Source organism: Pseudomonadales bacterium (genome assembly GCA_024234615.1).
In the GTDB taxonomy this organism is placed as follows: domain Bacteria; phylum Pseudomonadota; class Gammaproteobacteria; order Pseudomonadales; family IMCC2047; genus JAJFKB01.
The window spans coordinates 367,844-425,514 of the sequence record JACKNY010000001.1 but is presented as its reverse complement, the minus strand read 5'-3'; the positions used below and the strand labels follow the sequence as shown (position 1 = coordinate 425,514).

Here is a 57,671-nt window from a genome sequence, read left to right as displayed (position 1 = left end):
TACGGTTGAAGTTGATCAGCGCGGCTTCCCGACGCACGCCAAATTGACCTAGCCCAATCCAGCGCTGCACCAAAGCGGTGTACTTTAGCGTTCGATAACGCTTGTAATTACGCCGATTTTCTTTTCTCGAAACGCTCATGATGAGTGATCCATTTGCTGCAAAGGATGGCTTCGCTGAAGCGATCTTTAGTATAGCCTAAAAGGTACAGTAGACCATTACACTGCCACGGGCGCTTTAATCGCCGGATATGGGTCATAACCCATTACCTCGAAATCTTCAAAGCGGTAATCAAATAATGATGCGGGTTTTCGTTTAATCGTTAACTGCGGAAGTGGCCGCGGTTCTCGTCTTAACTGTTCAAAGACAATAGCATCGGTCAGGTGGTTGTTATACAGATGGCAATCACCAAAGGTATGTACGAATTCGCCCAATTCCAGATCAGCCTGTTGCGCCAACATATGGGTCAACAGGGCATAGGAGGCAATGTTGAAGGGTACGCCCAAAAATAAATCCGCCGAACGCTGGTAGAGCTGACAGGATAACTTCCCCTTCGCCACATAGAATTGAAACAGTGAATGACAGGGCGGTAGCGCCATTTCATCGGCAACTCCCGGATTATAGGCCACGACCATAATGCGGCGACTATCCGGATTGGTTTTTAGCAAATGCAGCACGTTGCTAATTTGATCAACGGTGCTGCCATCAGGTCTTTTCCAGGAACGCCACTGCTCACCATAAACTGGCCCTAAGTCGCCGTTCTCATCAGCCCATTCGTCCCAAATCGACACACCATTGTCTTGCAGATATTTGATGTTGGTATCGCCCTGCAGGAACCATAGCAACTCATAAATAATGGAGCGCAGGTGGCATTTTTTAGTGGTCACGAGAGGAAAGCCCTGCGCCAAATCGAACCGAATCTGACGACCAAATACTGATCTTGTTCCCGTGCCGGTGCGGTCTTCTTTATCAGTTCCGTTGTCCAGCACATCCTGCATTAAATCTAGATACTGTTTCATGGTGATTTTCTAAATAAGATGGTTAACGTCAACAATGTTCATTTATTTTCCTTTCAGCGGATAGTGCTTGCGACCAAACTGTATAAAAAATAATCCAACCAAAATCATTGGCAGCGTTAACAGCTGGCCCATGGTCAGCCAGCCAAAAGCGAGGAAGCCGATATGCGAATCGGGCTGACGGAAAAACTCCACGGCAAAGCGGGCAACGCCATAGCCTATCAAAAATAAACCGGACACTTGCATGCGTGGCCGAGGCTTTGCGGAAAACCACCACAAAACCACAAATAAAACCACACCTTCCAGTGCAAACTGATAGAGCTGCGATGGATGGCGCGGCAGATTACCTGCGTTGGGGAAAACCATAGCCCAAGGTACATCCGAGACCCGCCCCCAGAGTTCACCACCGATAAAGTTGCCGATACGCCCAGCGCCTAGTCCAATGGGTACCATCGGCGCAATAAAGTCAGTTAGGACAAAACTGTTTATCCCCAACTTCCGGCCATAAATAAAGAGTGCTGCAACCACACCAAGTAAACCGCCATGAAACGACATGCCGCCTTCCCAGATATAAAACAGCCACAACGGTTTTTGCAAAAAATAATCAAAATGATAGAACAGCACATAACCGAAACGACCACCGATTACCACGCCCAGTGCACCATAAAAAATGAGGTCCGAAATTTGCTCTTGATTGAGCGGTGACCCATCTTGTTTTGAGCGTAGGCGCGCTAACCACCAGGCCGCCGCGAAGCCGATTAAATACATGAGCCCGTACCAATGCACCTTTAACGGCCCGACCGAAAGTGCGACAGGATCTATGCTTGGGTAAGTTAACACAGCTTTCAACTCTCCGTTATAGAATAAATTTAATGCCAACAGCTACCAGCACCAGCGCAAAAGCCTGCTTTAACTGACGCGCCGGCAAACGATGTGCGAGTTTTGCGCCAATTCGGGCAAAGGGAACGCTGGTAATGGCAATCGCTGCCACCGCTGGCAGATAAATATATCCAGCGCTATAGGGTGGTAATACCGAGATACCCCAACCTTCGTACATATTCGCTAAGGTCCCCATCAGCGCGATTGGCAGGCCACAGGCCGCCGCCAATGCCACCGCACTTTGCATCCGCAAATTACACCAAGTAAAAAAGGGCACGCTCAGCGTGCCTCCGCCAATACCCAATAGCGCAGAAAACCAACCAATGCCGATACCGGCAATTGATAAGCCTGGCTTACCCGGCATGGAACGGCCCCTATCTGGCGCGATATTAAAACCAATAATCAGTGCCACAACCAGTAAAAAAACACCAAAAATCATCTGTAATACTGCACCATCCAGGCTAATCGCAGTTTGCACGCCCAACCAGGATCCCAATAGTATACCCAGGGCAATCCAGGTAAATAGTTCCCAGCGAATGGCCTGCTTTTGGTGATGCGCGTAAATCGAGGACAGCGAGGTTAACACAATGGTCGCGAGCGAAGAGGCGATCGCCATGTGCATGATCAGCTCAGCGCTGATACCCTGCGACTGAAAGGCAATTACCAAGGCGGGGACTATAATAATCCCTCCACCGAGTCCGAATAGCCCGGCGATGGTGCCAGCAGCGGCGCCTAAAGCGAGATAAGTTAGCAAGATTGTCATTGCGCCGCGTCGTCAGACCTACATTAATGAATTCGGGTATCGATGGTCTCTATTCCGATTTCAGATAATGCCTTATCCAAACAAGTTTGAATCACGTCGGCACTATCTATTTGCAACACTTCATCCAACAACTCTTGCGCATGTTTCATGGTTACCGAACGAATCGCGGCCTTCACCCGCAAAATATTGGAAGCACTCATTGAGAGCTCATCGTAGCCCATTGCTAACAGCAAGATCGCGCCGGCAGGATCTCCGGCCAGCTCTCCGCATATGCTCACGGTCTTATTCTCGAGGTGGGCGTGATTCACTACTGAACGTAGCGCCTTTAGCACTGCAGGGTGGAAAGAATGATAAAGGTCGGCGACATTACTATTATTGCGGTCAACTGCTAATAAATACTGGGTCAAATCGTTACTACCGACGGAAAGAAAATCAACCCGTTGGGCAAGCTCGCGGGCCTGATAAACCGCCGCAGGCACCTCAACCATAACACCAATCGATGGCATGATCACATCAAAACCTTCTTCACGAACTTCGTAATAGGCCTGGTGTATATGATGCAGTGCTTCCTCTACTTCCGTCACATTAGAAATCATCGGTAACATAATACGTAGATTATCCAGTCCGGCACTTGCTTCCAACATAGCACGGACTTGTACTAAAAAAATCTCAGGATGATCCAAGGTAATACGAATACCGCGCCAGCCGAGGAAAGGATTTTCCTCTTTGATAGGGAAATAGGGTAGCTGCTTATCTCCGCCCACATCGAGGGTTCGCATGGTCACCGGATACGGGGCAAAGGCTTCCAGTTGGCCACGATAAAATTCACGCTGCTGTTTCTCACTCGGGAATCGGTCCGTCATCATAAAGGGGACTTCAGTGCGATATAGCCCTACCCCCTCCGCGCCGCGTTCTAATGAGCGCGCCACGTCAGAGAGCAAACCCGTATTCACACGCAAGGGTATGCGGTGTTTGTCTAAAGTTTCCGCCGGTAGATCCGCCAGCACTTCCAGGCCGCGCTCCATTGCTTTTTCTTCACGAATTACCGCATCAAAATGCTGCCGTAATTGTGGCGGTGGATTGGGGAATACCTTGCCCTGGTAGCCATCGACAATCAGTTCGATACCGTCCATTTGTTTATAGGGGATATCAATCCCCACGACTGTTGGCACTTCCATAGCACGCGCTAGAATGGCAATATGTGAATTTCTGGACCCACGCAACGTCACCAAACCAGCCAGTTTTCCCTTTGGTACAGCTCCTAAGTCAGCCGGCGTTAGTTCTTCGCCAATCAAAATAGTATGCTCTGGAAATTCACGTTTCTCGCGCTGCTTTTCCTGCAGGTAAGAAAGTATTCGGCGGCCAAGATCACGAATATCCGAGGCGCGTTCACGCAAATAAGGGTCTTCCATTAAATTAAAAGCCCGTACATGCGTATCGATCACATCTCGTAAAGCGCCTTGTGCCCACTGACCCTGCTTGATCAGAACCACCACCTCTCCCGCCAGCGCGTTATCATCCAGAATTTTCATATAAACATCAAAAAGTGCACGCTCTTCAACACCCAAATTAGAGGATAGCTTAATGCTCACTGCACGGATATCGCGCTTCACGTTACGTACAGCCTTGCTTAACAAGGCCAGCTCTTCTTCGATATTTTCGACACTCTTGTCGGGAACAGCATCCAAATCCGCCAATGGATAGATCACGACCACCTCCCCAACAGCCACGCCAGGAGCGCCAGCACCGCCTTCGAAGGTGACATAGCGTTTTTTACCTGTTTGCTGAGTAAGGCGCATCGCACCAGTCGCATTGGCATGGGCTAATACCACAGCCAACTGGGATGCCAACGTGACTAAGAAAGATTCCGTTTGTTCGTCAAACTGATGCGCCTTCTTATCCTGCACAATAAGCACGCCCAGGACATTTCTATGGTGGATAACAGGCACGCCCAAAAACGAATGGAATTTTTCCTCACCCGTTTCTGGGAAGTACTGGTAATTAGGATGTAGAGATGCTTCATCTAAATTCAAGGGCTCTGCCCGAGTACCCACAAGTCCTACTAGGCCTTCAGACATTTTAAGCCGTACTTTACCCACAGACTCTTGATTCAGACCACGCGCAGCGCGCAACACAAAATGGGTGTGGCTGGAGGAAAGCTGATAAATGGCGCAGGCGCTAGAACCAAGAGCTTGTTGCACTCTATCGACAACAATCTCCATTGCGGATCGCAGATCCGTCGCTGAATTAACTTCCTGTACGATGCTGCGCAGGGTATCTAGCATTGACGCTCCTCAGCCTAGTTTACTTGCTTATGCCCGGCCATCAGGACACTGGGGGCTAACTCCATCAGCGCACGCCGGTAGACATCACGTTTAAAAATCACTACTTGACTCACAGGATACCAATAGCTGACCCAACGCCAATGATCAAATTCTGGGCTATTGGTGAGGTCGAAGCTCACTTTGTCATCCTGACAAAGCATCTGGAGTAAAAACCATTTTTGTTTTTGACCGACACAGAGAGTGCCGCTGTTAGGTCGCATAAGACGCTTAGGTAGTCTATACCTTAACCAACCCTGAGTCCGGGCAAGCACTTTCACATCCGCTTCAACTAGCCCGACTTCCTCTTGCAACTCGCGGTATAGTGCTTCCTCTGGGGCTTCATCTGGTTTGATGCCACCCTGTGGAAACTGCCATGCATTCTGTCCAATACGGCGCGCCCAAAGCACTTGTCCCCTAGTGTTGACCAATACAATGCCAACGTTGGGACGAAATCCGTCCGAATCAATCACGGTAAAATCCTGTTTATAGCAATGCTAAAATACCGAATGTACCCTCTTAGTTTGTGCGCTGTCGCATTTGACATGGCCAGTTTAGACCGGGCATGCAAGTATTAATATGCTGAGATTTCTCTATCGGCTCTACGCTAACAGCCTATATCGAACGCCACCTCAATCGAGGTTCCTGCGAGATAAATATTCGGTTCCAACCGCTAACACTAACATAAACCCGCTATAATGTGAGCACAATCTTTACCTGAACATGAGGAATATCAATGGCGTTGGCTATCTTTGACCTGGACAACACACTCATCGCTGGCGACAGCGATCACGCCTGGGGAGAGTTTCTGGTTGAAAAAGGCGTCGTCGATCCAGCTGAATATCAGCAAAAAAATGACTACTTCTATCAACAGTATCAACAAGGGCAAATGGATATTTATGAATATATCAATTTTGCCTTCTCGCCGTTAGCGGCAAATGATATCGACCAGCTGAACCAATGGCATCAAGAATTCATGCGCGAAAAAATACAGCCGCTGTTTCTGCCGCTTAGTACCGCCTTGCTCGAACGCCACAGAAACCAAGGTGATTATTTGCTGATTATCACCTCTACCAATAGTTTTATTACCGCCCCAATTTGCAAACTGTTGGGCGTGGATGACTTTATCGCTACCGAACCCGAAATGGAAAACGGTCAATACACTGGAAAATTACAGGGTATTCCCTCCTACCGCGAGGGTAAAATTACTCGGCTCAATGCTTGGCTGAAAGACAACAATATGTCTCTTGAAAATAGCTATGGTTACAGCGATTCAATTAACGATATGCCGTTACTTGAACATGTAGATAACCCTATAGTCGTTGATGGCGACCCAGAGCTGATTGCCGAAGCGCAACGGCGCGGCTGGCCCTGTATCAGTTTGCGCGAGTAAGAGTATGCGACCGCACACTCGCCAACCTTTTAATGGCGCCCTTTGCTTAATACTGCTTTTAAGCATGATTACAGTGCCAAACATCTTTGCTGATGAGCAAGAACTATGGGTAGGTCGGTTTTCCTCAGGGAGCAAAGCGGAAATATTTAGCGATTGGCAGCCTTATCTATTTGAAACTATCTCTGAGCATACAAATTATCACTTGGTTTTAGACCAAGACATCAATGTTATTAAGGCCACCAGCAGGGCTGCCGCATCAGGCCTTATTCGACCACTGGATATCGATCTCTCGAAATATCCTCTACTTTCCTGGCGCTGGAAAGTCACGCAACGGCCCTCGGGTGGTGACGATAACAAACGAGAAAACGATGATCACGCCGCCAGAATCTATCTGATATTCAATGCCCCCGAACCAAATGAAAGCAAACTCAAGTGGCTGTGGCGGCAGCTATCTTCCAATCAAGCCCTGAACACTCACGCCTTGAATTATATCTGGGCCCACTCCGCCAAATTAAATCAACCCATACCAAACCCCTATACCGCGAGTGTGATGATGATTCCTGTCAACCGGGCGGATGTCGGTATTGGCTCATGGATTGAGATAAAACGAAATGTAGTGGCTGACTATCTCGCCAGTTTTGGCAAGCAGCCACCCAGGCTATCCGGTATTGCCATCATGACGGATACCGACAATAGTAAATCTCAAGCAATCGCTTATTATGGCGATATTAAATTTATTGCTCCCGATAACCACACTGAAAAGACTCAATGATCACAACACGATTAATACAAGGAATGATCACTAGTTGTATAGCCATGCTGCTAAGCCAGTTACTCTACGCTTCAACCTTACAGGACGTGCGTCAGAAAGGCTTTATTCATTGCGGCGTTCACAGTAGCCTGCCTGGATTTGCCATCCAGTCAGATCAAGGCTGGCAAGGGTTAGAGGTCGACCTTTGCCGCGCAATTGCGGCGGCGGTCTTAAATGATGCGCAGAAAGTGCGTCTTACTCCCATTGCCAGCGAGCAAGGTTACAATTTATTACAGTCAGGCGAAATTGACCTGCTGGTTCGACATAATGAATGGACAATGCTGCCGGATACGGCGCTTGGTCTCACCTTCGTCACTCCCTGGTACTATCAGGAACAAGCATTTATCGCACGCCTGGAGGCGGGCATTAATCAGTTAAGCGATCTCAACAAGAAAAAAATCTGCCTCTATCCTGATGCTGAAAAAAGTATTAAAGGCCTAGCAGATAACGTAGAAAGAATTGGCTTTCCTTCCTTCGGAATCGCAGTGAAAGCATTTGAAAACAGCCAGTGCGATGCGCTGCCTGGAGAGGTGTCGCGATTGGCAATTGCACGCTTGAACTTCCCTAACACTATTAAAACACAGATCATCGTCACTGATATATCCCCCACTCCCGTAGCACCGCTGATTCGACAAGGTGATCATGAATGGTTCAAAATTGTACGCTGGATTACTTATTGGCTGTTGAATGCAGAAAAAACAGGTATTACCCAAACCTCCATAACACAACTTAAAAGCACTCAACCCGCTTCCCAGCTCATAAAAGCAGCAGGCTTGAGTGGTTCCACCATAGGTTTAGATGCAAACTGGCCGATTCAAGTCATTCAACAAATCGGCAACTACGGAGAAATTTTTGATCGTCATTTTGGCGACTACCAACTACCACGAGGCGCTAATAATCTTCATCATAAGGGCGGCCTGCACTTCGCACCGCCCATAGAATAAAGGGATTAGAATGAACCTAACCGCACGTATACTCATTGGTATGGCTTTGGGCCTGCTGCTGGGCATTACACTAAATGGTCTCAATCATGCCACCTGGATGCCTGAGGGGGTGAATCATTGGCTACATTGGGCCTTAGTTGATGGCGTGCTTGATGTGGTCGGTACGATTTTTCTCAACTCCTTAAAGCTGTTGGTAGTGCCGCTGGTATTCGTCTCGCTGGTGTGCGGCTGCAGCGAACTGGGTGACAATACCCGCATGGGCGCCATGGCGGTCAAAACGCTAGCGCTCTATATGCTGACTACTGCCATTGCCATAAGTACCGCCCTACTGGTAGCAAATCTGATTCAGCCCGGCGTCGGTATGAACATGGCCGAGCAGGCTACCTTTGTGCCCAACGAAGCACCTTCGCTCAAAGAAGTCTTCATCAATATTTTCCCGACCAACCCCATTAAGGCAATGGCGGAAGGCAATATGCTACAAATCATCGTCTTTTCAATCCTGATGGGTATCGCCGTATCCAGAAGCGGTGAACCGGGGCGAAAAGTGCAGCAGGTCTTCAACGATCTCAACGAAGTAGTTATGAAGATGGTGGTAATTTTAATGCATATTGCTCCCTATGGTGTGTTCTGCATGATTGCCAAACTCTTTGCTGGTTTAGGCTATGGTGCGATCGCCGATCTGATCTGGTACTTTTTTACCGTAGTGCTGGTATTGCTGCTACATGGCTTAGGTGTCTACTCACTTATTCTATGGCTATTAGCTCGCCTCAACCCCATCACCTTTTTTACCAACATTCGTCCGGCCATGCTGTTTGCCTTTAGCACGTCATCCAGCAGCGCCACGTTACCCGTCACACTGAATGTCGCCGAACACCGGCTCGGTGTCGATAATTCTATCGCCTCTTTTACCTTGCCGCTCGGCGCCACTATCAACATGGATGGCACGGCCATTATGCAGGGGGTCGCCACAGTATTTATCGCCCAGGCCTTTAATGTAGATATCGGGCTGAGCGGCTATTTGATGGTTATCGCTACTGCTACCCTTGCCTCGATTGGTACCGCTGGCGTCCCAGGCGTTGGCTTGATTACGCTGGCGATGGTATTACAACAGGTCGGTTTGCCCGTTGAGGGTATTGCCATCATTATTGGCGTTGATCGCTTGCTGGATATGATGCGCACTGTCGTTAACATTAGTGGCGATTCGATGGTTTCTTTAATTATCGCCAATAGCGAAAAGATGCTTAATCGCGACTTGTTTAATGACCTTTCCGATCTTGATGAATATCGCGAAGAAGAGCCGCTTAACTCATGACTATACTCTGCCATATTGATGATATTCCCGAACGCGAAGCCAGAGGATTCGAAGTAAAAGGAGAGAAACTGCTGGTCGCAAAGAAGAAGGGCCAGGTGCATGTTTATCGCAACAGCTGCCCACACACCGGCATCAACCTCGATTGGCAACCCGATGACTTTATGACTTTCGATAATTTCTATCTCCTGTGCTCGACCCACGGAGCACAGTTTCAAATCGAGGATGGGTTTTGTATCTCGGGGCCGTGCAAGGGCCAGGAGTTAAAGGCAATTCCATTTGAGCTAGTGGATGGGCAGGTGGTTCTGCTGGATCAAGAGCCTGAGTCAACATGACTCAGGCTCGTTAGGTTCCTAGAACACAGTAAACTTCACGCCAACAGTTTAAAGAAAACAAACCAGACTAACGCTAAGTTTTATTCGCTGTCGGCCTCAACGGTTCACTTTCCCTGGCAGACTCAAGTCACCCGAAGCAACATCCATCACGTTCACCACGCATAATAGTGGCGCATGTACGCTCTGGTTTACCCTGAGTCCGGCGGTGACTCCATCGAAACTCATATTGGTTACAACACCAATATCATCGAATGGCACACGAACCTCGACGGTTTCAGCATTAAATGTTGGATTCCAGCCAGGACTATCAAGCAGTATCGGCAATCCGGGCCAAGTCTTCGGCAGTCTGGGTTTGGCTCCCTCTGGGATATCGACCACTCCTAATGCGCCTTCACCACATTCCGCATTAGGTTGTAACACAACCCAATGACTGTGCCATAGATTGCCATCGTTTGCGGTGTTGTTATCGCCATTTTCATCATAGAGCGGAGTGTCATCAAAATCAGGGTGCGCAGTCACCGCCAAAGCCAAGATACCGGCTGCTTTTTCGAAACCGACGGCAAAACTATCCATTGATGTCGGCCATACGTATGAAAAAACATTACTTCCAGCTAACTGTCCAGTGGCCGTGGGCTTGCTTTCACCAGCGCGACCTGAAACTGCCATATGAAAGATAGCGACATTTCCTTGCGTGGTAATTTTGGTATGGACGATATCAAAAGGCGCCAAGGCTGTTTGGTTTTTTGGCGTTTGGATACCTCCCGCACTTTGATCATGAGCGCACGCAGGCAACACAATGCTGGCCACTAAAAGGAGTCCGGCTGCGGAAAGTTTAAACATCAGACACCCCCTTTAAATCCTCAAGTGACGCGCCAAAATTAATATGAAAGACGTTTCCCTCAAGCACCAAGGCAGGAACGGATTTTACGCCCGCCTGTTCGGCTACCGCAATTTGATTCTGGTCCTGGCCCAAATGAACCACCTTAATATCGCAGTGCTTACTGTCCAACGCCGCGAGTACCTGTTGCTCTGCACTGACACAGATAGGACAACCAGCATGGTAAAAAATAGCTTTTTTCATTACAGTCTCCTCGTCATAAATTTTAGTATCGATTCGATACCAAATGAAAAATATCTCAATACCTAAAGGTTGTCAAGTTAGTTTTTAGTCGATACTATATTGGCATGAAAACAAATCAAATCTACGACTATGTTGAACGTTTAAGCGAACTGCTCAGAGTTGACGCACGTCAAAAAGGTGCCGAACATGGGCTATTGCCCGTGCAACTGGAGGTGCTGCATTATTTGTCAATCTGTAACCAATATTCAGATACGCCAATGGCGGTGACGGAATATTTGGGACAAACCAAAGGTACGGTTTCTCAAACCCTGAAGGTGCTGGAAAATAAAGCGTTGTTGGTTAAGGTTTCCGACGAAAAAGATAAGCGAACTACCCACTTAAGCCTGTCCCCCAAAGGTCGACGTTTAGTCAACGAAATAATCCCCACACCAAAATTTGTGAGGGCTTGCGAGGCCTTACCTGAGGCAACTCAAGAGACAATTATAATCTCTCTGAATCAGCTGCTGAGCAGTATTTTGTCTGCCAATGGCATGAAAACCTTTGGTGTTTGCCATTCATGTCGGCACAACCGGAAAACTAAAGATAAGGATTTTTATTGTGACCTAGTCAAGCAACCACTGTCCGTAGATGAGGTACAACTTATTTGTCGAGAACATGAAGAAGTAATGACTGCTTAGCGATAAGAACTATCAAAAATCAATCTTTCTGCAAGCTCAACACCCAAAGGAGAAATATTTGTACCATAAACCAACACCTCAACTCCTGACGTTACGGCTTCTCTTAATGTTTCACTATAGAGCGAATCGATTTCATCTGCAGGTGCAACCCCAGTGATGCCCGTATGCTGTACACAGAAAAACAGTACTGCTCTCGCCCCATCTTTTTTAGTCTGCATTAATTCACGTAAGTGCTTAGTTCCCCGCGCACTAACCGCATCGGGAAATAACCCCAACCCTTCACCCACAGCCAAGGTAACGCTTTTAATTTCTACGAAACATTGTTGCTCCGACTTTTCTAATAACAAATCGATACGGCTTTTTTCCTGACCATATCTAACCTCTGTTTTTATTTCATCATAGTCGGCCAACTCAGGAACCCTATGTTCAACGAGGGCTTCTTTTACCAGTTTATTCGCCAACGCAGAATGGATGCAGGCAATATGCCCCGGCGCAGTTTCCACTAACTGCCAGCTATAACGGTATTTTCGTTTGGGGTCGTTCGAATCAGACAACCACACTCGGCTGCCAGGCTCGGCGCAATTTTTCATACTACCGGTATTGGGGCAATGCACTGTTAGCTGGCTGCCGTCAGACAATTCCACGTCCGCGAGAAAGCGCTTATAGCGGTTGATTAACTTCGCTTCGATCAAAGGTGACGCAAATTGCAATTTACCACTCCCTATTCTCAGTCGTTCAGCTGACAGCCCTGTGGGCATACTTTACAATACTATTCTTATAAGTAACGATACCCGCTGGGACAGTGTTATGACAGGCAATCAAGATGCTCTGGGTTTGATTATCGAACCCGAAACCCTTCAGACTCACCTCGATGACGACAATTTATTGATCGTTGATCTTGGCAAAGAAGCGGATTACCTGCAAGCCCATGTGCCCGGTGCCGTATTTTTACCTTACCAAGCGTTGCTCGCCGGTACGCCACCGGTACCCGGCAAACTACCTGAAATCGGACAGCTCAGCAAAACCTTCGGCTATCTTGGCTTAGCGCCAGAAACCCATGTTGTGGCGTATGACGATGAGGGCGGCGGCTGGGCCGGGCGTTTGATTTGGACATTGGACGTGATCGGCCACCAAAATTATTCCTACTTAAACGGTGGTATTCATGCCTGGAAAGATTCTGGGCTGGCAACGGAAGCGGGTAACAATCAACCGCGCTCCCGCGCTCTTAATATCAGCCTAAAACAATCGCCCATAGCGGACATGAATTATATTCGGTCTAGGTTGGACGCTGCAGATTTTATCATTTGGGATGCTCGCGGCCCACTGGAATACAGCGGCGAGAAATCGGGGTCCGCGCGCGCTGGACATATCCCCGGAGCCGCCAATTATGAGTGGACCGATGCCATGGATAAAAACCGTGCCTTGCGACTCCGCGATCTGGAAAGCATTCGCACCGAGCTGAGCAATCTCGGCATTACCTCCGACAAGGAAATCGTCACCCACTGTCAAACTCACCACCGTTCTGGTTTTACCTATCTTTTAGGTAAGGCCCTAGGATTCCCGAAAATCAAAGCCTACCCCGGCTCTTGGTCAGAGTGGGGAAATGATCCGAATGCGCCCATTGAAAAGTAGTTTGCTTTTCTCGTTAATGAACCACTTACTTAGGTAATCACCTTGTCAGTTATCAAAGAATTTTTCTTTATTCTTGCTCAATTTTTACTGCCGCATCATTGGCTATCACGCCTAATCGGTTATCTCGCCGATTGCCGCTGGCCCTGGTTTAAGAACCGGCTCATTAAGCAATTTATCAGCACCTACCAAGTCAACATGACTGAAGCGGCAGAACCCAACCCTGAGGCCTATACCTGCTTTAATGATTTTTTTACTCGTGCTCTAAAACCAGATGCGCGTGACTTCCCAAAACATGAAAACGAGATAGCCTGTCCGGCCGACGGCGCTATTAGCCAGTTGGGCGATATTGAAAATGGCAGAATTTTTCAAGCTAAAGGCCACCACTTCTCTACCCGCGAATTGCTGGGTGGATCAGAGGAACTGGCCCAGCTATTTGAGAAAGGTAAATTTGCCACCATATATCTCTCCCCAAAGGATTATCATCGTGTGCATATGCCGCTGAGCGGCGAGCTGAAACAGATGATATATATTCCGGGGCGACTGTTTTCCGTCAGCCCCCTCACAACCAGTCAAATTCCCCGTTTGTTTGCCCGCAATGAACGCATGGTGGCTTTATTTGAAACAGCACATGGCCCCATGGCGGTGATCATGGTCGGCGCAATGATCGTCGCCAGCATTGAAACTGTTTGGGCAGGCTTAGTAACACCGCCAAAAAGACAGCTGCATGAAACTTATTACGGGGAAAGAATCGAGCTGAACAAGGGTGACGAGATGGGCCAATTCAAGCTGGGCTCTACCGCCATTCTATTGTTCGGGAAAGATATGATTTCCTGGGATGAGAAATTGCAGGCGGATCAGACTGTCGCACTGGGTGAAACACTAGGCAAGCTTGATGACTAGGACATTTGTGAATAAATGATTAATTGCAAAAAAAGACCCTAAAAAGGGCCTTTCTGCAAATTTCAGGCAAGCGATTAAATTCTTTCGAATAAGGCAGCGATTCCCTGGCCGCCGCCAATACACATAGTCACCACGGCATAACGACCAGCGACTCTTTGCAATTCATAGAGCGCTTTTACCGTAATCAGCGCCCCGGTTGCCCCTATGGGATGACCTATACCAATCCCGCTGCCATTTGGATTGAGCTTTTCTGCTGTAATTTCTAAATCACGAGCCACCGCGATAGCTTGCGCCGCGAAGGCTTCGTTGACTTCCCAGACATCAATATCATTCACACCCAAACCGGCATCGGCCAATAGGCTACGCACTGCAGGAACTGGCCCAATACCCATATAGAGCGGCTCGACACCCGCATAGCTATAGCCCGCCAAACGCGCCATAGGCTGCAATCCTTTTCGCTCAGCTTCTGCTCGATTCATCAACACCAAGGCGGCAGCGGCATCATTAATTCCGGAAGCGTTGCCAGCTGTTACCGTGCCATTCTCTTTGAATGCTGGCCTCAGTCCAGCCATATCCTCTAACCGGATATCGAAGCGCACATGCTCGTCCTGCTCGAACAGAGTGACGCCTTTGCGAGACTTCAGTTCGATCGGTAAAATCTGCTCTTTAAAACGTCCTTCCTCAATCGCCCTTTGCGCTCGATGATGACTTTGTACTGCCAGCTCATCCTGTTGTTCGCGGGAAATTCCCCATTTTTCAGCAATGGCTTCAGCCGTCATGCCCATGTGGACTTTTTCAAACGGACAATGCAAGGCGGACAACATCATATCGATCAGCTTGCCGTCACCCATGCGGTTACCGAAACGCGCGCCGGTGGCAACATAGGGTGCGCGACTCATCGACTCAGCACCACCCGCCACGGCAGCTTCACATTTACCTAATTCTATTTGTTGCGCAGCGGTGACTATGGCCTGTAGGCCACTGCCACACAGGCGGTTCACTGTGACTGCTGGTACAGTATGGGGTAATCCGCCATTGATTGCCGCTACCCGAGCCAGGTAAATATCCTGCGGTTCGGTACCGATGACGCTGCCGAATACAGAATGGCCTATGTCATCACATGAGACCTTTGCCCGGACTATCGCTTCACGGGTTACCGCTGCCGCCATATCGCCTGGAGAATGATTTTTTAAACTGCCACCAAAATCTCCTACAGCTGTTCTTACCGCACTCAACACAACTACTTCATTCATTTTGTTACTCCAGCATTAATTTCCGAGCGAAGGACTACATCAAATCCGCATCCAACCCCATAATCTCTTGCTCTCCAGCCAATACGCCAGCCAGATAAGTTTTCGAACGCGGCATAATGTGAGCGGCATAAAATCCTGCAATTGCGAGCTTACTCCGATAGAAGTCCTGATCGCCCTCACCGCTTGCCAATGCTTTGCTTGCTACGATCGCCGCCCGCGCCATCTGCCAGCCACCAACAACAGTACCCATCAGCATTAAATAGTCGAAGGAAATAGCGCCAGGCGTATGTGGGTTGTCCATTGCATGCTCACGCAGCCATTGCGAAGCACTCACTAACGCTGCCTTACCTTCGCTAAAACTATTTCTAATGGCGCTTAACTGATCCCCAGCCTGCTCAATCTCGGCATCAAACGCTTCCATTTCAGATAATAACGCCATCAGCGCCTGACCTCCGTCGCGTAAAATTTTTCTGCCAACCAGATCCAGTGCCTGAATGCCTGTGGTGCCTTCATAAATAGTAGTAATTCGAGCATCGCGCATATATTGCGCACAGCCAGTTTCCTCAATAAATCCCATACCGCCGTGTATCTGAACGCCCAGTGAAGTCACCTCCTGCGCCACTTCGGTACACCAGCCTTTGGCGATCGGAGTAAGTAGGTCAATTCTTGCCTGATAGCCTTGGCGCTGTTCTTCAGTTTCAGCGCGATGTGCAAAATCCATAGTCGCCGAACTTACATAGTTCACCGCCCGCGCCGCTTCGGTCAGGGCTCGCATAGTCATTAGCATACGCCTGACATCGGCATGATGAATAATTGCCGCTCTGCCTTTAATGCCCGGAGCCTCTCCCTGGAGACGATCACGGGCATATGCAACCGCCTGCTGATAGGCGCGATCGGCAATAGCGACACCCTGAGTCCCAACACCCAAGCGCGCGTGATTCATCATCGTGAACATGCCCGTCAGTCCTTTGTTCTCTTCACCCACTAAATACCCAATTGCACCTCCCTCGTCGCCATAGCTCATGACGCAGGTAGGACTGCCATGAATCCCCATCTTGTGTTCCAACGAGACTGCACGCAGATCGTTACGCGCACCTAAACTACCATCGGCATTAATTAAAAATTTGGGCACCAAGAATAACGAAATACCCCTAACCCCTTCAGGCGCATCAGGTAAACGTGCTAACACCAAATGTGCAATATTCTCGGTCAGCTCATGATCGCCCCAGGTAATAAATATTTTTTGACCGCTGACTAGGTAATGGTCGCCATTTGGAACCGCTTTGGAACGCACTGCGGCAAGATCTGTTCCGGCCTGCGGTTCAGTCAAATTCATAGTAGCAGCCCATTCACCGCTGATTAGCTTCGGCAAATATTGGCTCTTGAGCGTCTCATTGGCATGAGCCTCAATGGCTTCGATGGCACCAGTGGTTAACAGCGGACACAGGGAAAAAGCTAAGTTTGAGGCATTCCACATTTCTGAGGTAGCGGTTAGCAACAGGTGTGGCAGCCCCTGCCCGCCATAGCCTGGAGACTGACTAATTGACATCCAGCCACCCTCGATAAACTGTTGATAAGCGGCATCAAAGCCCTCAGTCGCCACGACCTTGCCATCAAGCAATTTCGCTCCTGCCTGATCGCCTTTCTGATTAAGCGGAGCTAACACCTCCTCCGCCAATTTACCCGCTTCATCTAAAACCACCGTTAGCAAATCAACGGTTGCTTCTTCGAAGCCAGGCAGCTGAGCCATATCTTTATAACCGGCTAATTCGCTCATCACAAATTGCATGTCTTTAGTGGGTGCAGAATAGGTTGTCATGGGTTTTATCTCCTAGGGGTCACTCTTCGAGCTTAACAATAGTTCGTTGTAACCTGGTAATTTGTCTATCCACAGAAAAGGAGAAAATAGCAAAGAGTTGGATTTATGTCAATCTATTGACATATTATCCCGCAAGCGCGTCAAGTAATGCACACAGGAAATCTGATCATCCCGGGATAATCCCTTCATCACTTTTTCAAAAAATACCTGCATCAATCGGTTAATTTCATTGAGCGCTTCGCGGCCGCTCACTGTTAACATTATCCGCTTCGAACGTTGATCCTGTTTATCCTGCGCCCGCATTACATAGCCAGCCGCTTCCAACCGATTTAGCATAATTGATAAATTTTGTCTGCTCACCATCAGATAACGACACATATCATTCACCGTCATACCTTCCTCAACCTTTGGTCGAGACAGCGCACCGAGAACGGACCATTGCTGACTGGTCACGCCAACACTATTCAGCGCCAGTGTACCACTACGGTGCATGACATTTGAGGTTTGAAACAGCCGAAATATTAAACGGCTATGGATTTCATCTAGTTCAATATTTCCTGAGCTCACAACCTGCCTCGCGATGGGTTTAACATTAACTTTACACTTAATCTTATTTATGTCAATATATTGACTTTATTGTTGAAAATGATGCTATTCAATACGGCACATAAGCAGAACTCTAGTTAAGCTTCTGCGTTATAGTATTAAGGCTCGTGGTAAATGATTAGCCTATGAAAAAAATACGATACCCATTTTCCCAAGCGCCACCACCCGGTGTTTGCCTAGAAATTACCCCCGGAATAAAGTGGCTACGTATGCCGCTACCGGGCTCGTTAGACCACATCAATTTATATCTTCTAGAAGACCAGGATGGCTGGTTTATCGTCGATACTGGCCTTGGCACCGCAGAAACTCAGCAGGCCTGGCAACAGATCTTCCATAATGAACTTAAGGGCAAGCCTGTAAAAGGTATTATCGCCACCCACATGCACCCCGATCACATCGGTCAGGCTGGCTGGCTAACCGACTATTGGCAAGCTCCGCTTTATATGAGCGCGGGAGAACACCAGCTAGCGACAAAAGTATACCAGCCTAATTCGGAAACGGCAGTCGACGAGACATTGCTTTTTTACAGTCGCTTTGGTTTGGACCGAGATACCGCGGCGGCGAGATCGGAATTATGGTTAAACCTCAGCTGGCCGACCACTGCTCTACCAAACAAGTTTTTAACGATTAAAAACGGCGATGAGCTGAGCATTGGCATGTACCACTGGCGAGTGGTGGTCGGTAGCGGCCACTCTCCGGAACACGCCTGCCTTTTTTGTGAAGAACTTAATCTACTGATTTCCGGCGACCAAATACTGCCAAAAATAACGTCTAACGTCAGCATCTATCCAAACGATCCAGAGGCTAACCCACTGGAAAAATGGTTGGTATCACTTCAGGGTTTCTATCAAATTCCTGAACAAACGCTTGTTTTGCCAGCGCATAATCTACCCTTTACCGGATTACACTTCCGAGCCAAAACCATCATCGATCACCACGAGGAAATCTGTCTTTCCCTTGAACGGGCTTGCCGTAAACCCAAGTCAGGCAACGATCTCCTCCCGGTAATGTTCAAGCGTAAGCTTAATAAATTTGAATGGGCACTTGCCATTGGCGAATGTGGCGCACACTTAAATTATTTGAGCCAGAACGAGCGGCTGATTCGGCATGTGAGTGATGAAGGCTACTACCTCTACGCGCATAACGGCTAAGCTCTGCAATCAAAGTACTTCTTTGATGTGCTGACTGCCCAGCATCAACATCAATAACCGATCAACGCCTAATGCGACGCCTGCGCATTCAGGTAATCCCTGCTTCAATGCGGCAATCAATTGCCTATCCATGGGGTGTTCCGGCAACCCCCGACCACGACGTTTGAGGTTATCCCGTGCGAACCGCGCCTCTTGTTCTTGCCAATCCGTTAACTCTTGATAGCCGTTGGCAAGCTCCACTCCTCGTATATAAAGCTCAAATCGTTGCGCCACTAATTGGCCTGTTTTGTCGTAGGTGATTTTGGCCAGCGCGCATTGACTGGCGGGATAGTCATAGATAAAGGTTAATCCACTTTGCCCCAGCTGTGGTTCAATGACATGTGACATCAACAGGTCAAGCAGCACATCCTTATCGTCATCAACGCTCTGATAGTTAGTATGCAAGTGCACCAAAGCGGTTAGTTCAGCGTTTTCTACCAAGTGTGGATTAATGCCCAAATGCTGCTGAAATATCTCTCGATAACTTACTTTTTCAATCAGCTGCCAGTTTGTCACGAATTGCAGTAGCGCGGCGACTTCCTCCATCAGCTGTTGGTAATCGAAACCTGGGCGATACCACTCCAGCATCGCAAATTCCCGATGATGACGTTGACCTTCCTCGCCCGCACGAAACGCTTTAGCTATTTGGTAAATCGCACCGCTACCATTGGCCAACAAGCGTTTCATCGCAAATTCGGGTGAGGTTTGCAGGAACAGTGGCGGCTCAGCTAATTGCAGGCTTTCAATATTTGGATCAGTGGTGGCCGCACTCGACAGGATCGCAGTATCGACTTCCAACACATCGCGTTGCTGAAAAAAATCACGTATTTGATGATATAGCTTTGCGCGAAGACGTATAGCTTCGGGTGATGCGGTTGGACGCCAATCGGAAGAATTCAATTTGGTATATCGAGGTTACTATCAAGTTAGCTAAATGGTGTAAGGCGGGAGCGAACGAATTCATTTAGTTCTCTCTTATTTTCGCTGGCTCCAGCGCCCAAACTATTTCTGATTGAAGATAAAACTATTTGCCTACACGGTTTTGATATTCACCAGTACGCGTATCAACCTTCAAAACATCACCAATATTCACAAACAAGGGTACTCTTACCACGGCACCGGTGCTGAGAGTCGCCGGTTTAGTGCCACCCTGAGCCGTATCACCCTTTAGCCCAGGATCGGTTTCTATAACTTCCAGCTCAACAAAATTAGGCGGACTCACCGATAACACGGCACCGTTATATAGCGTCACCGTATAAACATCCTGCTCTTTCAACCAATCAAGAGAAGCCTCTATCGCTTTAGCATCGCCAGCATGCTGTTCGTAAGAACCATCTGTCATCATAAAATGCCAGAATTCACCATCGGTATAGAGATATTCCATATCTCTATCCATCACATCGGCACCTTCCAAACTATCCCCAGATTTAAAGGTTCGCTCCCAGACACGCCCATTTTTTAGGTTACGTAATTTAACGCGATTAAATGCCTGCCCTTTGCCGGGCTTTACAAACTCGTTCTCTAGTATGTTACAGGGGTCTCCGTCCAACATTACTTTAAGACCCGAACGAAATTCATTGGTAGAATAGCTAGCCATGTTGCCTCACTGTGAAAATAGCCATGAAAAATTCGGACGTAATGATACCGCGATCAGAGCCCTTAGTACACGCGATAAGTTGGCAGGCTCAACTCTCCAACTCAATCACGAGTGTTGCACATCTGCTCAAAATTACGGGGAATAATATAGAGGAAGCTCGCCAGCGGTCTAGTTCGGATTTGGACTTTACGGTGCGGGTACCACACTCCTTTGTTGAAAGAATTGTACCCGGCGATTTAAGCGACCCTCTGCTACAGCAAGTACTGCCACTAAAGGTGGAGACCGCACAAACACCGGGCTACTTAACTGATCCATTGGCAGAATCCAGCGCTAATGTACAACCTGGCATCATTCATAAATACCACGGCCGCGTGTTACTAATTTTGACCGGTGCTTGCGCGATTAACTGCCGCTATTGTTTTCGTCGTCATTTTCCTTATGCAGAGAATCAAAATAGTACTCTGCAATGGCACCAAGCGTTGGATTATATTCGCAATGACCCCTCTATTACTGAAGTTATTTATAGCGGTGGAGACCCTCTCGTTAATAGCGATAAAAAGCTCAGCAATCTTACGCGGCAAATTGCCCAGATTGCCCACGTCAAACGCTTGCGCATCCATACCCGTCTACCGATCGTTATTCCTGAGCGAGTGACGGATGAGTTACTCGACTGGCTTTCCAACTCACGCCTGCATTTGTCGATTGTATTACACACCAATCATGCCAATGAACTCGATACCAGTGTCGCTCATGCTATAGAAAAATTGCGCCAATCCCGAATTACTCTGCTAAACCAAAGTGTACTGCTGAAAGGTATCAACGACACGGTTCCCGCACTGGCCCAGTTGAGCGAAAAACTGTTTGAGATGGGTGTATTGCCCTACTACCTACATTTACTCGACAAGGTGCAAGGCGCAGCGCATTTCGACATTAGCCCTGATACAGCGAAAACATTAGTTGGGAAATTAACTGCGCTATTGCCTGGCTATTTAGTACCAAAGCTGGTGTTTGAGGAGCCGGGCAAAGCGTCAAAAACGCTTTTAACACCAATCAACTAAGTCGTATTGACTGTTAACTTGGTAAGAGCTGCTCATTTCGACCCACTGTTGAGATTAAATACCCACTTGTCTAAAAATACTGGCCGGTATAGTTTCTTTGTTTTCCCGAAAACTGTCGAGCGCTATGAATCATACTTTTTCCTTTGGAAAAGCCAATAACTTGGGAAACTGCGTACTTCAGGAACAAATACTTTGCGCTCTTACACTGGCCAAACCTAGCAGTTACGCCTATATTTAGTGGAGATTGAAATCAAGCCTTTGTGCTGTATCCTGCGTCACTTGATACGGCATAGGCTGGAACGACCTAGCACAAGGTCATAGCAGCTCTTCTAAGGATATCCAGGGGCCAAAGCTTAGTGCTTAACCGATAATCAAATTACTATAATTTTGTGATGTTTTTTTGGAATATATTTGATGTTAGCAGATAGCGAATCTAAAGAACTTTCGATTAATGAGCGCACCTTACGAACGCTTTCGTTCTGTGAACCAACGCCGCGCCACATGGCTGATTGGGTGAAAGATTTGCCGCTGGTTAATCTCGGCGAAGCGTCTCGACAGCTTTATCACGCTATCATTGAGCTTAATCAGCTCATTATTGAGCCAGAGATTCGGATAAAGCTCTTAGAAATACTGAGAACACCCATTCAATTCGTCTGTAATTCGCTGAGCAAACATTATCTCAATCAGCCTATCATTCTTCCCGAAAAAGCCAGAAAGGTTGCACGGCTTGCAATGGCTTTGGATAACCATCTCGCAATTGGCTACAAAATCGTGGTGCACGACAACGCCAAAGCAGATCACTCTTTACTGGCTCGCAAATCTCGCAAGCTATCCACTATCTCCATACACCGGGCAATTTCAATATTAACGAAAGTTATCGTACGATCCTGCGAACTTTATATCCATGCGCCGGAAAAAACCTGGCAAGAATTACACAAGCTCTACCTGATCGCCGAATCAAACAAGATTCAAGACGCGATTGTCGAAGATGAAGATAATGTCTTTCTGGTGAAATCCACCATCGCTGACGCCTATAAACGGTCAATTTTGATAGGTTGCTGTAACCCCAATCAAATTCGCCAGCGTGATATTAAGGGCATCTACGACGCGACCGAAATGTGGACAAAAAAAATTCATATCACGCCAGTCAATAATACCTCCAACTTCGTCGTGAATCTTGGCAGCGACACACCGCCAATACATAGAGACCTGGCTCGCAAAAAACTAACCCTATTTTACCGCGCCATTGATTTATCACCACTGTTGAAAATGCTCAAAGAATACCTGGCTCAACCGGAAGGTGTTCACGACGCTTTTGTTAAAGGCATTACCGTGCCTAAATCCGTGTCAGCAGACCTAGTAACCTATCTTGTTAAAATTTGGAGTTCACTCACAGAACGCGCGTTCTCAAGAGCAGAGAGCGACAAACAAATCACCTTGAGCATCGGCTTTAGCTCGGCACATTTCTTTGTCTCTGGTGGTGTCGATTTTGCGTCACAATTGCAGCGCGGAACAGCAACACCCACACCAGCAAAACCCAAGCATACCTTTATCTCGCAGGACATTAAGTCTTTGTATACACAGAAAGATGCCTGGTCCGCCGGTTTTGATGTTGACAGAGAAGACCTGCCCAATGATCCGTTGCGGAATCTCGACTCGGTCAACTATTCCGCTACGGCGGGAGACCAAGCTGCAACAGCCTCTATTGAAGATGAACTGCGAAATCAGTCGCTAAAGACACCAATTCAATACCCGGCTCAACTGCTCGACACTAGCCCCAACGGCTATCGCATAAAGTGGCAAAATACCGCTCCAAAGGAGATCAAAACTGGCGAAATCATTGCCATTAACGAAGGTATTAGCCACACCTGGAGTATCGGAGTTATTCGCTGGATCAATAATCAGCCGACGCCGCCCGAAGCGCAAATGGGCGTGGAACTTATTGCCCCTGGCGCAATACCTTGTGGCGCTAAAGTCGTCACAAAAACTAAGCGTCGCTCGGATTACATGCGCGCACTGTTATTACCGGCGTCACGTGGCTTGGATCAACCTGCATCCATTTTTACGCCTAACCTCCCGTTTAAATCTGGGGTTAAAATAATTGTTAACCAGTATGGCGAAGTATCGCACGGCCACCTAGGCGAACGTCTTTCCAGTACCGGCAGCTTTTCCCAATTTGTGTACCATCCCGATATCGGGACCGATGTGAGGGATGAGTCGGATGACAATATCGAGGATTTATGGCCAGATATATAAACCTTCAGTCAACCAAATAATAACAACTAGATTTGGCTAGCAATACCGCTCAAGCCATAGAGTTATACTAGAGTAGCAGTCCGTACACATGCATAACGAAAATGAAAGCGTTAGATTACTGATTCTCGATACTTCGCAAAACGATGCGGAGGATCTCGTCAACCTGTTCCGCAACGCTGGAAGAGCAACACAAGCTCAGCTCATCGAAAATGAGCAGCATCTCTCAGAACTTCTCAGCAACAAAACCTGGGATTTGTGTTTTGCCCATCTTCGCTCAACGGAACTCACTCCGTTCCAGGTAACTGCCCAGATTAAAAAAATGGAGCAGGACATTCCTGTTATTTTGATCACCGACGCAGAAACCCCGGAATCGTTTATCCAGGCCTTAGAAGCCGGGATGCGCGATATAGTCCCGGAAGATCAAAAAGATCGGCTGCGGCTCGTTGCCATACGGGAACTTGATAACCTATATAATCGTCGCGCCCGGCGCAGAGCCGAGGTCAGCCTAAGAGACACAGAAAAACGCTGTCATCTACTTCTGGACAGCTCGCGTGATGCCATCGCATACGTGCATGACGGCATGCATATTTACGCCAACAACACCTATATTCGTCTATTCGGATACCCTGATTTCGACGAACTTGAAGGCATGCCTCTCATTAATATGGTGGCCTCTCAAGACCAGGAAAAAATCAAAGCCTTTATGAAAAGTTTCGCCGAGGGCAATAACGTAGGTGAAACATTTGAATGCCGGGGTGTACGTGGCGACGACTCCCAGTTTGAAACTAACATGACTTTTTCCGCCGCTAAATATGATGGCGAACCCTGTACACAAATTATCATACGTACCAGCCTTCAGGAATCCAAGCAAACAGAAACCAATGAACAAGATATCATTACTGGCCTGCAAAACGATCTTTCCTTTAAGAATCACGTTGATCGCGCCATTGAACAGGCATCCGAAAAAGGGCTTAAAAGCACTGTACTGTACATTCAATTAGACGATTTTATACCTATTAAGAATCGTATTGGCGGCGCCAGCACCAATCTATTGCTTGGTGATGTTGCGAAAACACTGCAGGAGTTGGTGGAAGCCCCTAATTTAGTCGCACGAGTTGACGATTTTAGTTTTGCCATTTTACTGCTTGGCCAAGAACCTGACACCGGTATTGAACTGGGTGAAAAGATATGTGAGTCTGTGGAAAAGAACCATTTCAATGTCTCCGGAAAAGCCGTTAATTTGACGGTGAGTATCGGCGTATCCATCCTCAATGAGAACACCGCTAACCCTTCAGACATCATTCAAAAAGCTCGTGAAGCGGCTGCCTTCGTTAAAACCCATACCGGCAAAGGTAATGGTGTACAGTTACACAGTAGTGAGGAACAAGACGCCGCTCATAATGAACAAGTCGCCAATCTACTTGAAAGAGCGCTTGCTAAACAGCTATTTAGATTAGTCTTCCAGCCAGTCGTTAGCCTGCGCGGAGACACCGGTGAGCATTACGAAATCATGCTCAGAATGCCTGATGAGAATGGCAAGGAAATTTCGCCTAACGAATTTTTGCAAACCGCCGCAGACAAAGGTATTACCAAGGAGATTGACAATTGGGTCATCGATCAGTCGATACGCAAACTAGGCGACCATTTGGCCAAAGGCCACAAAACCCATCTCTTTATTAATATCACCAAGGAAACCATGCTGGACGCGTCGGTGTTACCAAAAGTAGGGCAAATGCTTAACCAGGCACGCTTGCCTGGAGATAGCATCATTTTCCAAATAAGTGAAACCGATGCCACCGCCCATTTGAAAGAGGCTAAAGAGTTTATCAAAGGCGCCAATGAATTACGTTGTAAGGCGGCATTAACCCACTTTGGACGCGCGCTGAACCCGTTTAATACGCTCAAACATTTGCCCGTCAGCTACGTCAAAATCGATGGCTCCTTTATCGATGAACTACCCAAGGATGACGACGCCAAAGAAGATTTGAAAACGCTGGTTAGCTCACTGCATACCCAAGGCAAACTGACGATCGCGCCGATGGTCGATGCTGCCAGCCTATTACCCACACTTTGGCAGGCTGGCATTAACTACATCCAAGGCTACTACATACAACAGCCAAGCCAGTCAATGGATTATGACTTCTCCACCGAAGAGGAGGATGAAGACTAGTCTAAAACTGTCACAGGGGCCGATGGGCCCCTTTTTTATTTCTCTCGATACTAATCTGTTGCCGCCTGATATAAATGAACGTCCCTCTGGGGGTAAGGAATACTAACACCTTCACTGTCAAATGCCTTTTTCACAGCCTCTTGCATAGCAAAATATACTCCCCAATAATCGGCCGCATTGACCCAAACACGGACATTAAAGTTGACTGAACTATCCGCAAGTTCAGCTAACAGAACTGCCGCCGCCGGCTCTTTTAAGATACGACTATCGGCTTCAATTACCCGCTTCAATATTTCCTTGGCCTTATCAATATCATCATCATAGCCAATGCCAAAAACCATATCGACACGCCGGGTTGCTTCCGATGAATAATTGATAATGCTGCCGTTAGCAATTGGCCCGTTAGGAATTATGATCGTTTTGTTATCCGCCGTTTTCAGCATAGTGGTAAAAATTTGGATAGAATGAACAGTTCCGGCATGACCTTGCGCTTCAATAAAATCACCTACCTTGTAGGGCTTAAAAAATAACAGTAACACGCCACCGGCAAAATTAGACAAGCTGCCCTGTAACGCCAAACCAATGGCCAGACCAGCGGCACCGAGCACAGCAATAAAAGAAGTTGTTTCAATTCCAATCATTGAAGCGACACTGATGAGCAACAGCGCTTTTAGCATGATGCCCGTGAGGCTGAGCAAGAAGCGTTTTAATGTCAGCTCAACTTCCTTTTTAGTCATAGCAGCATTGATCAGAGCGACAACCCTATTAACCACCCACAAACCGACAATGAGAACGACCAAAGCTAATAAAAGCTTTGGCCCATAGCCTAGTAATAACTCAATAATTTTACCTGAATGTTCTTGAACCATATCCACAATAGACTCTCCTGATAAATACTTTATTTTATTTTCCCTGCGCTAGAATACTGGATCAAACACTTGAGTTAAAGTTGAAACCGAGGTTTACAAAAGTTTACAACTCTAACGATCCGGTCTCTGTATAATTGCTGACACCAACAATTAATTCATGTATAAAACTATTGTCAAATTAACCACTTTACTCAATTAATAAATGGAGCCATTACCCATGAGCATGATAAAAGAATTCAAAGAATTTGCGGTCAGAGGTAACGTTATTGATATGGCTGTTGGTATTATTGTAGGCGCCGCCTTCGGGAAAATAGTCTCATCCTTTGTCGCCGACGTAGTAATGCCTCCCATTGGTCTTTTGATTGGCGGTGTAAATTTTTCAGACCTTGCTTTTGTTATCCAAGAAGCCAGCGCCGATGCTGCAGCGGTAACAGTAAAATACGGTATGTTTATACAAACTATCATTGATTTTACTATTATCGCATTTGCTATTTTTATGGCCGTTAAAGCAATTAATTCCCTAAAGAAGAAAGAAGCTGCCGCGCCTGCTGCACCTCCAGCGCCGTCAAAAGAAGAAGTGTTGCTAACCGAAATCCGCGATCTACTTAAACAACAAAATAGTTAGCCATTGCCACACAAGAAAAGAGCAGAAGGCGCAACTCTTTGAGTTACGCCTTTTTAAATTGACCAACTTGGTGGGAGTGTCTTTAGGTGTTTCAAAGTTTTTTATTGAGCCAGTCCCGGTCACGAAACCCTATTAAATACAAAACGCCATCTAGCCCTATATTAGATATCGCCTGTTTCGCGGTTTGACGTACAATGGGTTTCGCTCGAAAAGCAATCCCCAGCCCAGCCAAACTCAGCATCGGCAAATCATTAGCGCCATCACCAACCGCTATCACCTGTTCCAGAGTAATATTTTCTTGCGCTGCTATTTGACGTAGTAACTCCGCCTTACGAGCGCCATCGACAACCTCCCCAACGACTCGGCCAGTCACTTTGCCGTTTTCAATTTCAAGCTGGTTGGCATGAATATAGTCAATACCTAATTGCTGCTGCAGCCGATTGGCAAAGTAGGTGAACCCACCAGACAGTATCCCGGTTTTATAACCTAAAGCACGCAACGTTGAAATCAGCATCTCAGCACCTTCGGTCATTTTTATTCGTTCTGCGACCCGCTCCAACACCGACTCATCCAAGCCCTTGAGCAAACCAACTCTACGCCTGAAGCTCTCTTTAAAATCAATTTCTCCACGCATCGCCTGCTCAGTAATCGCCGCTACTTGCTCACCCACACCCGCCTCCTTTGCCAGCTCATCAATGACCTCAGCTTCGATGAGGGTAGAATCCATATCAAACACGACCAAACGACGATAGCGGCGATAAATATTATCTTCCTGATAAGCAATATCAATATTTAATTCGCTGGCAACACTCAAGAAAGCGGAACGTAATTCTTGTAAGTCTGAGGTCGTACCACGCAACGAAAACTCGACACAGGCTTTTGCCTGATTGATGTCGGCATCCAGTGCAATCCGTCCAGATAAGCGATTGATTTTATCTATATTCAAACCATGCTTTGCTACTTCCCGACTAATTCTTGCAATATGCTCTGCCGAAATTGCACGCCCTAAAACCGTTACTATATGCCGCGGTTTTTCCTGTTCATCAACCCACTGTTGGTAATCTTTTTGGGCAATCGGCTGCACCGATATCTGGATATTTTCACGTTTGGAAAGATTGTTAATCTTATGTAACATCGTATCGACATCGCAATCCTCATCTGCCGCCACTAAAATTCCCAAAGAAAGACTGTCGTGAATCACCGCTTGTCCAACATCAAGGACCTGCGCCTGACCGCTAGATAAAATTTCGGTGAGAGAGGCCGTCACCCCTGGTCGATCCTGCCCCGTCACGTTGATTAAAAAAAGCTGCTTCAAGCGTCCGGCTCCTGTGTAGACTTATGCTCCACCTCAACCCGATCTACCTTTTGGAATCCACGCGGCAATTTATTACCTCGACGTCCGCGCTCGCCACGATAATGCTCCAGTTCGGCAAACCTAATTTTGATAAAGCGCTTACCCGCATGTACCACTAGGCTATCTTTCTCATACAAAACGGCAACCGCGATCACGAACTCCTCTCTTGCCGCGACTCGCTTGGGTGGAATTTGGATAATTTTGTTGCCTTTACCCCTGTTCAGTATGGGTAACTCTCGTAACGGAAACATCAACAAACGGCCTTCATTACTCACCGCCGCCAACCACTGTTCCTCCAAATTATCGATATTGCTCGGCATCAGCACATGAGCTCCTGCCGGTAAGCTAATCGCAGCTTTTCCCGATCGATTTTTGGAAAATAAATTTTCTAACTTTGTGACGAATCCGTAACCAGCATCAGATGCCATCACAATCAGTTTGCCCGGTTCACCAATACTAACCCCCTCAAACTGAGCGCCGCTCGGAACCGTGAGGCGACCTGTTAGCGGTTCGCCCTGTCCCCTAGCCGAAGGCAACGTATGTGCCGCCAAGGTATAGGCGCGTCCTGTCGAATCAAGAAACACCGCGTTCTGGCTACTGCGCCCTTTTGCTTGCGCAAGATAGGCGTCCCCAGACTTATAAGCCAAACCGCTAGCGTCAATATCGTGTCCTTTTGCCGCTCTTGCCCAACCCTGTTTGGAAAGCACCAGGGTAACAGGTTCAGATGTCAGCAGGTCGGTTTCGCTATAGGCTTGCGCTTCCGTTCGCGCAACAATAGGTGAGCGCCGTTCATCGCCATAAAGCTCAGCATCAGCAATAATTTCTTTTTTAATCAATGTTTTGAGACGAGATTTCGATTCCAGAATTTTTTCTAATTGTGCCCGCTCTGCGTCCAGTTCAGCCTGCTCACCACGAATTTTTACCTCTTCAAGTTTAGCTAAGTGGCGCAATTTCAACTCCAAAATTGCTTCCGCCTGCACCGAAGATAAATTGAAGCGTTCCATTAACACTGGCTTGGGCTTATCCTCCTGGCGAATAATGGCAATCACCTCATCAATATTGAGATAGGCGACTAACAAGCCCTCAAGTACATGCAACCGATCCAGCACCAGATCCAAGCGGTGCTGTAATCGTCGCGTCACAACATTGGTGCGATAGGTTAGCCATTCGCTCAGCACTTCGACCAGACTGCGCACTTTGGGACGACCGTCCAGTCCAATCATGTTCATATTGACGCGATAGGTTCGCTCCAAATCGGTGGTCGCAAACAGATGCGCCATCAGTGATTCCACATCGACTCGATTTGAACGTGGCGTAATAATCAGGCGCGTTGGGTTCTCATGATCCGACTCGTCGCGCAAATCCGCTACCATCGGCAATTTCTTTGCCTGCATTTGCGCGGCAATCTGCTCCAACACCTTAGCGCCAGACACCTGATAAGGCAGCGCATTAACGACGATATCACCGCTTTCCTGATCATAAGTGGCACGCATGCGCAAAGATCCACGTCCGCTCTCGTACATTTTGATAATTTCTTCACGTGACGTGATAATTTCCGCCTGAGTGGGGAAGTCAGGGCCCTGGATCTGTTCACAAATTTGCGCCACAGTTGCATGCGGATTATCCAGCAACTGAATACAGGCGCTCGCGACTTCCTTCAAGTTATGTGGCGGAATATCGGTCGCCATTCCCACTGCAATACCGGTACCACCGTTTAATAAAATATTCGGCAACCGGGCGGGAAGGGTTACGGGTTCACGCAAGGTGCCATCAAAATTCAACGTCCAATCCACTGTACCCTGACCAAGTTCCTGCAGTAGCACTTCAGCATAAGGCGCTAACCGTGATTCGGTATAACGCATCGCCGCAAAGGACTTCGGATCATCAGCTGAACCCCAGTTGCCCTGCCCATCGACTAATGGATAACGGTACGAAAAAGACTGCGCCATCAACACCATTGCTTCATAGCAAGCACTATCTCCATGCGGATGAAATTTACCGAGGACATCGCCTACCGTGCGCGCTGACTTCTTAAACTTGGCAGTGGCTTTTAACCCCAGTTCAGACATCGCGTAAACAATACGCCGTTGCACCGGCTTTAGGCCATCGCCAATATGCGGCAAAGCCCGATCGAGGATGACGTACATCGAGTAATTTAAGTAGGCATCCTCGGAATATTGCTTCAGAGATAGACGCTCGACGCCCTCCCCTGAAAGATCAATCATATCCGTCATATTTTTAACCAGTATCGATTGTTAATTGATGGGCTGTTTGGATGTTAGGCCAGATTAGCAAGATCACCGGCACTTTCCAGCCATGCCTTGCGATCCTGCGCACGTTTTTTCGCCAGCAGTTTATCCATCACCTCAAAGGTTCCGTCCCCCGCTTCAATGGTCAGCTGCACCAGTCGGCGCGTATCCGGTGCCATGGTCGTCTCGCGCAGTTGCAATGGATTCATTTCGCCCAGACCTTTAAAACGCTGCACATTCACTTTGCCCTTCTTTTTTTCAGCCGCAATCATATCCAAATAGCCCTGTTTTTCATGCTCACTCAGGGCATAGTAAACTTCTTTCCCAACATCGATTCGAAACAGCGGCGGCATCGCGACGAAGATATGTCCGCCACTCACCAAGGGTTTAAAATGGCGTACAAAAAGAGCACAGAGTAAGGTCGCGATATGTAACCCATCCGAGTCAGCATCTGCCAAAATACAAATTTTGCCATAACGCAAACCACTAATATCTTCCGAGCCTGGGTCAACACCGAGCGCAACGGAAATATCATGGACTTCCTGCGACGCCAAAATTTCTCCTGAATCCACCTCCCAGGTGTTGAGGATCTTACCGCGCAATGGCAATACCGCCTGAAACTCCCTTTCGCGAGCTTGCTTGGCGGAACCTCCCGCCGAATCACCTTCGACCAAAAACAACTCTGTGCGACTCATGTCCTGACTGCTACAGTCAGAGAGTTTACCCGGCAACGCCGGACCGCTGGTAATTTTTTTGCGGATGACTTTTTTGCTCGCACGCAAGCGACGTTGTGCGCTGTCAATCGCCATATCCGCCAATTGCTCCGCCGCTTCGGTATGACTATTGAGCCACAGACTAAAGGCATCCTTAACAACCCCTGAGACAAAGGGTGCACACTGGCGCGAGGAAAGGCGTTCTTTGGTCTGCCCGGAGAACTGTGGGTCGGTCATTTTTACCGAAAGGATGTAGGCACAACGATCCCAAATATCTTCCGGTGACAACTTAACACCTCGCGGCACCAGATTGCGGAACTCACAAAATTCCCGCATAGCCTCCAACAGGCCGGTGCGAAAACCATTCACATGAGTGCCGCCCTGTGCAGTGGGAATGAGGTTGACATAGCTTTCCGTAATCAACTCGCCACCTTCTGGTAGCCATTGCACAGCCCAGTCTGCCGCTTCACCTTCTGCCGCTAACGCCCCAGTAAAGGGCTCCAAAGGTACGGTTTCATACTCACGGGTGGAGCCTGTCAGATAATCCTTGAGTCCATCTTCGTAATACCAGGTATCCTGTTCACCGCTGATATGATCGACAAAGCTAACTTCCAAGCCCGGGCAAAGTACTGCTTTGGCCCGCAGTGTGTGTTTTAAACGTGGCACTGAAAATTTAGGCGAATCAAAATAGCTAACATTCGGCCAGAAATGCACCTTGGTTCCGGTGTTACGCTGCCCGACCGTATCCACCACCCTTAAATCTTCCTGCTTGTCACCATCAGCAAAAACCGTCCGATATTTCTTACCATCGCGGCGTATTTCCACTTCCAAACGTCGTGACAAGGCATTGACGACAGACACGCCAACACCGTGCAGACCGCCAGAAAACTGATAATTCTTATTGGAAAACTTACCGCCCGCATGTAGTCGGGTCAGAATAAGTTCGACACCACTGACCCCTTCTTCTGGATGGATGTCTACCGGCATGCCTCGCCCGTCATCCTCTACCGAGAGTGAGCTATCTGGATGCAATTCGACATGGATGCGCTTGGCATACCCGGCAATTGCCTCATCAACACTGTTATCCACTACCTCTTGCGCCAAATGATTAGGCCGCGACGTATCGGTGTACATACCGGGACGTCGTTTGACCGGGTCAAGCCCGCTCAATACTTCAATGGATTCCGCCGTGTAGGTTGCAGTTGTCATAATGCTCTTAATTCGATGAGTTTCAGTTAATTACCAAGCCCGCAAAATGCAGTATATCAGGCACTGCCTGATCAAAATGATCAAACCCGTGCGAGCCACCTTGTCTTATTATCAACTTTGAATTCGCGTACTTATGTGCCGCTTCGCGATAATCGAGGGTATCATCACCTGTTTGCAGTAATACCAAATATTTGTTGGGATCGGTCAATTCCAACTGCTCGATTTGACGCAGTTGGTCAACCTCCCTTTGCGTAATATCATACCTTTGCTGAGTATGGTAATTACGCTGCTTTCCAAGTGCTTGCGCCATCATCCTATAGGGCGCTACTGCTGGATTAATCAGTACCGAATTAACCCCATATTTTTCCGTTAGGTAAGTGGCATAGTAGCCGCCAAGCGAGCTACCGATCAAGGTAATATTAAATTTGGATAGGTATTGTTCAATCAATTCGCACAACTGCTCAATCGCCAGTTGAGGACGATAATCCAAAGCCGGGGCAACATAACTTTCAGCACAGCCAATTTGGCTTAAATAGTTTTTTAAATATGCCGCTTTAAAGGATGCCGGTGAGCTGTTAAAACCGTGAATATAAATAATATAAGGCGCTAAGGCTGGCAACATAGAAACAATCAATTATCATCCTAACCTGTACATTACTTCAGAAAACCCTAGCAAAATCAAGCTTATCGACGGCATAGCCCTGCGCCAGACATTGCCGCAACCATTCTCCCAGATACAGGTTACGTTGCATTTTTTCATCCGGCTGATACATCTTTGCGTTGGGATAACGATATACGCCCTTTAGTTGCTGGCTGTTTTCCAGCTCAACCACTTCTGCCATACGGGCATCATGGTAAATGCGGATGAGCAGTGCTGGTTTTCTTAACCAATGACCGGCTTTATCCTGATGAGTAAAGCGAATGGTGGCGGTGTATTTAAACTCCTCTATCACTTCCAAGCAGATTTGTACCGGTTGATCTGATTTCGAGGCAACTCCGAAAATACGCCGTGTCGCTTGCTCCATTGTTGGCATTAATTTTTGTAATCGCGCATAGTTGGCTTCACACTCCGCCATCAGCTCGCAAAGATCTGGGACATACCGCAATTTTTTCATACTCTATTCATACAACCTGCACTCGATATGACTGGCTAGCACCACTCCTGTTGGAGCCGTTTTCGATTTAATTGTAACCACTGCAACGCCATTATTGTAGCGGCATTATTAATTATGCCGGAATCTATCGCCATAAATGCCCAATCTGCGGCAACCACTTCAACGCGAATATCTTCATGTTCATAATCCAACCCATGCACACCACCAACCCCCTGAGTATCGACTCGTCCACAATAGATAGCAACCTGTTCGTTGGTAGCGCCGGGGCTGACCCAATAATCATAGAGTTTTACCACGTCCTTAACCACACAGCCAGCTTCTTCCATCGCCTCTCTACGTACCACTTGCTCGGGAATTTCGCCCGGCTCTACCATGCCGGCTACCAACTCCAATAACCAAGGGCTACGCCTATCCTCCAGCGACCCGATACGAAACTGTTCAATTAAAATCACCTGATCCTGCTGTGGATCATACAACAAGGCCACCACCGCCAACCCCCGCACAAAAAGCTCACGCGTGAAAACCTCACTCCAACCCCCTTCAAACAGTTTATGACGCAGGGTAATTTCCTGCATTTCAAAAAAACCTTTAAACGGGCTTTCCTGCTTAATAATTTCAATATCGGCGCGATCAAACTGTGGTGCTAATTCAGCCGTATTACGCCGTTCGAACATAATGATCAACTCTTCTACCGCCAGACGGATTCTATCTCTTGACTCCCTAAAAGCAGCTAAAATACCTCCCTTTCGCTTGGCTTTTGCCGGATCCGGCAAATCCCAGTGTTGCCGCGCCACATTGCCAGGTAATACCGGACAGTTTTTATCGGCATGCGAGCACAATGTAATAACCCAATCATGTCGTTCAAGTATTCCTGGCTCAAGCGCATCTGATGTTTGCCCACTGATATCGATACCCACTTCAGCCATCACCTCAACTGTCCGTGGATTGACACCATGTGCTTCGATCCCCGATGAAGATATCTGCAACTGATAGGTTTTTGCCAAACTGGATTGCGCGAACAAATGTTTTGCCCAGCCTTCCGCCATCTGTGAGCGGCAAGAATTTCCGGTACATAAAAATAAAATGGACAGTTTATTCATGCTTTAACGATCTTAATCTTAAATGAAGGATAGATTTGATGCGAACTTGAGCACTGTTTTAGTCAGCATTAGCTCGCAGATTTTCTCGTGTCAAAAGGACAGTTTAGGGAGCGAGCTACACCTTGTCTATTTAAGATTGGCCGACGCTCCCATTCTCCCCTATAATTCAACACTGATTCTTCCGGTCGAACCTAAACCTCCATTTAATTCTGATATAAGCCTATGTTTCTAAGACAGTTCCGAAGACAGCTCCCAAGACAACTAAAAACAATTGTACTGTTCATCGTTAGCGTTATGATCAGCAATTATTGCTTGGCCACCGATTTGTTACAAATATTTGCGGAGGCTCAGAACGAAGATCCACAAGTACGTGCCGCTCATGCCCAATTGCAAGCAGAACTAGAAGCAATTCCGCAAAGCCGAGCCCTGCTGCTACCAGACCTGACTCTGAGTGCAAATACGGCAACGATTGACCGTGAATTCGCTGGTGGCAGTTCCAATACGCAAGAACGCTTTAACTCCAATGGTTATTCAGCGCGACTGACGCAACCATTATTTCGTGCTGACCGCTGGTTTCAACTGCTATCCGCCAAGGAAAGCAGTAAACAGGCGCTGGCTGAATACAGCAACGCCGAGCAGGACCTGATTATTCGAGTTGCCGAAGCCTATTTTAATATTCTGCGCGCCGAAGACAATCTCAGCTCAGCCGTAGCAGCAGAGACCGCCTTTCGACGACAACTGGATCAAACTCAGGAGCGTTTTGATGTAGGCCTGATTGCGGTAACCGATGTGCACGAAGCGCGCGCAGTGTATGATCTTTCTCGCGTTGTCCGTATCACCCAGGAAGAGGAACGCGACAATAGTTTCACCGCACTCGAGACTTTAACTAATAGCCGTTATAACAAAATCAATCAGCTTGATAAAAGCATGCCCATCACCAACCCTAATCCCGCCTCACTGCAGGAATGGATTGCCACGGCGCTGGAACACAATCTATCTCTCAACGCCAGTCAGCATCAGGTGGCAGCTGCGAAGCAGGAGGTTAAGCGACAGAAGTCCGGCCACTTGCCTACACTGGACGCCGTCGCAAGCTACTCCCACTCCGAAGACGGTGGTATTTCTTTTTTAGGGAACGAATCGGATATCGAAAACTATGCATTGGAATTAAACATTCCTATTTTCCAAGGCGGCGGCACCCAATCCCGAGTGCGTGAAGCACATCATCGCCTGACGCAAGCAAAAGAAAATTATGAGAATCAATATCGTACTATCAAGCAGGACATTCAACGCCAACACCGCACCGTTAACTCCGATGTGCTCCGTGTAGCGGCACGTAAACTGGCACTAAAATCCAGCCAGAGTGCTTTGGAAGCAACGGAAGGCGGCTATGAGGTTGGTACACGTAATATTGTCGATGTCTTGCAGGTAAGAAATACTCTGTTCGAAGCCCAGCGGAATTACTATAACGCTATCTATGATTACATTATCGATAGCCTGCGACTAAAAAGGATTGCTGGAACGCTCAGCGTTACCGACTTAGAGTCCTTTAATCGGTGGTTAACCCTCACCGAGGAGGGGAAGACTCCAAAAACCCCTTAATCTGCTCGAACATTCGTTGCTGAGCACCGCGGTTAGCCGCGATGACTGCCGCACCGGCGCTACTCATCTGCTGATGCAACGTGGGTTGTGTTAATACAGCCAACACAGCCGTACCCAATTCTGATGCGTTCGAGACTTCACGCATAGCACCTGCGACAAGCAACATCTCACTGACCTGAGCGAAATTAAAGCGATGCGGCCCGCAGATTACCGGTACTCCCAATGCAGCTGGCTCAAGAAAATTGTGCCCCCCAGTTGGCACCAGAGTACCGCCCACAAACGCCACATCTGCGGTAGCATACAATAGCAATAGCTCACCCATGGTATCACTCAGCATAACATGGGTGTCTGCGGTGACCGCCTCCCGCGCACTACGGCGCGAAACATTCAAGCCAGAGGACTGGCACAAAACCGCCGCCTGAGTAAACCGTTCTGGATGGCGCGGCACCAATACCAACAGTAAATCAGGCAGTTTCTGTCTTAGCCACTGGTAGGCTGCCAGCACCTGCTCGTCTTCACCCGCATGGGTACTCGCGGCAATCCAAACTGGCCGGTCATTACCCCAGCTACTGCGTATCCCCTGCGATTGGCTTTTAATTTCTTCTGGGACGCGGATATCAAACTTAAGGCTTCCCGTCACTACCAGCTGCTCTTGTAGCAAGCCAAGACTTAACAATCTCTCAGCATCTCCTGCAGTTTGCGCCGCAACCAGGCTGAGTTTACCTAGCATGCCTTTTGCCAATTTTGCAAAGCGTTGATAACCGCGTGCGGAACGTTCAGACATACGCGCGTTCATCACTATCTGCGGGATGTTATTCTGGTGACAACAGTGGATCAGATTCGGCCAAAGCTCAGTTTCCATGATCAACACCAGCTTTGGCTGAGTTTTCGCCAAAAACCGATTAACCGCACAGGGGATATCATACGGAATATAAACATGGAACACTGAGTCGCCAAATATTGCACGAACTCGATCGGAACCAGTGGGCGTCATGGTGGTAATCACTATTGGCAATTGCGGGTAGGCCTGCTGAATCTGCTTAATTAGTGGCGCAGCGGCAATGGTTTCCCCCACAGAGACCGAATGCAACCAAAGCCCGCCAGTTTGAGGCGGTGCCGGAAAAAAGCCTAAACGCTCAGGCCAGCGCTTGGCGTAATCGGGCGCTTTACGTGCTCGCCATAGCAGACGCAGAAAAATAAAGGGTAGTAACAGGTAGTAGACTAGCGTGTAAAAACACCGGTTCATTGGCGTTGTTTGATTTTTTCCACAATAGCGGTCGTGGATAGCTCATCGATAAAACTCAGCACCTTAACCTCTCCGCCATAGGAGCTTACTAGCTCAGCACCGACAATGTCACTCACCTTGTAATCGCCGCCTTTGACTAACACATCCGGCCGCACTTTTTGTAATAATTCTTCGGGGGTATCCTGAGCAAAGGGCACCACCCAGTCCACTGCGCCCAATCCAGCCAGCACCCGCATACGTCGTTCAACGGGATTAATGGGGCGCCCTGGGCCTTTTAAGCGCGCCACTGACTCATCGGTATTGACCGCCACGATTAGACGATCACCTAAACTCCCCGCTTCTTCGAGATAACCAACATGCCCCGCGTGAATAATATCGAAGCAACCATTCGTAAAAACTATTTTTTCCCCATGAGCATGGGCATCTTCAATCACCATGAGCAATTGCTCCTCACTCACCACTCCCCGCTCAGAACCTTGTTCACGCTGCACCGCTCTCCTGAGTTCCGGCACACTAACCGTCGCGGTACCCAACTTGGCGACAACCAAGCCAGCGGCGATATTCGCCAAGGCAACCGCTTGAGGCAAACCACTGCCAGCCGCCAAAGAGGCAGCGATTACCGAAATAACCGTATCTCCAGCTCCCGTCACATCAAACACTTCTCGCGCTCGGGCTGGCAAATGCAACTCTGCTTCACCGTCTCGCAACAGCGTCATGCCATGCTCACTGCGGGTTACCAGCAAAGCCTCTACTTTTAATTCTCGTAGCAGTGCAATGCCGCGATCGACCAACTCCTGCTCGCTATTGCAATGCCCGACAACGGCCTCAAATTCTTTGAGATTGGGGGTAATCAACGTTGCACCACGATATTTGGTAAAGTCGGTACCCTTGGGGTCAACCAGCACAGGCACCTTCGCAGCACGCGCCAGGGCAATCAGTTTTTGTGGTTCCTTTAACGCCCCCTTACCATAGTCTGAAAGCACCAGGGCACCGGTGTTGAGAATATAGCTTTTTAATTTAGCGGGAAATTGATCGACATCGCTCGCCTGAAATGCTTCTTCAAAATCCAGTCGTAACAGCTGCTGGTTTTGACTAATCACTCTGAGCTTGGTGATGGTCGGTCGGGTATCTGATGTCTGAAAATCGCAAATCACATCTACGGCTCCCAATCGTTCACACAAGGACTGGGCGGCTTCATCCTTGCCGACGACACCAATCAGCTCGGTTGTCGTTCCCAGCGCAGCAATATTTAACGACACGTTGGCTGCGCCGCCAGGACGTTCATCGCGATGCTTTACACCGACCACCGGAACCGGCGCTTCTGGAGATATACGTGAAGTACCGCCGTACCAATATCGATCCAGCATCACATCACCGATTACCGTGACGTGAGCCTGATTAAAACGGGGTATTTCCAACTTCATAGTTTCAATTCCAAACACTGAGAGTAGATCGGGCAAAGTATAGCAATATTGCCAACTAGAGGCGAAAGCTTGGTCATTCCTTCTCTAGGTTCAGACGTTAGGCTGGCAGTAAAGATTATGCCGCTCCAGGTTAAGCGCTGGCATTCTCATTGAACTGCATACGATAAAGCTGTGCATAGGCACCATCCTTCGCAAGCAACTCCTCATGCGTCCCCAGCTCGACAATACAGCCCTTGTCCATAACCGCTATTCGATTGGCGTTCTCAATGGTCGACAAACGATGTGCAATTACCAAGGTGGTGCGACCTTTTACCACCGTTTTTAGCGCTTCCTGGATGAAGCGTTCGGATTCGGTATCCAACGCAGAGGTCGCCTCGTCCAGGATTAGAATGGGCGCATCCTTGAGAATCGCTCGTGCTAGAGCCAAGCGCTGCCTTTGTCCTCCCGAAAGGGTTACGCCATCCTCGCCTATTTGAGTATTCATACCCAGCGGCAGAGTATCGATGAATTCGGTTGCATGCGCTGCTCTTGCCGCATCATCGATGGCTTCCTGCGACGCGTCGGCCAAATCACCATAGGCGATATTACGTGCAACCGTGTCCTGAAATAATACGATATCCTGATTCACGATAGCGATGTGCTTGCGTAAATCCTTTAAACAATAATCTTGAATCGGATGGCCATCGATTAGAATCTGCCCATATAGAGCTTCGTAAAAACGCGGCAACAAATTAACCAGAGTAGATTTGCCACTACCGGATCGCCCCACTAGCGCCAGCGTCTCGCCCGGCTCTATCGTTAAATTAATATGGCTCAGCACCGGCTCCTGCTCGCTCGTATAAGAGAAAGTCAGGTCGCGAAACTCAATGCGCCCATCAGGCTCATTTAGTGGCAAGGTACCTTCATCTAATTCCTGTTCCTGGTCGGTGATAGCAAAAATACTCTGCGCTGCAGCGATGCCTCGCTGAATTTTGGCATTGACTGAGGTTAACTGTTTCAGCGGCTTAGCGATTAGGCTAGCCGCCGTGATATAGGCCAGAAATTCACCGATATCCATTTCCCCTCTAAACCCTGGACTTAAACCAAACCAGAACAATATGGCTATTGATGAGAACATCAGTACCTGAATAATAGGCGTACTAATTTCATCAACCTTTGCCAGTTTTAAACTTTGCTTAAGATTATTGCTGCTGGCCACCTGGAATCGAGCCCTTTCATATTCCTTGCCGCCAAATGCACGCACCACCTGAAAGCCTTTAATCGCTTCTGAGGCAACATGGGTGACGCCACCCATTGAATCTTGGATACGTCTACTATATTTTCGAAAAAGCTTAGACGCGTAGCTCACGATCAGCCCGACAAAGGGACCTACAATCAGGAAAATCAGAGATAATTTCCAGTTCAACCAAAAGATATAGGCCAACAGTACAACCACTGTCAAACCTTCCCTAATAATGACTTTCAGCGCATCGGTGGCGGCGCCGGTAATTTGCTCGACATTAAAAGTAAGTGTGGAAATGAGGTGACCGGAGGTGTTGTTGCCAAAAAAGGCCCCCGGCAGCGTCAGCATATGATTAAACAAATCTTGACGCATTCGGTTCACTACATTACGCGCCACCAGAGCAATATAGTATCCGCCAAAATAAGAACCAACCCCTCTGAAAACCACGATGCCAACCACAGCGAGGGGGAGAAAATACTGGTAAGACTCCGGAGAACCCAGCTTAGTTAACGCCGCATCGGGTAAAAACCAGACGTTGGGAGGGGCACTCGAGCTTTGCTCAAAGGCGACAGGAACAAACTCCATCAATGAAGCAAAAGCAGCCTGTGTTGACGCGTACAAGGCGAAGCCCATCACGCTCAGTAAAAAGGCGCCCCAAAATAACCCGACATAAACCAATAGTCTTTTATAGGCCTGCCAGCCCGTTAGCTGGTTTGGTTCAGTCATAGCAAGTCATCTTGAACTGGTCATGTATGGTAATGATGATGAGCACCTTAATATTTCTTTGCACAATAAAATGCGTAGGCGCGGAGTAAATTTGCTGTCAACACAAACGCCTCTTTTCAATTGATGCAGGGATAATAGAGACTGGAATAGCGCTTGGCAAGAGCACTGTTATCACAGGAAAGGTCTTCTAACTGGAGGGGCCGAACGATTCCTAAGCGCTATACTTTAGTGCTATTCCTCAGTAAGACGCTGGTTTCCTATTTGGTTGGCTTGGCGGCGAACAATGTGCTGAATCAACTGCTCCTCTTCGGCGCACCCAACACAATCAAAATCCACCCTAAGTAGATAGGTACGGCCCTCATCGCCATCCAACCAATCGCAACCGACAATTCGTCCTTGCGTTCGAACATGGGTATTTGCAGGCTTTAGAACAATATTCAAAATCAACACCTGACCAATATCAAAGCGTTCCTGGCACTCGAAAGCCATACCACAGGCACTCAGGTTGACCTGCTTCGATTTCACATCAAGACCGCGAAGCCGGTCATAATCCAAATCGATTTCGGCAGCGATTATATCTATCTTTTTATTCAACAACCCAATTGCGTTGGCTGCTGCTGGACTGCTTTGCCAGAGAGTATTAAGCACTTCGGTGAGTTCCTGATCAATCGACTTCAACAAATCAATGGCTGTAATTTGGATGTTATCCGCTGATTTTGCATCCTCCTCAGCAGTTTCCACATCGACAAGCCGATAACTCAACCCGACAAGATCATCAATGCGAAAATAACGCCTTCTATCCGGTCTATCCATAAAGTTCACCTTGCATTGTACTCTTGAGCACGCCCTTTAAGTCGTCCATTCTGAGCAGAATCTAAAAGACTTCATCGGGTGTTAATATGAATGTGCTATCAAGATTAAACTCCCGTATCAATCCAGGGTCGATCTGCTGCATTTTCTTAAGCTCTTCGCTGGTTTCATCGTCCAGCCCCTGGTGAATTACAATTTCAACACGACGATTACGCGCACGATTCTCTTCATTATCGTTGGCAGCGATTGGTTTCGTGTCGGCAAATCCCGTCACCATAAACCGATTATGATCTAACGTATCTCCCGAAAATAATTCATGTGCCACCGACAGCGCACGCGCTGAAGACAAATCCCAATTAGAACGAAATACCGAAGTTGAAATTGGTATGCTATCCGTATGACCTTCCACTGACACCTTCCCCGGCACTGTTTTCAAGACATTACGCACCATCGCCATAACCGGTCGAAATTGTCGTCTTAGCTCCGCCGAACCAGACGGAAAAGAGCCTTGCTCACGCACTCTGATGATAATGCGTCGACCACGCGTCTCCACGTCGACCTTACCGGAGCTGATTTCCTTTTTTAGCGCACTGGCTAAATTTCGTGCATCGTCCTCTGTTGCCTTAATGAGTGTTTGCAACTTCTCTACCAACAACTGCTTGGCCAACTCTTCATCAACCGTCACTTTAATGTCAGACTTTTGATCCAGTTTCTGATCCGGTTTCGGCTCCTGCGGAGTCCGCTCACCAATGTCGAGGCTGCTTTGCGTATCATCAACTGTCGCTTGTCTCACTTCGCTGATGGGCGTCGGTTCAGGCCGTCCAGGACTAAATTCTTGCGCAATAACACTGGTACCTTTAGGGACATCTTTGACATTAATTTGGCGCTGTACGCCAAAGGCATCGCGCATAGAACCAGACAACTGCTTGTATTTCAGGACATCCATTTCCGAAAAAGACAGTAGCAGCACAAAAAAGCACATCAGCAGCGACATAAGATCGGCAAAGGTCGCCATCCACGCGGGAATCCCGGTCGGACATTCAGGGCAATCTTCTGTTATTTCTGCCATGGCTAAACTTCTTCACTCTGACGAGTAATTTGTTCACTCATCGTTAATACTGTCTTTGATTTAATGGCATGCAATGAACGTCGCAACTATTCTTTCTTCTTCGTCTCACGCTGCGAAGGTGCCAGATAGGTTTTGAGCATGGAGCTGATAACTCGTGGATTTTGACCCGCCTGTATCGCCATCAAAGCATCAATACAAAGCGATTTAACACGACCTTCTTCGACCTTGCGCAGCTCCAGCTTATTAGCGATAGGTATCGCCACCATATTAGCCAGCATCGCACCATAGAGTGTTGTCAGTAGCGCCACCGCCATCGCCGGACCGATAGCTTTTGGGTCATCCATATTTGATAGCATCGCAACCAGACCAACTAACGTACCTATCATTCCCATCGCCGGCGCGACATCGCCCATTGCCATAAAGACTTTTGCACCCCAGCCATGTCGCTCCTCCGTTTGTTTCATGTCCTTGACCAACATCTCTCGCACCACTTCACTATCATGACCATCCACCAACATTTTTATACCTTCCTTGAGAAATGGGTTGTTCACTTCCTTCCCTTCCAGTGCCAGTAATCCACCTTTGCGGGCCACATCAGCCAGCTCAACCACCAGCGGGATAAGCTCTTCAATTTTATCCAGTTTGTATATAAATGCCTTTCCGGCCACCTTAACAGCGCCCAAAAACTGACCCAGTGAGAACTTCATTAATACAACCATCAAACTGCCCACAATTACAATCAACAGTGACGGTACGTTCACAAAAATACCAACGGAACCACCCAGCACCATCGCCATAATGACAATACCAAATGCCCCAAGCATCCCAATTAAGGTCGCTAAATCCACGCTTTACTCCTAACAAATCTCTTGATTACTAGGCTAACACTCGCCTGCTATGCAAAATGAAGCTGATAAAGCTTATATCGGTCAAGCCAAAATGAACTGAAGTCCGCACGCCTCATTTTCGCCTATAAAAGCCCGGTTAACATTAAAAAATATTGTTATTTGAGCTTTCTTTTTTAATCTCGAAACTTGCGAGCAAAGATACTTGATAAAAACCGATCTATATCAAAAACCACCATTGACCGACCCGGGTTTGTTAGTTAACGTTGGCGCCTTGCTGAAATTAATAAAGCATTTATTGGGAATGAGGTTATGCCGAAAAAACCAAAGGGTTACGATTTTGAAAAAGCCTTAAGTGATCTGGAACAACTCGTAGAACGCATGGAGAACGGCGACTTTTCCCTGGAAGAATCTCTGCAGGCCTTTGAACAGGGCATAAAGTTAACCCGAGAATGCCAACGTATGCTGGCGCAGGCCGAGCAAAAAGTACAAATTCTGATTCAAGGTGAAGACAAAATCAAATTGGAACCTTTCGAATCAACGGAATAACCAATGCAAATTCAACCCTTTATTCGCCAGTGCCAGGAACGTAGTAACCAGCTCCTTGAAAAATGTCTACCTCCTGCTGAGGGCGATGCGTCACGTCTATACCAAGCCATGCGATATAGCGTCCTCAATGGCGGCAAACGTCTTCGTCCCGCCCTAGTTTACGCTACCGTCGTTGCCCTGCGCAGCCCCATTGAGCAAGGCGACGCGGCGGCCTGCGCAGTGGAACTCACTCATAGTTACTCGCTCATTCATGATGATCTGCCAGCAATGGATGATGATGATTTACGCAGAGGTCAGCCGACCTGCCACGTTGCTTACGACGAAGCCACTGCGATTCTGGCTGGTGATGCTCTACAGGTCCTGGCATTTGAGGTTATTGCTGATGACTCTAGCCACTCCATCAGTGACGTGAATAAGCTACGAATGCTCAAAGCCCTAGCACAATCTACCGGCTACAACGGTATGGTCGCCGGTCAGGCTATTGATCTTTACAGCGTAGGCAAGCCTCTTAGCCTTGAGCAACTCAAGCATATGCACAACTGCAAAACCGGTGCCTTAATTAAAGCCTGTGTTACGCTCGGCGCACTCGCGACCAATCAGGCTACTCAGGAACAGCTGCAGGCTTTTGAAACCTTTGCTATCTGCATCGGCTTAGCTTTTCAGATTAAAGATGACATACTCGATGTCGAGGGCGATACGCAAACCTTAGGCAAGTCACAGGGCGCTGACCTTGCCCTAAACAAACCAACCTATACCTCGATTCTGGGCCTGGAGCAAGCCAAACGAGAGGCCAACGAGCAGCATCAAAATGCCATTCGTGCCCTATCCATTTTTGGCCCGGAAGCGGATGCTTTAAGGGAGCTGGCAACCTATATCATTGAGCGAAACAGATAATTTCGTTAACCAATCTCATACCGAACAGACTGATTTTCCTGATACCACCCCGGACTTTTTAACTAATCACCCCTGAATTAACTATCAACAGGCCTGGGTAACATAGTGTAAAATGCTAAGTCTAATTCGATTGATAACCGGCCCACTGCATGTTTGACCAAATTCCAAGTACGATTCCCTCCACGCCGCTGCTCGATAAAATTGAGACTCCCAACGAGCTCAGATTACTCGCCGAGGCCGACCTCCCACAGTTGGCTAAAGAACTTCGTGAGTATCTTCTCTATTGTGTAGGCCAATCCGGCGGCCATTTCGGGGCTGGCCTTGGTGTCGTCGAACTCACTGTCGCATTACATTATTTATATAACACACCCGAAGACCGACTGATTTGGGATGTTGGCCACCAGGCCTATCCACATAAAATATTAACCGGCAGGCGCGGTCGCATGACCAGTATGCGTCAAAAGGGCGGTTTAACCGCATTTCCGAGCCGTACGGAAAGCCCCTATGACGCTTTCGGAGTCGGCCACTCCAGCACTTCTATCAGTGCCGCACTGGGAATGGCCTTAGCCGCAAGGCAATTGGGGGCGAAACGCAAAATTGCCGCCGTTATAGGTGATGGTGCGTTAACCGCAGGCATGGCATTCGAAGCGCTCCATCACGCAGCGCATACCAAGGCCGATATCCTCGTGATCTTGAATGATAACGATATGTCCATATCACGCAACGTCGGCGGCTTGTCAAATTATCTCGCCAAGATACTCACCAGCAAGGTTTATCATAATGTCCGCGAAGGCGGCAAAAAGGTTTTAAGCAACCTGCCCGGCGCTCTGGAAATGGCAAGACGAACGGAAGAGCATATGAAGGGAATGGTTGTTCCGGGAACCCTCTTCGAAGAAATGGGTTTTAATTATATCGGCCCGATTGATGGTCATGACCTGGATATTTTGATCCCTACGATTGGCAAAATGATGGAATTGTCCGGACCGCAATTCCTGCATATCATCACCAAAAAGGGCAAAGACTTTAAACCCGCCGAAGATGACCCTGTGGGCTATCACGCCATTAATAAACTGGAACCCAAGCCGGCCTTGGAGCTGGCTATACCAAAGATATCCTCCCCAAAATACTCCAATGTATTTGGCGAATGGATATGCGATATGGCGCAACAGGACGAACGTCTGGTAGGTATCACACCAGCGATGGAGGAAGGCTCAGGTCTGACTCGCTTCGCGCAAGAATTTCCAGAGCGCTATTATGACGTCGCCATCGCTGAGCAACATGCCGTAACCTTGGCCGCAGGTTTGGCCTGCGAGTCGCTGAAGCCGGTGGTCGCAATTTACTCCACGTTCCTACAACGCGCCTACGACCAGCTCATTCATGATGTAGCACTGCAAAATTTAGACATACTGTTCGCTATTGACCGCGCTGGTTTAGTGGGACAAGACGGCCCCACCCATGCCGGAAGTTTTGATCTAACCTATCTACGTTGCGTCCCCAACATGCTGATAATGGCGCCTGCTGACGAAAATGAAACCCGCCAGATGCTTTATACTGGCTATCTCTATCAAGGCCCAGCCGCTGTGCGTTATCCGCGCGGGACCGGCCCCGGAGTAGCGATTGAAAAGAAAATGCGGGCATTGGCAATTGGTAAAGGAGAGCTACGTAGGGAAGGGCAAGATGTCGCCATTTTATGCTTCGGCACCTTGCTGGCTCAGGCGCTGGAGGCGGCTGATGAGCTGAATGCAACGGTCGCGAATATGCGCTTCGTTAAGCCTTTGGATGAAGCATTGGTTATTCGCCTTGCGCAAGAGCACGATTTGCTGGTAACACTAGAAGAAAATAGTCTTCTAGGCGGCGCGGGGTCGGCGATCAATGAACTAGTTGCTGCGAAGCACCTTAAGATTTCTTTGCTTAATTTAGGTTTACCCGACCGTTTTGTTGATCATGGCAAGCCTTATGAAATGCTGGCGGAGTGCGGGCTGGATAAAAGCGGAATTTTGGCAGCGATTCAAGCACGCTTGTGCACAGATAAAAAAGAAAACCCTACCAAAGGCGCGGTACGACCCGCCAAGACCGTCAGCTAATTCGCAACCGCTAATTGGTAATACCTGACTTAGCGCAGGCTGCGGCTTAAAATAAGTGTCCTAACTTACCGGCTTTGGTTTCAAGATACTTCTCATTATGCGGATTTTGGCCGGTTTGCAACGGAATCCGTTCTACCACATGAATGCCAAACTTTTCTAACGCTTGCACCTTCACAGGATTGTTGGTCATCAAACGAATACGCTGAATATTGAGCTGTTTTAACATCGCTTGGCAGATGCTGTAATCGCGCATATCCGCACCAAATCCTAATTGCTCATTCGCTTCCACGGTATCAGCACCGGCATCCTGTAGTTCATAGGCTTTAATTTTATTGGCCAAGCCAATACCTCGACCCTCCTGACGCAAGTAAAGCAGAACGCCCCGCCCTTCCTCGGAAATTCTTTTCAGTGCTTCCTGTAGTTGATGACCACAGTCACATCGCAGACTGAACAAGGCATCGCCAGTAAGGCATTCAGAATGGATCCTTCCCAGTACCGGCTCGCCGTCGCCGACGTCACCCAAAGTAAGCGCTATATGCTCTTTCCCCGAGTCATCGTCATCAAAACCGTGAATCGTGAAATTAGCCCATTTTGTAGGCAATTTGGAAGATGCTACATATCGGATTGACACTGATAACCTCGGTAAAATTTCGCAGGGCGTGAATTTTACCAGGAGAAGGGTGAAAAAAGCGAACCAAAATCACCCCTAAAGTGAACAGTTCTAGTACGATGGCAGATCAGTACTTCTGTGTCATCGTCATGATGCCGTTATCTTCAGCAATTTCGACATGCCTTAGATAGGTCATACCGAGCAATGCGTAAATGGGGTAAACGCCTTCTAATACTGAAGCCCGGACATTTTTAACCTCTATATCACCGACCTTAATGCTATCCAGGGTTACCGCATAAGCCTTGACAATGCCTCCAGCCGTCCCAACCTGTCCCAATTCTCCCTGCGCAAACGCTATCCCTAAGCGCCTTGCTTCCAGCGTGTTTAGTGCCACCGAGGTTGCGCCTGTATCCACTAAAAATCGGACGGGCTGACCATTAATGCTGCCAGACGTAAAGTATTGTCCAGCTTGGTTAATGGCTACGGAATGACTTAGCGACTGCCTTTTTTCATAACCACCCGTCACCGCACGTGAAAGCGCCAAATGGTGCTCATCACCGTTTACTCGCAAGACTGCGGCATTGCGGGAAGTGGCGATAAGCGCCACCCCTTCCGGGCTGGTTTGACCAACCTTTAACATGCGTTGCTTGCCTTTGATATAGACGACTGCCGTATCCTTGAACAATCCGACTACTTGTACATCCTGTATTTCTAACGCGTAGCCGAAACGCACAATAAGAAAAAGTGCAAGAAAAGATAGCATCCTTCGCCTCAGCATTTACACACCTCCTTGGATATAGACAATTATTTGTAATCCAATAGAGGCATAAATACCGGCCAACAAATCATCCAGCATGATGCCAAATCCGCCAGACACTGTCTTATCAGCTTTTGCGATTGGCCAAGGTTTAAAAATGTCAAACAACCGGAACAAGACAAAGCCCACTAAAACCCATAGCCAACCCGTGGGTGCAGCAATCATAGTCACCCAATAACCCACTATTTCATCCCAGACAATACCGCCATGATCGTGCACACCAATATCCTTCGCCGTTTTCCCGCAAATTTGGATGCCAACGACAAAAGCCACCAGTACCACCAACAGGTAACTTGCCCAATGCAAATGCTGCAATAATAAAAACAACAACATACCGACTAACGTGCCAAAAGTGCCTGGGGCTACTGGCGCCGCACCACTACCAAAACCAAAGGCTATAAAATGCAGTGGGTTACGCCAAATACTGGCTGGTGCGTTATTCATCTTGCCCTATCGTTCCTCGTCTAGAAATGCTGGTAACCCGCAGCTAAAGCTGAATCGACAGGCTCTCCCTGTGCATTATAAAGTCTGATCCCTGGCTCTGCTTCGACGCAGCCAATACAGGTGATGGCAAGGCCTAGCTGCTTAGCAAGCTCAGCAACCTTATCTGCCTGCGTTGGAGCGACACAGAAACACAACTCATAGTCATCGCCTCCGGAAAGGGCCATTTCGATTGCCCGCTCCGAGCCGAAAACCGCCTTCAGCTGTACTGACAAGGGCAACCTTGCCAATTCGACACGAGCACCAACACCGCTACGTTTTGTAATATGTCCAATATCTGCTAGTAACCCATCGGAGATATCAATAGCCGCATGGGCCAAGCCTCTCAGGCACTGACCAAATTTCAGTCGTGCTTGGGGGCGCAAAAATCTTGTTTGTAAATAGTCATCTTGCAGCGAGCTTTCCTTATTCTGAAGCAACCTGAGGCCGCCAGCTGCATCACCCAGACTACCAGTGACATAGATAAGATCGCCCACTTTAGCTCCATCTCTGCATAATGCCTGGGCGCTCGGCACATAACCCAGCACCTGAATACTAATAGTCAATGGCCCACGGGTGGTGTCTCCCCCTATCAGTGGCAATTGGTAACTACGAGCCAGCTCGAACAACCCTCGACTAAATTCCTTAAGCCATTCTTCATCCGCTCCGGGCAATGTCAGCGCCAAGGTAAACCATGCAGGCTCCGCTCCCATTGCGGCCAAATCACTGAGGTTCACCGCAAGACTGCGGAAACCGATATCGTAAGGGTTAGCCTCCGAAAGGAAATGTACCCCGGCGACCAATGTATCCACGGCAACAATCAGATCATGGTCCGGTCGTGGGGAGATAATAGCGCCATCATCGCCGATACCTAAAACTAAATCAGCACATTGCTTCTGGGCGGTACTATCGTCAAAATACTGCTTGATCAGCTCGAATTCGGATATAGGCATAACGACTTTTGAAGATTAGTCTGTTTAAATTTCGTTGCTGCGAAGCTCGCGTGCTAACTTGTCGAGTATACCGTTCACATATTTATGGCCATCGGTAGCGCCAAAAGCCTTCGTCAAATTCACGCCTTCATTGATGACGACTTTGTAAGGAACATCCTTGCGTTTAGCCAATTCATAGGCGCCCATGCGTAAGATGGTGAGTTCAATCGGCGTCAATTCTTTTAGCGTACGATCCAGATGCGGCGTAATCAAATCATCAAGCTGGCTAAGCTGAGCCGGGATACGATGCAAAAGTTCACAGAAATACTCCTGATCAACCACCTTCATGTCGTTATCTTCGCGAAACTCTGCTTCGACGGTTGCCAACGAAGCCCCTGCCATTTGCCACTGGTACAATGCCTGCAACGCCAATCGCCGCGCCAACCGCCGTGCGGTGGGACTCATTTTTTTACCTTTAGGTGCTGAATTTTTAGATTCCACAAAGGCCAGCATCAGGCTTTCATATTGCGTAATAGGCTGACCATTTCCAACGCTGTCAGCGCAGCTTCCTCACCTTTATTGCCAGCCTTGGTGCCGGAGCGCTCAATCGCTTGCTCAATACTGTCAACGGTTAAAATCCCAAATGCAACAGGCAACCCGGTGGCTAAAGAGATTTGGCCAAGCCCTTTCGTACATTCACCCGCTACGTATTCAAAATGAGGAGTGCCTCCACGAATCACCGCACCCAAAGCCACCACTGCATCATAATTGCCACTGGTTGCTGCATGCTGCGCCGCGAGCGGGATTTCAAATGCACCCGGCACCCGAATTACCGTGAGATTGCTCTCTGCAACACCGTGGCGTTTTAGCGTGTCGACTGCGCCGGAAAGTAAACTCTCCACGACAAAGCTGTTAAAGCGCCCCACTATCAATGCAAACCGTGCAGTGGTCGCTGAAAAATCGCCCTCTATTGTTTTCATCATTGTTTTTCCTATCTTTATGAATATCTAAATTTTTAAATCGACAGCTAATTAAGCAAACCCATTGTCGCGTAATTTCGCCAAATCCAATCCAGTTCCAGCGTTCGGGTCGGCGGCTCTCTCCCCCAACAACAAACGCTCCAAATAGCGTGCAATCAGATCGACCTCTAAATTCACCTGAGTACCAACCTGATAACCACCAATCACCGTCTCTTTTACGGTATGCGGGATAATATTAATATCAAAGTTCGCCCCAGAAACGGCGTTGACCGTCAAACTCGTGCCATCAATACAAATCGAGCCTTTCTCGGCGATATATTTAGCTAACTGCGAGGGTGCCCGAATAGTAAATTTTACTGAACGTGCATCATCATGACGATTCACCACTTCGCCAATACCATCCACATGTCCAGTCACTAAGTGGCCGCCCATGCGGGTTTCCGGTGTTAAGGATTTCTCCAGATTAACTGCCACCCCGGTTTTTGCGAACCGAAAACTGGTACGTTCAATCGATTCCCTTGATACATCCGCCCAAAAACCGTCTCCGGGTAGCTCTATCACGGTTAGGCAGACGCCGTTGGTAGCAATACTATCACCCAACGCTACATCACCGAGATCAAGCACACCTGTTTTGACATAAAGACGGACATCACCGCCGCGCTGCTCCATCGCTGCGATCTTACCGACAGCCTGAATAATTCCTGTGAACATTTATCTTTTCACCCTTGTCTGTGGCTATCTTGGGCTACTAACTAGTCGCGGCCACTATAGCATTAATTCTTAAATCCTCTCCAACATTACGCACGTCTTTAATCTCTATTTTGATTTGATCAGACATACTCTGTAAACCCGGCAAATTAAACAAGCTGCGCGCATCACCACCCAACAATTTTGGCGCCACATAAAGTACCAGCTCGTCGACCAAACCCAGCTGTAAAAAGGCCCCACTCAGCGTCGCCCCAGCCTCCAACAACACTTCATTACATTCACGCTGCGCCAGCTCTTTTAATACCGCTTTAAGATCGACCTGACCCTGTTCATTGGCTAGCACTAAGGTTTCAATACCCTGTTCGGCCAGCAAGCCACCTGATGCATTGTGCTCTGCACCGATCACAAGAACATCTTGCGTTTGATCTAGTAGTTTAGCCGTTGCCGGAATTCGAAAGCGTGAATCTAACAGCACTCGCAATGGCTGACGCTGAACCACCTCTAAGGCATTTTCCAAACCTAACTCGTCACTACGTAAGTTAAGCGATGGGTTATCCAAGACAGCCGTGCCAACACCTGTAATAATAGCCGAACTACGCGCTCTTAAGCGTTGCACATCTGAACGCGCCGCGGGTCCGGTAATCCACTGACTTTCGCCGCTGGCCATGGCGGTGCGCCCATCCAAGCTCATCGCCAACTTACAACGTACTAATGGTAACCCTAGTTCCATACGTTTGATAAAACCCGGGTTTAGTTCTCGTGCTTGCTGTTCCAGCACTGCATTAACCACCGGTATCCCGGCCTGTCGCAGCCGCTCAAAACCGCGCCCGGACACCAGCGGGTTGGGATCTTGCATGGCACAAACCACCTCAACAATACCAGCCCTTATCAACTGATCTGCGCAGGGTGGCGTTTTTCCGGTATGGCTACAGGGTTCTAAAGTAACGTAGACAGTCGCACCCTTTGCGCTTTCACCTGCCGCTTTCAGCGCCTCAACTTCCGCATGCCCGGCGCCAGCTGTTTGGTGCCACCCTTCTGCCACTATTTGGCCATCTTTTACCACCACACAACCAACCCGAGGATTAGGGTCCGTGGTATACAAACCGCGTTTGGCCAATTGCAATGCCCGCGCCATAAAGCGTTCGTGATTAACTTCAGTGCTCATCAACTATTCACTTTTCGCCAGCCGTTCAATTTCTTCACGAAACTGATCCAAATCCTGAAAGTGTCGGTACACAGAGGCAAAGCGGATATAGGCAACTTCATCCAATTCCTTGAGCTGCTCCATTACCATTTCCCCCACCATCAGGGATTCGACCTCTCTTTCGCCCAGCGCCCTCAGCTTATGCTTCATCTGGCTGATCGCAGTTTCGATTTGTTCAACGCTCACCGGGCGTTTTTCGAGGGCACGCTGCATACCATTACGCAGCTTTTCTTCGTCAAAGGGAACGCGACTACCATCTCGCTTCACTAGACGAGGCATCCACAGCTCTGCTGTTTCGAAGGTGGTAAAACGCTCGCCGCACTGCGTACATTCACGACGCCGACGAACCTGCTCACCTTCCGCCACTAAACGCGAATCGATCACCTTGGTGTCATCGGCACGACAAAAGGGGCAATGCATAGGTATGTTCCATAATCACAAAAGGACTTTATTGTAACAGGACTCAAACCCGCGACAAACCAGCACTTGCGACGATAAGTGATTAGATTTCCCAGAACCTCGATCAGATTGAGTTAAATCAACTTTTGCATTAACCTAGCGTTCTTTATCACCAGCAGGATATCAATTCGTATGGCGCAATATGCATACACATTAAACCGGGTTTCCAAGATTGTTCCACCCAAACGCGAAATTTTAAAAAATATCTCACTGTCCTTTTTCCCAGGTGCAAAAATTGGTGTGCTCGGGCTTAATGGATCGGGAAAGTCCAGCCTGCTAAAGATTATGGCTGGCGTGGATAAAGAGTTTGATGGCGAAGCAAGACTCTCACCGGAATTAAAGGTCGGATACTTACCTCAGGAACCGCAGCTGGATCCGACCAAAGACGTGCGCGGCAATGTTGAAGACGGTCTGGGTGAAGCCTTCAGCGCGCTTGCCGACTTGGACAAGGTCTATGCTGCCTATGCCGAACCCGATGCCGATTTCGATCAGCTTGCTAAAGAGCAAGCGCGGCTGGAAGACATCATTCAAGCCAACGATGCTCATAACCTGGAGCACAAGATGGAGGTCGCCGCCGATGCGTTACGTTTACCGCCCTGGGATGCTGATGTAACCAAACTATCCGGCGGAGAAAGGCGCCGTGTGGCTCTCTGTCGCTTACTGCTGTCTAACCCAGACATGTTGCTGTTAGATGAGCCCACCAACCACCTCGACGCAGAAAGTGTCGGTTGGCTCGAGCGTTTCCTGCATGAATTTCCCGGTACCGTGGTAGCTATCACCCACGATCGTTATTTCCTCGATAATGCCGCCGGTTGGATTTTAGAACTAGACCGTGGCCGCGGTATTCCTTACGAGGGCAACTACTCTAGCTGGCTGGAACAAAAAGAGAAGCGCCTAGAAAGTGAGGAAAAACAGGAGGCTGCGCACCAAAAAACCATTAAAGCTGAATTGGAATGGGTGCGAGCTAATCCGAAAGGACGTCAAGCTAAGAGCAAAGCCCGTCTGGCACGCTTTGATGATTTAAACTCGCAGGATTTTCAAAAGCGCAGCGAAACCCAGGAGATCTATATTCCACCTGGCCCACGCTTAGGCGATAAAGTGATTGAACTGGAAAATGTCACCAAAGCCTTCGGCGAGCAGCTATTACTGGATAACCTGAGTTTTAAAGTGCCGCCGGGAAGTATTGTCGGCGTGATAGGCGGTAATGGTGCCGGTAAATCAACACTGTTTAAAATGATTGCCGGCGCGGAACAACCGGATTCTGGAAAAATCATTTTGGGTGACACAGTGAAGCTTGCCTACGTCGACCAAATGCGCGATCTGGATGGTAGCAAGACCGTCTGGGAAGAACTGTCCAATGGTCAGGACATAATACAGATTGGTAATTACCAAATCCCTTCACGCGCCTATGCTGGCCGCTTTAATTTTAAAGGCGGGGATCAACAAAAATTCGTTAAGGATTTATCCGGTGGAGAGCGCAATCGTCTACATTTGGCAAAACTATTAAAGCAAGGTGCTAATGTGCTGCTGCTCGACGAACCCACCAATGATCTCGATGTAGAGACCCTACGCGCACTGGAGGAAGCTTTACTAGCCTTTCCGGGCTGCGCCATTGTGATTTCCCACGACCGTTGGTTCTTGGATCGTATCGCTACCCACATTTTAGCTTTTGAGGGCAACAGTCAGGTAGTGTTCTTCGAAGGTAACTACAGCGAATACGAAACGGATCATAAGCAAAGAACCGGTGGCGACGATCAACCCAAAAGAATGCGCTATAAGCGTTTAGCCTAAGCTACTTAGCCGCCAACCCAATTATCTGCAATAGTCGATAATTGGGTTATAGCACAGCCAACGCTTCGCTGAGCTTTGCAATGCCGACTATTTCCATACCTTTAACGCCATTCTTTGGTACATTCGCCTTCGGCACAATGGCGCGTTTGAAACCATGTTTCACCGCTTCCTGTAGGCGTTCCTGTCCGCTGGGCACTGGCCGAATCTCACCGGATAAACCGACTTCACCAAAAGCAATCAGGTCACGCGGTAAAGGCCTATCTTTAAAGCTAGAAACCACCGCTAACAATAACGCTAGATCTGCGCTGGTTTCCAATACCTTAACGCCACCAACAACATTCACGAAAACGTCCTGGTCTCCCATATGCAGCCCTGCATGCCGGTGCAAAACTGCGAGCAACATAGATAGACGGTTCTGGTCCAAACCAAGGGTAACGCGTTTAGGGTGGCCAAATTGACTTTGATCCACTAGCGCCTGAATCTCCACTAACAATGGCCGTGTACCTTCCCAAACCACCATGACCAGGCTACCTGCTGCGAGCTCCTCCGCTCGTGACAGAAATATCGCACTGGGGTTTTTTACTTCCCGCAAGCCCGCTTCCATCATCGCAAACACACCGAGCTCATTGACCGCGCCAAACCGATTTTTAATGCCGCGCAAGGTCCGAAAACGACTATCACTGGTGCCTTCCAACATAATCGAGCAATCAATCATATGCTCTAACACCTTCGGACCAGCCAAGCTGCCGTCCTTAGTCACATGTCCTACCATCAATACTGCGGTATCTGTTTGTTTCGCAAACCGGGTCAAATAGGCAGCGCTTTCGCGTACCTGAGAAACACTGCCCGGCGCTGAACTTATATCCGCTAAATGCATAACTTGAATACTGTCGATAACGAGTAATTTGGGCTTATGCTGCTGAGCGGCCGAACAGATACTCTCAACACTGGTTTCGGAAAGGAGCTTAAGTTGATCGGTGGGCAACTGTAATCGCTTAGCTCTAAGTGCTACCTGTTGCAGGGACTCTTCACCGGTAACATAAAGTGCGTCGAGCTTGGTGGCCAAATGACACAGGGTTTGTAATAGCAATGTGCTTTTCCCCGCGCCGGGATGGCCACCAATCAATACCACGGAACCCGGTACGATGCCACCGCCCAAAACGCGATCAAACTCTTCGATATCGGTAGTAATGCGCGGCAGGTCTGCTAAATTAATTTCATCGAGCTTCTGTACTGATGAACGTTTGCCGCCGTAACCCTCAAACTGTACCTGAGCGGTGGTGGATGCGGGAAGCCTAAATTCAGTAATTGTATTCCAGCCACTACAGTCTACACATTGACCTTGCCATTTCGAATATTCGGAGCCACAGTCCGCACAAACATAGGCGGTTTTAGTTTTTGCTTTGGCCATTGTATTCGCGCGTTAAGCTATTCCTAAGTATGGTAAGGCTCACTAAGTTCATGCACGGCGTCGATAAAAACCTTAGCATGATCTGGGTTAGCAAACTGGGAAATACCATGCCCCAAGTTAAAGACATGACCGTTACCAGACCCATAACTCTTGAGTATTGAGGCAACTTCCTGACGAATTCGCACCGGTTCGGCAAATAACATGAAGGGGTCCATATTGCCTTGTAAGGCAGCCTGACCGCCGACACGCTGACGTGCCTGACCGATATCTGTGGTCCAATCCAAACCTAAACAATCTGCCCCAGTCATCGCCATTTGCTCTAACCACTGACCACCACCTTTGGTGAACAAAATCACTGGCACCTTACGTCCTTCATTCTCCCTGATTAACCCCTGCACAATCTGCTTCATGTAATTGAGGGAAAACTCCTCATAACATGGGCCGCTTAATACCCCACCCCAGGTATCAAATATTTGCACTGCTTGCGCACCCGCTCGAATTTGTGCATTCAGGTAGGAAATAACCGATTGTGCGAGTACATCCAGCATCCGGTGCATGGCTTCAGGTTG

The 57,671-nt window shown here is 48.2% G+C and carries 56 protein-coding genes (2 of these 56 running past the window's edge); 18 read left to right on the top strand and 38 right to left on the bottom strand.

From position 1 onward, the window contains the following. From H6995_02075 to H6995_02050, 6 genes are all read right to left on the bottom strand, one after another. Positions 1–139, bottom strand: the start of a protein-coding gene (locus H6995_02075; protein ID MCP5213779.1) for a PilZ domain-containing protein. It extends 245 nt beyond the left edge of the window; the window shows 139 of its 384 coding nt (coding positions 1–139); the start codon lies at positions 137–139; its stop codon lies off the left edge, out of view. 77 nt (positions 140–216) lie between these two features. Next, the gene (gene thyA / locus H6995_02070) at positions 217–1,017 is read right to left on the bottom strand and encodes a thymidylate synthase (GenBank protein ID MCP5213778.1); all 801 of its coding nucleotides are present in this window, start codon (positions 1,015–1,017) and stop codon (positions 217–219) included. Positions 1,018–1,059: 42 nt separating this feature from the next. Continuing rightward, entirely contained in the window at positions 1,060–1,854 is a 795-nt protein-coding gene (locus tag H6995_02065; protein ID MCP5213777.1) for a prolipoprotein diacylglyceryl transferase, read from the bottom strand. A gap of 16 nt (positions 1,855–1,870) precedes the next feature. Then, on the bottom strand, positions 1,871–2,656 hold the full coding sequence (locus tag H6995_02060; protein MCP5213776.1) for a sulfite exporter TauE/SafE family protein: 786 nt from the start codon (positions 2,654–2,656) through the stop codon (positions 1,871–1,873). A gap of 23 nt (positions 2,657–2,679) precedes the next feature. Then, positions 2,680–4,941 carry a phosphoenolpyruvate--protein phosphotransferase gene (gene ptsP, locus H6995_02055; GenBank protein MCP5213775.1) on the bottom strand — a complete coding sequence of 754 codons (2,262 nt, stop codon included), beginning with the start codon at positions 4,939–4,941 and terminating at the stop codon, positions 2,680–2,682. A 14-nt stretch (positions 4,942–4,955) separates the two neighbouring features. Next, complete coding sequence (locus tag H6995_02050) at positions 4,956–5,450, bottom strand: RNA pyrophosphohydrolase (GenBank protein MCP5213774.1); 495 nt, start codon at positions 5,448–5,450, stop codon at positions 4,956–4,958. Between the two features lie 263 nt (positions 5,451–5,713). Between H6995_02050 and H6995_02045 the strand changes: the two genes are divergently transcribed. The 5 genes from H6995_02045 (at position 5,714) to H6995_02025 (ending at position 9,769) form a co-directional block, all read left to right on the top strand. After that, the gene (locus tag H6995_02045; protein ID MCP5213773.1) at positions 5,714–6,370 is read left to right on the top strand and encodes an HAD family hydrolase; all 657 of its coding nucleotides are present in this window, start codon (positions 5,714–5,716) and stop codon (positions 6,368–6,370) included. 64 nt (positions 6,371–6,434) lie between these two features. Next, positions 6,435–7,142: a DUF3047 domain-containing protein gene (locus H6995_02040; GenBank protein MCP5213772.1), complete on the top strand. Its 708-nt coding sequence runs from the start codon at positions 6,435–6,437 to the stop codon at positions 7,140–7,142. Beyond that, positions 7,139–8,125 (top strand): transporter substrate-binding domain-containing protein, encoded by a 987-nt coding sequence (locus tag H6995_02035; GenBank protein ID MCP5213771.1) that lies wholly within the window; start codon positions 7,139–7,141, stop codon positions 8,123–8,125. The genes H6995_02040 and H6995_02035 overlap by 4 nt, the downstream gene beginning before the upstream one ends. Positions 8,126–8,135: 10 nt before the next feature. Beyond that, positions 8,136–9,437: a dicarboxylate/amino acid:cation symporter gene (locus H6995_02030; protein MCP5213770.1), complete on the top strand. Its 1,302-nt coding sequence runs from the start codon at positions 8,136–8,138 to the stop codon at positions 9,435–9,437. Further along, a complete protein-coding gene (locus H6995_02025; GenBank protein ID MCP5213769.1) occupies positions 9,434–9,769 on the top strand; it encodes a Rieske (2Fe-2S) protein in 336 nt (111 codons plus the stop codon). Before H6995_02030 ends, H6995_02025 begins: the two co-directional genes overlap by 4 nt. A gap of 96 nt (positions 9,770–9,865) precedes the next feature. On the opposite strand, the gene H6995_02020 is transcribed toward H6995_02025, so the two are convergent. Together H6995_02020 and H6995_02015 are read right to left on the bottom strand one after the other, a co-directional pair. Then, positions 9,866–10,609 carry a hypothetical protein gene (locus H6995_02020; GenBank protein ID MCP5213768.1) on the bottom strand — a complete coding sequence of 248 codons (744 nt, stop codon included), beginning with the start codon at positions 10,607–10,609 and terminating at the stop codon, positions 9,866–9,868. Next, on the bottom strand, positions 10,602–10,850 hold the full coding sequence (locus tag H6995_02015; protein ID MCP5213767.1) for a thioredoxin family protein: 249 nt from the start codon (positions 10,848–10,850) through the stop codon (positions 10,602–10,604). The genes H6995_02020 and H6995_02015 overlap by 8 nt, the downstream gene beginning before the upstream one ends. A 104-nt stretch (positions 10,851–10,954) precedes the next feature. Here H6995_02015 and H6995_02010 point away from each other — a divergent pair, with 104 nt between their 5' ends. Next, entirely contained in the window at positions 10,955–11,527 is a 573-nt protein-coding gene (locus H6995_02010; protein MCP5213766.1) for a winged helix-turn-helix transcriptional regulator, read from the top strand. Here H6995_02010 and sfsA read toward each other — a convergent pair. Further along, complete coding sequence (gene sfsA / locus H6995_02005) at positions 11,524–12,237, bottom strand: DNA/RNA nuclease SfsA (protein MCP5213765.1); 714 nt, start codon at positions 12,235–12,237, stop codon at positions 11,524–11,526. The two genes, H6995_02010 and sfsA, sit on opposite strands and share 4 nt — an antisense overlap. 97 nt (positions 12,238–12,334) lie before the next feature. Here sfsA and H6995_02000 point away from each other — a divergent pair, with 97 nt between their 5' ends. Together H6995_02000 and psd are read left to right on the top strand one after the other, a co-directional pair. Further along, a complete protein-coding gene (locus H6995_02000) occupies positions 12,335–13,159 on the top strand; it encodes a sulfurtransferase (GenBank protein ID MCP5213764.1) in 825 nt (274 codons plus the stop codon). 51 nt (positions 13,160–13,210) lie between these two features. Continuing rightward, positions 13,211–14,059, top strand: coding sequence for a phosphatidylserine decarboxylase (psd, locus tag H6995_01995; protein ID MCP5213763.1), 849 nt, complete (start codon positions 13,211–13,213; stop codon positions 14,057–14,059). 74 nt (positions 14,060–14,133) lie between these two features. Here the strand turns inward: psd and bktB are convergent, their stop codons facing one another. From bktB to H6995_01980, 3 genes are all read right to left on the bottom strand, one after another. After that, complete coding sequence (gene bktB, locus H6995_01990; protein MCP5213762.1) at positions 14,134–15,312, bottom strand: beta-ketothiolase BktB; 1,179 nt, start codon at positions 15,310–15,312, stop codon at positions 14,134–14,136. Between the two features lie 34 nt (positions 15,313–15,346). Next, a complete protein-coding gene (locus H6995_01985) occupies positions 15,347–17,131 on the bottom strand; it encodes an acyl-CoA dehydrogenase C-terminal domain-containing protein (GenBank protein MCP5213761.1) in 1,785 nt (594 codons plus the stop codon). Between the two features lie 108 nt (positions 17,132–17,239). Further along, the gene (locus H6995_01980; GenBank protein ID MCP5213760.1) at positions 17,240–17,698 is read right to left on the bottom strand and encodes a MarR family transcriptional regulator; all 459 of its coding nucleotides are present in this window, start codon (positions 17,696–17,698) and stop codon (positions 17,240–17,242) included. Positions 17,699–17,862: 164 nt separating this feature from the next. On the opposite strand from H6995_01980, the gene H6995_01975 reads away from it, so the two are divergent. Further along, positions 17,863–18,888 carry an MBL fold metallo-hydrolase gene (locus H6995_01975; GenBank protein ID MCP5213759.1) on the top strand — a complete coding sequence of 342 codons (1,026 nt, stop codon included), beginning with the start codon at positions 17,863–17,865 and terminating at the stop codon, positions 18,886–18,888. 9 nt (positions 18,889–18,897) lie between these two features. Here H6995_01975 and genX read toward each other — a convergent pair whose 3' ends face one another. Both genX and efp read right to left on the bottom strand, forming a co-directional pair. Beyond that, entirely contained in the window at positions 18,898–19,827 is a 930-nt protein-coding gene (gene genX, locus H6995_01970; GenBank protein ID MCP5213758.1) for an EF-P lysine aminoacylase GenX, read from the bottom strand. Positions 19,828–19,951: 124 nt separating this feature from the next. After that, a complete protein-coding gene (efp, locus tag H6995_01965; protein MCP5213757.1) occupies positions 19,952–20,524 on the bottom strand; it encodes an elongation factor P in 573 nt (190 codons plus the stop codon). A gap of 23 nt (positions 20,525–20,547) precedes the next feature. Between efp and epmB the strand changes: the two genes are divergently transcribed. The 3 genes from epmB (at position 20,548) to H6995_01950 (ending at position 26,008) form a co-directional block, all read left to right on the top strand. After that, entirely contained in the window at positions 20,548–21,582 is a 1,035-nt protein-coding gene (gene epmB / locus H6995_01960) for an EF-P beta-lysylation protein EpmB (GenBank protein MCP5213756.1), read from the top strand. Between the two features lie 414 nt (positions 21,583–21,996). Next, entirely contained in the window at positions 21,997–23,838 is a 1,842-nt protein-coding gene (locus H6995_01955) for a hypothetical protein (protein MCP5213755.1), read from the top strand. Between the two features lie 88 nt (positions 23,839–23,926). Further along, entirely contained in the window at positions 23,927–26,008 is a 2,082-nt protein-coding gene (locus H6995_01950) for a GGDEF domain-containing response regulator (GenBank protein MCP5213754.1), read from the top strand. Positions 26,009–26,058: 50 nt separating this feature from the next. Here the strand turns inward: H6995_01950 and H6995_01945 are convergent, their stop codons facing one another. Further along, positions 26,059–26,877, bottom strand: a complete 819-nt coding sequence (locus H6995_01945; protein ID MCP5213753.1) for a mechanosensitive ion channel — start codon at positions 26,875–26,877, stop codon at positions 26,059–26,061. 217 nt (positions 26,878–27,094) lie between these two features. Between H6995_01945 and mscL the strand changes: the two genes are divergently transcribed. Further along, entirely contained in the window at positions 27,095–27,502 is a 408-nt protein-coding gene (gene mscL / locus H6995_01940; protein MCP5213752.1) for a large-conductance mechanosensitive channel protein MscL, read from the top strand. Positions 27,503–27,593: 91 nt separating this feature from the next. Here the strand turns inward: mscL and serB are convergent, their stop codons facing one another. From serB to H6995_01910, 6 genes are read right to left on the bottom strand one after another with little or no spacing between them, the layout of a single operon-like run. After that, positions 27,594–28,817 (bottom strand): phosphoserine phosphatase SerB, encoded by a 1,224-nt coding sequence (gene serB / locus H6995_01935; GenBank protein ID MCP5213751.1) that lies wholly within the window; start codon positions 28,815–28,817, stop codon positions 27,594–27,596. After that, on the bottom strand, positions 28,814–31,090 hold the full coding sequence (gene parC / locus H6995_01930; protein ID MCP5213750.1) for a DNA topoisomerase IV subunit A: 2,277 nt from the start codon (positions 31,088–31,090) through the stop codon (positions 28,814–28,816). The genes serB and parC overlap by 4 nt, the downstream gene beginning before the upstream one ends. Positions 31,091–31,134: 44 nt before the next feature. Then, a complete protein-coding gene (parE, locus tag H6995_01925) occupies positions 31,135–33,027 on the bottom strand; it encodes a DNA topoisomerase IV subunit B (protein ID MCP5213749.1) in 1,893 nt (630 codons plus the stop codon). 22 nt (positions 33,028–33,049) lie between these two features. Beyond that, a complete protein-coding gene (locus H6995_01920; protein MCP5213748.1) occupies positions 33,050–33,661 on the bottom strand; it encodes an esterase in 612 nt (203 codons plus the stop codon). 25 nt (positions 33,662–33,686) lie between these two features. Beyond that, entirely contained in the window at positions 33,687–34,142 is a 456-nt protein-coding gene (locus H6995_01915) for a DUF1249 domain-containing protein (GenBank protein MCP5213747.1), read from the bottom strand. A 35-nt stretch (positions 34,143–34,177) separates the two neighbouring features. Then, on the bottom strand, positions 34,178–35,242 hold the full coding sequence (locus tag H6995_01910) for an NUDIX domain-containing protein (GenBank protein ID MCP5213746.1): 1,065 nt from the start codon (positions 35,240–35,242) through the stop codon (positions 34,178–34,180). 294 nt (positions 35,243–35,536) lie between these two features. On the opposite strand from H6995_01910, the gene H6995_01905 reads away from it, so the two are divergent. Then, positions 35,537–36,841, top strand: a complete 1,305-nt coding sequence (locus H6995_01905) for a TolC family outer membrane protein (protein MCP5213745.1) — start codon at positions 35,537–35,539, stop codon at positions 36,839–36,841. On the opposite strand, the gene waaA is transcribed toward H6995_01905, so the two are convergent. The 6 genes from waaA to pomA all read right to left on the bottom strand — a co-directional run bounded on the left by waaA (position 36,807) and on the right by pomA (position 44,186). Further along, positions 36,807–38,087 carry a lipid IV(A) 3-deoxy-D-manno-octulosonic acid transferase gene (gene waaA, locus H6995_01900; protein ID MCP5213744.1) on the bottom strand — a complete coding sequence of 427 codons (1,281 nt, stop codon included), beginning with the start codon at positions 38,085–38,087 and terminating at the stop codon, positions 36,807–36,809. The two genes, H6995_01905 and waaA, sit on opposite strands and share 35 nt — an antisense overlap. Next, on the bottom strand, positions 38,084–39,511 hold the full coding sequence (gene hldE, locus H6995_01895) for a bifunctional D-glycero-beta-D-manno-heptose-7-phosphate kinase/D-glycero-beta-D-manno-heptose 1-phosphate adenylyltransferase HldE (GenBank protein ID MCP5213743.1): 1,428 nt from the start codon (positions 39,509–39,511) through the stop codon (positions 38,084–38,086). The genes waaA and hldE overlap by 4 nt, the downstream gene beginning before the upstream one ends. Positions 39,512–39,641: 130 nt before the next feature. Further along, positions 39,642–41,459, bottom strand: a complete 1,818-nt coding sequence (msbA, locus tag H6995_01890) for a lipid A export permease/ATP-binding protein MsbA (GenBank protein ID MCP5213742.1) — start codon at positions 41,457–41,459, stop codon at positions 39,642–39,644. A 231-nt stretch (positions 41,460–41,690) separates the two neighbouring features. Beyond that, the gene (locus H6995_01885) at positions 41,691–42,272 is read right to left on the bottom strand and encodes a PilZ domain-containing protein (GenBank protein ID MCP5213741.1); all 582 of its coding nucleotides are present in this window, start codon (positions 42,270–42,272) and stop codon (positions 41,691–41,693) included. Positions 42,273–42,333: 61 nt separating this feature from the next. Continuing rightward, positions 42,334–43,338 (bottom strand): flagellar motor protein MotB, encoded by a 1,005-nt coding sequence (locus tag H6995_01880; GenBank protein ID MCP5213740.1) that lies wholly within the window; start codon positions 43,336–43,338, stop codon positions 42,334–42,336. An 86-nt stretch (positions 43,339–43,424) separates the two neighbouring features. Further along, entirely contained in the window at positions 43,425–44,186 is a 762-nt protein-coding gene (pomA, locus tag H6995_01875; protein ID MCP5213739.1) for a flagellar motor protein PomA, read from the bottom strand. A gap of 309 nt (positions 44,187–44,495) precedes the next feature. Between pomA and H6995_01870 the strand changes: the two genes are divergently transcribed. The 3 genes from H6995_01870 to dxs all read left to right on the top strand — a co-directional run bounded on the left by H6995_01870 (position 44,496) and on the right by dxs (position 47,710). Beyond that, positions 44,496–44,732 carry an exodeoxyribonuclease VII small subunit gene (locus H6995_01870; protein MCP5213738.1) on the top strand — a complete coding sequence of 79 codons (237 nt, stop codon included), beginning with the start codon at positions 44,496–44,498 and terminating at the stop codon, positions 44,730–44,732. A gap of 3 nt (positions 44,733–44,735) precedes the next feature. Continuing rightward, the gene (gene ispA, locus H6995_01865) at positions 44,736–45,626 is read left to right on the top strand and encodes a (2E,6E)-farnesyl diphosphate synthase (protein MCP5213737.1); all 891 of its coding nucleotides are present in this window, start codon (positions 44,736–44,738) and stop codon (positions 45,624–45,626) included. 149 nt (positions 45,627–45,775) lie between these two features. After that, on the top strand, positions 45,776–47,710 hold the full coding sequence (dxs, locus tag H6995_01860; protein MCP5213736.1) for a 1-deoxy-D-xylulose-5-phosphate synthase: 1,935 nt from the start codon (positions 45,776–45,778) through the stop codon (positions 47,708–47,710). 46 nt (positions 47,711–47,756) lie between these two features. On the opposite strand, the gene ribA is transcribed toward dxs, so the two are convergent. From ribA to nrdR, 9 genes are all read right to left on the bottom strand, one after another. Beyond that, the gene (gene ribA, locus H6995_01855; protein MCP5213735.1) at positions 47,757–48,341 is read right to left on the bottom strand and encodes a GTP cyclohydrolase II; all 585 of its coding nucleotides are present in this window, start codon (positions 48,339–48,341) and stop codon (positions 47,757–47,759) included. A 106-nt stretch (positions 48,342–48,447) separates the two neighbouring features. Continuing rightward, positions 48,448–49,098 (bottom strand): TIGR02281 family clan AA aspartic protease, encoded by a 651-nt coding sequence (locus H6995_01850; protein MCP5213734.1) that lies wholly within the window; start codon positions 49,096–49,098, stop codon positions 48,448–48,450. Beyond that, on the bottom strand, positions 49,099–49,581 hold the full coding sequence (locus H6995_01845) for a phosphatidylglycerophosphatase A (protein ID MCP5213733.1): 483 nt from the start codon (positions 49,579–49,581) through the stop codon (positions 49,099–49,101). It lies immediately after the preceding gene. Between the two features lie 20 nt (positions 49,582–49,601). Then, positions 49,602–50,570, bottom strand: coding sequence for a thiamine-phosphate kinase (gene thiL / locus H6995_01840; protein ID MCP5213732.1), 969 nt, complete (start codon positions 50,568–50,570; stop codon positions 49,602–49,604). 24 nt (positions 50,571–50,594) lie between these two features. Continuing rightward, entirely contained in the window at positions 50,595–51,062 is a 468-nt protein-coding gene (gene nusB / locus H6995_01835) for a transcription antitermination factor NusB (protein ID MCP5213731.1), read from the bottom strand. Further along, positions 51,062–51,529 carry a 6,7-dimethyl-8-ribityllumazine synthase gene (gene ribE / locus H6995_01830; GenBank protein ID MCP5213730.1) on the bottom strand — a complete coding sequence of 156 codons (468 nt, stop codon included), beginning with the start codon at positions 51,527–51,529 and terminating at the stop codon, positions 51,062–51,064. Before ribE ends, nusB begins: the two co-directional genes overlap by 1 nt. A gap of 51 nt (positions 51,530–51,580) precedes the next feature. Then, entirely contained in the window at positions 51,581–52,240 is a 660-nt protein-coding gene (locus H6995_01825; protein MCP5213729.1) for a riboflavin synthase, read from the bottom strand. Between the two features lie 37 nt (positions 52,241–52,277). Beyond that, positions 52,278–53,402 carry a bifunctional diaminohydroxyphosphoribosylaminopyrimidine deaminase/5-amino-6-(5-phosphoribosylamino)uracil reductase RibD gene (gene ribD / locus H6995_01820; GenBank protein ID MCP5213728.1) on the bottom strand — a complete coding sequence of 375 codons (1,125 nt, stop codon included), beginning with the start codon at positions 53,400–53,402 and terminating at the stop codon, positions 52,278–52,280. Positions 53,403–53,405: 3 nt separating this feature from the next. Beyond that, positions 53,406–53,861, bottom strand: coding sequence for a transcriptional regulator NrdR (gene nrdR, locus H6995_01815; protein MCP5213727.1), 456 nt, complete (start codon positions 53,859–53,861; stop codon positions 53,406–53,408). Between the two features lie 171 nt (positions 53,862–54,032). On the opposite strand from nrdR, the gene ettA reads away from it, so the two are divergent. Next, the gene (gene ettA / locus H6995_01810) at positions 54,033–55,691 is read left to right on the top strand and encodes an energy-dependent translational throttle protein EttA (GenBank protein MCP5213726.1); all 1,659 of its coding nucleotides are present in this window, start codon (positions 54,033–54,035) and stop codon (positions 55,689–55,691) included. A gap of 46 nt (positions 55,692–55,737) precedes the next feature. Here the strand turns inward: ettA and radA are convergent, their stop codons facing one another. Together radA and hemE are read right to left on the bottom strand one after the other, a co-directional pair. After that, positions 55,738–57,102, bottom strand: coding sequence for a DNA repair protein RadA (radA, locus tag H6995_01805; protein MCP5213725.1), 1,365 nt, complete (start codon positions 57,100–57,102; stop codon positions 55,738–55,740). 23 nt (positions 57,103–57,125) lie between these two features. Then, positions 57,126–57,671, bottom strand: the 3' portion of a protein-coding gene (gene hemE, locus H6995_01800) for a uroporphyrinogen decarboxylase (protein ID MCP5213724.1). The gene runs 519 nt beyond the window's last position; 546 of the gene's 1,065 nt are visible here — the last part of the coding sequence; its start codon lies beyond the right edge, outside the window; the stop codon is at positions 57,126–57,128.

Bases quoted from the DNA above. Each gene is read 5' to 3' on its own strand.
- parC (MCP5213750.1), bottom strand. From the start codon at position 31,090: ATGACGGATATGATTGATCTTTCAGGGGAGGGCGTCGAGCGTCTATCT.
- dxs (MCP5213736.1), top strand. From the start codon at position 45,776: ATGTTTGACCAAATTCCAAGTACGATTCCCTCCACGCCGCTGCTCGAT.
- H6995_02000 (MCP5213764.1), top strand. From the start codon at position 12,335: ATGACAGGCAATCAAGATGCTCTGGGTTTGATTATCGAACCCGAAACC.
- H6995_01955 (MCP5213755.1), top strand. From the start codon at position 21,997: ATGTTAGCAGATAGCGAATCTAAAGAACTTTCGATTAATGAGCGCACC.
- H6995_01975 (MCP5213759.1), top strand. From the start codon at position 17,863: ATGAAAAAAATACGATACCCATTTTCCCAAGCGCCACCACCCGGTGTT.
- thiL (MCP5213732.1), bottom strand. From the start codon at position 50,570: ATGCCTATATCCGAATTCGAGCTGATCAAGCAGTATTTTGACGATAGT.
- H6995_01885 (MCP5213741.1), bottom strand. From the start codon at position 42,272: ATGGATAGACCGGATAGAAGGCGTTATTTTCGCATTGATGATCTTGTC.
- mscL (MCP5213752.1), top strand. From the start codon at position 27,095: ATGAGCATGATAAAAGAATTCAAAGAATTTGCGGTCAGAGGTAACGTT.
- ettA (MCP5213726.1), top strand. From the start codon at position 54,033: ATGGCGCAATATGCATACACATTAAACCGGGTTTCCAAGATTGTTCCA.
- H6995_02015 (MCP5213767.1), bottom strand. From the start codon at position 10,850: ATGAAAAAAGCTATTTTTTACCATGCTGGTTGTCCTATCTGTGTCAGT.
- msbA (MCP5213742.1), bottom strand. From the start codon at position 41,459: ATGACTGAACCAAACCAGCTAACGGGCTGGCAGGCCTATAAAAGACTA.
- H6995_01825 (MCP5213729.1), bottom strand. From the start codon at position 52,240: ATGTTCACAGGAATTATTCAGGCTGTCGGTAAGATCGCAGCGATGGAG.
- efp (MCP5213757.1), bottom strand. From the start codon at position 20,524: ATGGCTAGCTATTCTACCAATGAATTTCGTTCGGGTCTTAAAGTAATG.
- H6995_02045 (MCP5213773.1), top strand. From the start codon at position 5,714: ATGGCGTTGGCTATCTTTGACCTGGACAACACACTCATCGCTGGCGAC.
- ribE (MCP5213730.1), bottom strand. From the start codon at position 51,529: ATGAAAACAATAGAGGGCGATTTTTCAGCGACCACTGCACGGTTTGCA.
- H6995_01905 (MCP5213745.1), top strand. From the start codon at position 35,537: ATGATCAGCAATTATTGCTTGGCCACCGATTTGTTACAAATATTTGCG.
- H6995_01950 (MCP5213754.1), top strand. From the start codon at position 23,927: ATGCATAACGAAAATGAAAGCGTTAGATTACTGATTCTCGATACTTCG.
- H6995_01870 (MCP5213738.1), top strand. From the start codon at position 44,496: ATGCCGAAAAAACCAAAGGGTTACGATTTTGAAAAAGCCTTAAGTGAT.
- thyA (MCP5213778.1), bottom strand. From the start codon at position 1,017: ATGAAACAGTATCTAGATTTAATGCAGGATGTGCTGGACAACGGAACT.
- H6995_02040 (MCP5213772.1), top strand. From the start codon at position 6,435: ATGATTACAGTGCCAAACATCTTTGCTGATGAGCAAGAACTATGGGTA.
- epmB (MCP5213756.1), top strand. From the start codon at position 20,548: ATGAAAAATTCGGACGTAATGATACCGCGATCAGAGCCCTTAGTACAC.
- H6995_01850 (MCP5213734.1), bottom strand. From the start codon at position 49,098: ATGCTGAGGCGAAGGATGCTATCTTTTCTTGCACTTTTTCTTATTGTG.
- H6995_01910 (MCP5213746.1), bottom strand. From the start codon at position 35,242: ATGAATAAACTGTCCATTTTATTTTTATGTACCGGAAATTCTTGCCGC.
- H6995_01985 (MCP5213761.1), bottom strand. From the start codon at position 17,131: ATGACAACCTATTCTGCACCCACTAAAGACATGCAATTTGTGATGAGC.
- waaA (MCP5213744.1), bottom strand. From the start codon at position 38,087: ATGAACCGGTGTTTTTACACGCTAGTCTACTACCTGTTACTACCCTTT.
- H6995_02060 (MCP5213776.1), bottom strand. From the start codon at position 2,656: ATGACAATCTTGCTAACTTATCTCGCTTTAGGCGCCGCTGCTGGCACC.
- H6995_02025 (MCP5213769.1), top strand. From the start codon at position 9,434: ATGACTATACTCTGCCATATTGATGATATTCCCGAACGCGAAGCCAGA.
- H6995_02035 (MCP5213771.1), top strand. From the start codon at position 7,139: ATGATCACAACACGATTAATACAAGGAATGATCACTAGTTGTATAGCC.
- radA (MCP5213725.1), bottom strand. From the start codon at position 57,102: ATGGCCAAAGCAAAAACTAAAACCGCCTATGTTTGTGCGGACTGTGGC.
- nusB (MCP5213731.1), bottom strand. From the start codon at position 51,062: ATGCTGGCCTTTGTGGAATCTAAAAATTCAGCACCTAAAGGTAAAAAA.
- hldE (MCP5213743.1), bottom strand. From the start codon at position 39,511: ATGAAGTTGGAAATACCCCGTTTTAATCAGGCTCACGTCACGGTAATC.
- ispA (MCP5213737.1), top strand. From the start codon at position 44,736: ATGCAAATTCAACCCTTTATTCGCCAGTGCCAGGAACGTAGTAACCAG.
- nrdR (MCP5213727.1), bottom strand. From the start codon at position 53,861: ATGCATTGCCCCTTTTGTCGTGCCGATGACACCAAGGTGATCGATTCG.
- H6995_02030 (MCP5213770.1), top strand. From the start codon at position 8,136: ATGAACCTAACCGCACGTATACTCATTGGTATGGCTTTGGGCCTGCTG.
- H6995_02020 (MCP5213768.1), bottom strand. From the start codon at position 10,609: ATGTTTAAACTTTCCGCAGCCGGACTCCTTTTAGTGGCCAGCATTGTG.
- H6995_01845 (MCP5213733.1), bottom strand. From the start codon at position 49,581: ATGAATAACGCACCAGCCAGTATTTGGCGTAACCCACTGCATTTTATA.
- bktB (MCP5213762.1), bottom strand. From the start codon at position 15,312: ATGAATGAAGTAGTTGTGTTGAGTGCGGTAAGAACAGCTGTAGGAGAT.
- ribD (MCP5213728.1), bottom strand. From the start codon at position 53,402: ATGAGCACTGAAGTTAATCACGAACGCTTTATGGCGCGGGCATTGCAA.
- H6995_02010 (MCP5213766.1), top strand. From the start codon at position 10,955: ATGAAAACAAATCAAATCTACGACTATGTTGAACGTTTAAGCGAACTG.
- H6995_01880 (MCP5213740.1), bottom strand. From the start codon at position 43,338: ATGGCAGAAATAACAGAAGATTGCCCTGAATGTCCGACCGGGATTCCC.
- parE (MCP5213749.1), bottom strand. From the start codon at position 33,027: ATGACAACTGCAACCTACACGGCGGAATCCATTGAAGTATTGAGCGGG.
- H6995_01915 (MCP5213747.1), bottom strand. From the start codon at position 34,142: ATGAAAAAATTGCGGTATGTCCCAGATCTTTGCGAGCTGATGGCGGAG.
- ptsP (MCP5213775.1), bottom strand. From the start codon at position 4,941: ATGCTAGATACCCTGCGCAGCATCGTACAGGAAGTTAATTCAGCGACG.
- H6995_01945 (MCP5213753.1), bottom strand. From the start codon at position 26,877: ATGGTTCAAGAACATTCAGGTAAAATTATTGAGTTATTACTAGGCTAT.